Source organism: Cohnella lupini (genome assembly GCF_003386205.1).
Taxonomy (GTDB): Bacteria; Bacillota; Bacilli; order Paenibacillales; family Paenibacillaceae; genus Cohnella; species Cohnella lupini.
Map to the genome: position 1 here is coordinate 57,672 of NZ_QRDY01000020.1, position 42,272 is coordinate 99,943.

General features: G+C 53.0%; 34 protein-coding genes, 1 other RNA gene, 2 pseudogenes and 1 other annotated feature (1 of these 38 only partly in view). Of the genes and pseudogenes, 22 read left to right on the top strand and 15 right to left on the bottom strand.

What is annotated here, in order from left to right:
• The 3 genes from DFP95_RS23180 to DFP95_RS23190 form a co-directional block, all read right to left on the bottom strand.
• Positions 1–277 carry the start of a hypothetical protein gene (locus DFP95_RS23180; RefSeq protein WP_115995069.1) on the bottom strand. 536 nt of this gene lie to the left of the window's left edge, so 277 of the gene's 813 nt are visible here — the first part of the coding sequence; the start codon lies at positions 275–277; its stop codon lies off the left edge, out of view.
• A gap of 12 nt (positions 278–289) precedes the next feature.
• Complete coding sequence (locus DFP95_RS23185; protein ID WP_115995070.1) at positions 290–2,287, bottom strand: M1 family metallopeptidase; 1,998 nt, start codon at positions 2,285–2,287, stop codon at positions 290–292.
• 131 nt (positions 2,288–2,418) lie between these two features.
• On the bottom strand, positions 2,419–4,509 hold the full coding sequence (locus DFP95_RS23190; protein WP_115995071.1) for a HelD family protein: 2,091 nt from the start codon (positions 4,507–4,509) through the stop codon (positions 2,419–2,421).
• A gap of 240 nt (positions 4,510–4,749) precedes the next feature.
• On the opposite strand from DFP95_RS23190, the gene DFP95_RS23195 reads away from it, so the two are divergent.
• Complete coding sequence (locus tag DFP95_RS23195; protein ID WP_115995072.1) at positions 4,750–5,253, top strand: YwhD family protein; 504 nt, start codon at positions 4,750–4,752, stop codon at positions 5,251–5,253.
• Between the two features lie 87 nt (positions 5,254–5,340).
• Here DFP95_RS23195 and DFP95_RS23200 read toward each other — a convergent pair whose 3' ends face one another.
• From DFP95_RS23200 to DFP95_RS23240, 10 genes and pseudogenes are all read right to left on the bottom strand, one after another.
• Complete coding sequence (locus DFP95_RS23200; RefSeq protein ID WP_181907573.1) at positions 5,341–5,571, bottom strand: carboxymuconolactone decarboxylase family protein; 231 nt, start codon at positions 5,569–5,571, stop codon at positions 5,341–5,343.
• Between the two features lie 232 nt (positions 5,572–5,803).
• Positions 5,804–6,952, bottom strand: coding sequence for an ABC transporter permease (locus DFP95_RS23205; protein WP_115995074.1), 1,149 nt, complete (start codon positions 6,950–6,952; stop codon positions 5,804–5,806).
• Between the two features lie 2 nt (positions 6,953–6,954).
• A complete protein-coding gene (locus DFP95_RS23210; RefSeq protein ID WP_115995075.1) occupies positions 6,955–8,085 on the bottom strand; it encodes an ABC transporter permease in 1,131 nt (376 codons plus the stop codon).
• Positions 8,086–8,100: 15 nt separating this feature from the next.
• Positions 8,101–9,036, bottom strand: a complete 936-nt coding sequence (locus tag DFP95_RS23215; protein WP_115995076.1) for an ABC transporter ATP-binding protein — start codon at positions 9,034–9,036, stop codon at positions 8,101–8,103.
• Between the two features lie 323 nt (positions 9,037–9,359).
• Positions 9,360–10,460, bottom strand: a complete 1,101-nt coding sequence (locus tag DFP95_RS23220) for a sensor histidine kinase (protein ID WP_115995077.1) — start codon at positions 10,458–10,460, stop codon at positions 9,360–9,362.
• A 13-nt stretch (positions 10,461–10,473) separates the two neighbouring features.
• A pseudogene (locus tag DFP95_RS29880) lies at positions 10,474–10,686 on the bottom strand (response regulator transcription factor); the annotation flags it as partial.
• A gap of 80 nt (positions 10,687–10,766) precedes the next feature.
• A pseudogene (locus tag DFP95_RS29885) lies at positions 10,767–11,178 on the bottom strand (response regulator); the annotation flags it as partial.
• A gap of 127 nt (positions 11,179–11,305) precedes the next feature.
• Positions 11,306–13,678: an FTR1 family iron permease gene (locus DFP95_RS23230; protein WP_115995079.1), complete on the bottom strand. Its 2,373-nt coding sequence runs from the start codon at positions 13,676–13,678 to the stop codon at positions 11,306–11,308.
• On the bottom strand, positions 13,671–14,804 hold the full coding sequence (locus DFP95_RS23235; RefSeq protein ID WP_147304211.1) for an EfeM/EfeO family lipoprotein: 1,134 nt from the start codon (positions 14,802–14,804) through the stop codon (positions 13,671–13,673). Before DFP95_RS23235 ends, DFP95_RS23230 begins: the two co-directional genes overlap by 8 nt.
• Positions 14,805–15,251: 447 nt before the next feature.
• The gene (locus DFP95_RS23240) at positions 15,252–17,309 is read right to left on the bottom strand and encodes a transglycosylase domain-containing protein (protein ID WP_115995081.1); all 2,058 of its coding nucleotides are present in this window, start codon (positions 17,307–17,309) and stop codon (positions 15,252–15,254) included.
• Between the two features lie 262 nt (positions 17,310–17,571).
• Here DFP95_RS23240 and speE point away from each other — a divergent pair, with 262 nt between their 5' ends.
• From speE to DFP95_RS23255, 3 genes are all read left to right on the top strand, one after another.
• Entirely contained in the window at positions 17,572–18,399 is an 828-nt protein-coding gene (speE, locus tag DFP95_RS23245; protein ID WP_115995110.1) for a polyamine aminopropyltransferase, read from the top strand.
• Between the two features lie 39 nt (positions 18,400–18,438).
• Positions 18,439–19,311, top strand: a complete 873-nt coding sequence (speB, locus tag DFP95_RS23250; RefSeq protein WP_115995082.1) for an agmatinase — start codon at positions 18,439–18,441, stop codon at positions 19,309–19,311.
• Between the two features lie 202 nt (positions 19,312–19,513).
• Positions 19,514–21,766 carry a methyl-accepting chemotaxis protein gene (locus DFP95_RS23255; RefSeq protein ID WP_115995083.1) on the top strand — a complete coding sequence of 751 codons (2,253 nt, stop codon included), beginning with the start codon at positions 19,514–19,516 and terminating at the stop codon, positions 21,764–21,766.
• A gap of 50 nt (positions 21,767–21,816) precedes the next feature.
• On the opposite strand, the gene argS (DFP95_RS23260) is transcribed toward DFP95_RS23255, so the two are convergent.
• On the bottom strand, positions 21,817–23,517 hold the full coding sequence (argS, locus tag DFP95_RS23260) for an arginine--tRNA ligase (protein ID WP_115995084.1): 1,701 nt from the start codon (positions 23,515–23,517) through the stop codon (positions 21,817–21,819).
• A gap of 41 nt (positions 23,518–23,558) precedes the next feature.
• Positions 23,559–23,775, bottom strand: a binding site (T-box leader).
• A gap of 174 nt (positions 23,776–23,949) precedes the next feature.
• Here argS (DFP95_RS23260) and DFP95_RS23265 point away from each other — a divergent pair.
• Both DFP95_RS23265 and argS (DFP95_RS23270) read left to right on the top strand, forming a co-directional pair.
• A complete protein-coding gene (locus DFP95_RS23265; RefSeq protein WP_115995085.1) occupies positions 23,950–24,381 on the top strand; it encodes a YwiB family protein in 432 nt (143 codons plus the stop codon).
• Positions 24,378–26,054 (top strand): arginine--tRNA ligase, encoded by a 1,677-nt coding sequence (gene argS, locus DFP95_RS23270; RefSeq protein ID WP_115995086.1) that lies wholly within the window; start codon positions 24,378–24,380, stop codon positions 26,052–26,054. Before DFP95_RS23265 ends, argS (DFP95_RS23270) begins: the two co-directional genes overlap by 4 nt.
• Before the next feature lie 2 nt (positions 26,055–26,056).
• Here the strand turns inward: argS (DFP95_RS23270) and DFP95_RS23275 are convergent, their stop codons facing one another.
• The gene (locus tag DFP95_RS23275) at positions 26,057–27,208 is read right to left on the bottom strand and encodes a S8 family peptidase (protein ID WP_245987903.1); all 1,152 of its coding nucleotides are present in this window, start codon (positions 27,206–27,208) and stop codon (positions 26,057–26,059) included.
• A 538-nt stretch (positions 27,209–27,746) separates the two neighbouring features.
• On the opposite strand from DFP95_RS23275, the gene rpoE reads away from it, so the two are divergent.
• The 16 genes from rpoE (at position 27,747) to DFP95_RS23355 (ending at position 41,820) form a co-directional block, all read left to right on the top strand.
• Positions 27,747–28,337, top strand: coding sequence for a DNA-directed RNA polymerase subunit delta (gene rpoE, locus DFP95_RS23280; protein ID WP_115995087.1), 591 nt, complete (start codon positions 27,747–27,749; stop codon positions 28,335–28,337).
• A gap of 210 nt (positions 28,338–28,547) precedes the next feature.
• Complete coding sequence (locus DFP95_RS23285; RefSeq protein ID WP_115995088.1) at positions 28,548–30,152, top strand: CTP synthase; 1,605 nt, start codon at positions 28,548–28,550, stop codon at positions 30,150–30,152.
• 218 nt (positions 30,153–30,370) lie between these two features.
• A complete protein-coding gene (locus DFP95_RS23290) occupies positions 30,371–30,766 on the top strand; it encodes a response regulator (RefSeq protein ID WP_115995089.1) in 396 nt (131 codons plus the stop codon).
• A 125-nt stretch (positions 30,767–30,891) separates the two neighbouring features.
• A complete protein-coding gene (gene fba, locus DFP95_RS23295) occupies positions 30,892–31,746 on the top strand; it encodes a class II fructose-1,6-bisphosphate aldolase (protein WP_115995090.1) in 855 nt (284 codons plus the stop codon).
• Positions 31,747–31,863: 117 nt separating this feature from the next.
• The gene (locus DFP95_RS23300; RefSeq protein ID WP_115995091.1) at positions 31,864–33,114 is read left to right on the top strand and encodes a UDP-N-acetylglucosamine 1-carboxyvinyltransferase; all 1,251 of its coding nucleotides are present in this window, start codon (positions 31,864–31,866) and stop codon (positions 33,112–33,114) included.
• Positions 33,115–33,174: 60 nt separating this feature from the next.
• Positions 33,175–34,494 carry a transcription termination factor Rho gene (gene rho / locus DFP95_RS23305; protein ID WP_115995092.1) on the top strand — a complete coding sequence of 440 codons (1,320 nt, stop codon included), beginning with the start codon at positions 33,175–33,177 and terminating at the stop codon, positions 34,492–34,494.
• Between the two features lie 74 nt (positions 34,495–34,568).
• Positions 34,569–35,822, top strand: a complete 1,254-nt coding sequence (locus tag DFP95_RS23310; RefSeq protein ID WP_115995093.1) for a radical SAM family protein — start codon at positions 34,569–34,571, stop codon at positions 35,820–35,822.
• A 131-nt stretch (positions 35,823–35,953) separates the two neighbouring features.
• A complete protein-coding gene (rpmE, locus tag DFP95_RS23315) occupies positions 35,954–36,151 on the top strand; it encodes a 50S ribosomal protein L31 (RefSeq protein WP_115995094.1) in 198 nt (65 codons plus the stop codon).
• Between the two features lie 63 nt (positions 36,152–36,214).
• Complete coding sequence (locus DFP95_RS23320) at positions 36,215–36,619, top strand: hypothetical protein (RefSeq protein ID WP_115995095.1); 405 nt, start codon at positions 36,215–36,217, stop codon at positions 36,617–36,619.
• A gap of 68 nt (positions 36,620–36,687) precedes the next feature.
• Positions 36,688–36,953: signal recognition particle sRNA large type (gene ffs, locus DFP95_RS23325), an RNA gene on the top strand.
• A 186-nt stretch (positions 36,954–37,139) separates the two neighbouring features.
• Entirely contained in the window at positions 37,140–38,267 is a 1,128-nt protein-coding gene (locus DFP95_RS23330) for a two-component system sensor histidine kinase NtrB (protein WP_115995096.1), read from the top strand.
• A gap of 80 nt (positions 38,268–38,347) precedes the next feature.
• Positions 38,348–40,147, top strand: a complete 1,800-nt coding sequence (dnaX, locus tag DFP95_RS23335) for a DNA polymerase III subunit gamma/tau (protein WP_115995097.1) — start codon at positions 38,348–38,350, stop codon at positions 40,145–40,147.
• Positions 40,148–40,162: 15 nt separating this feature from the next.
• A complete protein-coding gene (locus tag DFP95_RS23340) occupies positions 40,163–40,474 on the top strand; it encodes a YbaB/EbfC family nucleoid-associated protein (RefSeq protein ID WP_115995098.1) in 312 nt (103 codons plus the stop codon).
• 66 nt (positions 40,475–40,540) lie between these two features.
• Complete coding sequence (gene recR, locus DFP95_RS23345; protein WP_115995099.1) at positions 40,541–41,137, top strand: recombination mediator RecR; 597 nt, start codon at positions 40,541–40,543, stop codon at positions 41,135–41,137.
• A gap of 162 nt (positions 41,138–41,299) precedes the next feature.
• Complete coding sequence (locus tag DFP95_RS23350; RefSeq protein WP_245987906.1) at positions 41,300–41,557, top strand: DUF2508 family protein; 258 nt, start codon at positions 41,300–41,302, stop codon at positions 41,555–41,557.
• Positions 41,554–41,820, top strand: coding sequence for a pro-sigmaK processing inhibitor BofA family protein (locus tag DFP95_RS23355; protein WP_115995100.1), 267 nt, complete (start codon positions 41,554–41,556; stop codon positions 41,818–41,820). Before DFP95_RS23350 ends, DFP95_RS23355 begins: the two co-directional genes overlap by 4 nt.
• Positions 41,821–42,272: the final 452 nt, after the last annotated feature.

The following is a 42,272-nucleotide window of genomic DNA, read 5'->3' on the forward strand; positions in this document are numbered from 1 at the left end:
TGAGAACCATTCTGATCAAGAGCAATCCGCCAAGCAGCCAGAGGAACTCGTTAACGAGGTCTGTCTTGAGTATGCGGAATTGCGCTTCGATCAGGAAAAGATGGGTAGCGTCGGAGTTCGGATGACTGTCGGGATAACGCGCGAGAATGGGCGTTACGACCGAATCGACGAACCGGTATAGGAAGAATCCCCAAAGCAGGCGATACAGGAACAGGAGAACCAATACATACTTATGCCGAACCGTCATGTCCCATCCCTTTTTTATTAGTTGACGCATTCTCCGATCACCTCACCACGCCATTGTTCCGAACAGGCCTTCAATGAGCTGGGTTATTCCCGTCGCGAAGCGAGTGCGCTCTTCCTTGGGAACTTCCGATTGCAAGTAATTGTTATAACGGCGATTGTCGAGCACTACATTCAAGCTTGGATCTATTGCCGCGTATACGAGAGGAGTCGAAGACTTGAGCTGCAGCTGTACATGCGTCTGCGTGCCGTCCCACTTCTTGCGAACCGACTGCCCGTCCTCGAACATGAACCAGATGGAGACGGATTGGGGACTTCCCCCGTTGCGCCGCAGAAGCACGACGCTTTCATATTCCCCGTCCTCCGCTTTGCGAGTGTTGATGGAGTCGATAGCGAAATCCGTCATTTGTCCTTGCTGCACGTAGGCTTGGAAGAAGTCCGTCCATTTCGTTTTCGTCACGGTTTCCACGACCTTCTGGAAGTCGGAGGAGGAAGGATGCTTGAATTTATAGTTCTGAAAATAAGTTCGCAAGATCTTGCTCATCGTTTTATCGCCGACTTGACGCTCGAGTGAGGATAATACGAGCTTCCCTCGCAAATAGACATTTTCCGCGTAGCCGTCCGATGAGCTGTACCGCCATGAAGATTGATTCAGCGGCTCCGGGTGGGTTAAATAGCTGGCTTCGATCGGAATGTTGGGAAGCACGCCGTAGATACTCGACATCAGCTTATCTTCGGTGTAGGAGGTAAACCCTTCGTCGAGCCAAGCTTCCTCGAATTCGTTCGAAGCCACCAAACCGTACCAATATTGATGGGCGATCTCATGTACGAGCGTGCGCTCCAGCTCATATCCGGGATTGTCGTCCCGGGCCGAAGCGGCGGTGACGAGCGTCGGGTACTCCATCCCGCCCGCGCCGTTTCCGTCGGCAGGCGGTACGACGACCGAGAGGGTCGAATAAGGATATTCGCCGTACCATTCTCCAAGCTTGGCAAGGGCGGACTTCGCGGCATGCATGTAGCGGTCTTTCAAGTCCTTATGCAGGGGATCCAGATAAAGCTTGATTCGCACGCCGGGTATTCCGGGAGAAGAGAAGGAGTCCTCTACGTATTCGAAATTCGGAGATGCGGACCATGCGAAATCGTGAACGTCGTCGGCATAGAACTGGAAGCTCTTGCGTCCGCCGGAAACGACGGGAGTTCCGGTCTGGAAGCCGGTTGCGGCCACCTTGAACGAAGCGGGGACATTAATCCGGACGTTATAGATTCCGAAATCCGCGAAAAATTCGGAATTGCCGTGATACTGGTGCAGGTTCCATCCTTCGGTTGCCCGTCCTCGCATGCCCGCCGTCTCGTATACGGCAATCTTAGGGAACCATTGTCCGGCCATTACGAAATCTCCGGCTTTGCCCATTCTCGCGAATACGTCGGGCAGCTTGACCGTGAATTTCATGCGAAGTGTGACGGACGAGCCGGGCTTGACCGGATTCGGAAGACGGAAAGTGGCTAATGTCTTATCGTTCTTGTTGCCGTCGTCCGGTTGTACGTAATGAAGCCTCGGCATGAGGGTTTCTCCTTCTTCCGTCGTCATGGAGGTAAGCTCCATGTTTCCGAAGCTGCCTTGCTTCATTTTGTCTCCGCGCAGCTGGCCGTTGGATTCTTTAATGAACGTACTGCCGGGAGAGAAGGCATTCGGGTATAAGTGCAGATAGAGCTCCGAGACGGATTTGCGTCCGGGATTCTTCCAGGTGACGGTTTGCTCCCCGGTCAAGCTTCCGTTCTGGTCATCCAGGGCAACGGAAATATGGTATTCCGTTACGCGATTGCTAAGCACGACGGCTTGCGGCTTCAAGGGAATATCCGGACGCGGCTCGGTTTTCGGTTGAACCGCGGCGGGAGCGGCGGACACCGGGAGCTCGGACATTTCGGAAGAAGGCCATGCATATTGGTCCACCCAAGCCTCGGCAAACCCGAATCGAACCGAAAATACTAGTACAGCAGCGGCAGCGACGAAAAGTAACATTCGCAGCGAACGGCGCTTAGGCATACGGATAACCCTCCCGTTGACAAGCATCTACGAGATATATATGTGGGTTGTCCGCGAATTATATCTGTGAAAAGATAAACAACCTTACCCAGGCTATAATGCCGGAGTAAGGTTGTTTTTTTGGCTATCCTTCAAGAAGACAACAAACCCGTCTCCTCCCCGTAATAATAAAGCGTCAACTGGTGAAGGGCGCGAGTACAGCCGACGTATAACAGCTTGGCATCCTGTGGAGTCAGAGCATACTGCCGATCGTTCGCGTTCGCGACGAGCACCGCATCGAACTCAAGACCCTTCGCCAAGTAAACGGGGACGACCGTGATTCCGCCGCGGTAAGAAGCTTGGCCTTCGGAGATCAGGTTCGCTTCGATGCCCGCTCGAACCATCTCCTCGTGAAGGCTGGTGCACTCTTGATCCTTACGTCCGATTATCGCGATCGTCCTCATACCGCGTTCCTGATTATCGTCGATAAACGATCGGATAAACGGCACTTTCTCATCCTCGCGCTCAAGACGAACGACGTCGACGGGGTCTCCGCTCCGGAAAACCGGTTCGGCGGGAGGGAGGCCCGTGTCCGTATGGGGCAGAATCCGATTGGCGAATTCAATGATTTCGAGCGTGGAACGGTAGCTTTGCTTCAAGACGTGGTAAGAATTATGCTCCTCGTCGAACACGGCCGACAGCTCATCCCATCGCTGGACGCCCCGATAAGCATGAATGCCCTGCGCCAAGTCGCCGAGAATAGTAAACGACGGCTCGTTCATAAAGGTATTCAATAGCGCGATCTGGAAAGGGGAGACGTCCTGAGCCTCATCCACGACGACGTGATCGAACGCCAGGTTTTCCGCTCCGTTGAATACGTAGTGAATCCATACGAGGGCGGCCAAGTCTTCGGGCTGAACGAATCCCTTTTTCAGATAGGGTTGCGTCCCGGAGAGAACCTTCTTGGGAATGCTACCTTCCGCCCCGCTCGCGAAAATACTTTGGTAGAAGGAGAGGGCATCCGCCTTGGGGAGCTTGTTTACGTAAGTCCGAAGCCGCTGCTTGCCCGTCTTGCTCTTATCCTTGCGGATTTTCGGATCGCCGATGTTCGTTAACTGCATTTCCAGCCACCGGTTGATTCTTGCCGATAACCTTTCCCGTCGTGCGGCAAGCGGATAATGGCGATATTCCACCTCGAACCATTCGCGGATCATGGAACCGGGCAAGACGCGCCCCTCCCAGGCTTCGAAAGGCTGATCCGTCAGGAAGTTTTCTTCGAAATCCTTCAGCTTGCCGTCCAGCCAAGACTTGAAGGCAAGGGAGCCCTTGAAGCGGCCGGGCGTCTCATCGTCGATCGGAGGACGTGTTCCTTCGAGGGAAAACCAAACATTGCCCTCGACCGTTCCTTGCGCCATACGAACGTTGTCGTTCAACCGGTCAAGCGCCCATTCGGCGAAAGTCGTCTGCTTGACGTTGCCGACTCCGAGCTCCGGAAGCACGCCCGAGATATAATCGAGGAACATCGTGTTCGGCGCGAAAATAACCATTCGCTCCGCGCGAATCTGCTGCTGGTATTGATAGAGCAGGAACGCTAGCCGGTGCAAGGCGACGGTCGTTTTTCCCGAACCGGCAGCCCCTTGAATGATCAGCGCCTTATAACGCGGAGCGCGGATGATCAAATCCTGTTCGGCTTGGATCGTGGACACGATATCGCGCAGCCGGTTATCCTTCTTGTCGCCGAGTTTATATAGCAGGAATTCGTCGTTGAGCCCGATGTTGTCTCCGCCGCGCTCGTAGCTGTCCACGACTCTTCCTAACGTTTTGTCGCGGATGGATAGATTGCGTTTGCGATAGATTTCTCCTTGGATGGTGCCATCCGGTGCTTCGTAAGTAACGGGAGCATCGCCGCCGGTGAACGAATAGAATAAGCTTGCCACGGGGGCTCGCCAATCGATGACGTAAGGTGCGGCCGTCTCCTTGAGATCTAAGCCCCGCTTGCCGATGTATAAGGGAAGAGGAGCGGCTTTGCCGTCTTCCTGGAAGTCGAGCCGACCGAAGTAAGGGTCGTTGTCCAGCAAGTCCAGCCGTTGTCGGGTTTCTTCGCGCTTGGCTTCGAGGAGCTGCTCCACGTAATCTTGCCCGCGGTACACCGGACCGATATCGGAGCGTTGACGTTCGATTTCTTGAAAGGTTTGTTGCAGCCTTTCTTGTTCTTCAGGGTACAACGTGTTAATGGGATCCACTGTCTGGTGCCTCCTTGCTTGCTAATAAATAATAACTTCACTTATTGTGGCTTATTTTCGATAAAAACAATAGACTTATGTTTTCCGGTTTGTTATGATGTTGAGTACAGGATTGCCTAAAATAGATGGAACATACGTTCCCATCCACGAGCAAGCAGAGAAAGCGGATTAGATCTCGATTTCAAGAGGTCTAGGCTCCGGTTTTTTTCATATCTAACGGGAAAACGCAGGAGGACGATCATGGAGAACCAGGATAAGCCGGTCGAGAAGAAGAAGCTTTCGCTTAACGTAGTAAGTAACAAGGAGCATAGGGGATTCGGTGCAGGAACGATCGACTTAAGTCAAGTTTCTTGCGTTATTATCGACGAAGGCGTAGCTTATATCGATGTCGGCGCGATGCATGCGAAGAGCAAGATCGAGAAGGGTATTAAATTTTCCCCGGACAAGGCGAACGTACCTAACGGTCGTCCGGCTTGGATCGTTTGGGTAGCCGTCGACCGCAACGAGAACGGGTCTTATTATGCGGGAGCTACTTCCTGCGAAATGCTCGTCGATACGGAGGCCAGAAGGGGATGGAAGATACTTCCCGATCACGTTAACCGTCTGGATGCTTCCCTCAAGCGCAAGATCATGTTGGACAATATAGGTCCGACGGAAAAAGAAGCCCTTCGTAAGCTGCTGGTAGAACATAATCAGGAGTGGTGGGATAACTCTTCCCAAGCGCTAAAGGATATACTTTCTTAAGTCGACGTTAAATTAAAAGGGGTTGTTTCGCGAGTCCGTTCGGACTTGACGAAGCAACCCCTGTTTCATTATCGTAACTCCGAGAAGCTAAGCGCTTGAAGAAATGAGAATCTCGTCGAGAGAATCCGATACTTCCTTCAGCTTAGGCAACGCATGGATGAGCGATCTCGATGGAACGTTGGAAATATAGGCCGTCATGATCTCTTCTTTGGACGCCCCGGCCTTTACCGCGTGCGGAAGGTAGGGTTTGATAGCCGGTATGCAATCGATAGCCGCGAACTTGGAAATGTAGAGCAGCTGCTTCGTTTTAGGATCCATGGGTAAACCTGCCTTTATAATTGGGATTGTATTACGCAAAGAACTTATATGCATTTTATAAACGCGAAACGGCGATCTTAAACAAATTAGAAGGAACCGCGTTAAGAGAGGCAAGACTTGTTACTATATGCGGCTAAGCCTTACCGGGAACCGAAGCTCGGGATGGAACAAAAGAATAAAATACCCCGGAAGCATGATCTCTCGATCGGCTCCGGGGTATTTTCACGGTAATTTATACGAACAATCGAGTATCGTTATTGCGGCTGAAACGATAGATGGCGATGATAGCGAATGCGGCCGCGAAGGCGAACAGGATGGCCAGATTCAAACCGATGCTCCCGAACCCGTCGCCGCGCTGTAGCTTGTTGATCGAATCGAGCAACCAATGCTGCGGGAAGAAATTCGATATTTTCCGGACGGCGTCGGGCATGATATCCATCGGGAAGAAGCAGCCCGAGAGCAGACAAGTCGGCGTGATAATGAGGTTCGATAACCCGCCGGCCGCTTGGCTGCTTCTCGCGATGGCCACGATCATGAGAGATAGGCCGATGGAGGCCAAGGAGAACAAAAGCAGAATCGCGATCATCTGGCCATACGGGATTCCGGAATCGACGTGGAAGACGGATCTCATCAAGAACAACGTCACGATGATCTGCAAGAAAAGGACGATGAAGCTTACGAGCACGTTGGAGACGACGTATGCCCTCGCGGATACAGGCGACGATAGGATGCGGAGGAACGTGCGGTTCTCCTTCTCCTTCAGGATCAACTCCGACATATTGATAGCCGAGAAAAGCATGAAAGTAATCAGAAAGCCGATCGACTGATAGGTCATATCCTTCATTTTCGAAGTATCTTTAACCGTTTCTGCGGTAATCTTGTAGCTTTGCTTGGCGTATTCGGCGTAGAGGCTGTCGAAGGCGGCCGGATCGCCTTCGGTTTCCTTGCCGATTGCCGTTACGTTGCCGAGGTACCCCTCAAGCATCGCCTTGACGTAAGCCGTTACTTGAGCGCCTTTGACGGAGACGAGATCGAGGGCCGCCGGTTGGCCGTTTCTTAAGCTGTCCGCGAATCCTTCAGCAAACACGAGGCCGCTATCCAGCTTGCCGGCTGCGATATCGGCACGAAGAGCGCTATCGTCGGTTAACGTGACTTCTACTTGATTTAACCCTTCGACGAATCGGATCGCGTCTTGCGTAATCGCCTGATTACCGTCGCCGTTCACGATTCCGACGCGGAGCGCCATTCCGCTTGAGTTGCTATAGAGCACCATGGAAAGCAATACTCCGACAAGCGGTAATCCGAAATAGACTATCCACCTTTTTTCCTTAAGAAACGTATTGATGATGGACTTGCGGGCAAGCCATAGAATCGTCTGCATGTTTATAACGCCTCCCGTTTGCGCATGATTAAGGCTGCCGTGATAAGGAATGCGGCCGCAATCCCTAAGTTAACGCCGATCGTCGGCCATGCGGCCATTAAGTCGTCGGCGTAAATGATTTTCGTTAACGCCGTATTCGCCCAATGAAGCGGCGAGATATACGGTAATATCTGAGTGATCCATGCGCCTCCGCGTTGGTCGACGGGAAAGTATGCCCCTCCGACGAACGACGCGATCTGCGTGAAGATCATGATGAACGATCGCGCCGAATCTCCTTTGAGCAAGTAGCTAAGGCCAAGGCCCAAGCTTATGGAGAAGATAACCTGCGTTGCGAGGACGAGGAATACCATTCCGTAATGGTCACCCCAATTGGCGCCGTATACGAATAGACTGAAAAGAACGACGGCTATGATGCAGAGGAAATTAATGATCGTGCTTCCCAGAACTTTACCCGCGAAGAGCGATCCCTTGCTAACGGGGGAGGCCATCAAGCGGATAGCGGTTTTGCGAGTTCTCTCGCTGCGAAATAGGAAGCTTCCCGGTAAAGCGGAGTAGAGAGCGATCATCGTCGTCATCGATATGGCGTAATAGTCCATCGAGCCTGCTTGTTTATTCGGATCCAGGGAGGTTTCCCGGACGATATGGGATCCGCCGTTCGCGTTCGCCAGGATAGCCTCGGCTTTCGAAGGATCTTGCTTGAACGCGGCCGCGGCTAGATTGTACTGATTCGCAAAAGCGGTGAGCATGCCTTGAATAATATTGCTCTCGATCGCGTGTTTGCTGCTGCCGTACACCTGTATGCCATCATCGCCAAGCTCGACGTATGCGGTGTAACGGTCTTCGCGGATTTCCTCCTGGCCGTTGGTGCCGTCCGCGGCGGGGACGATCTGTATCCCTTCGTGTTCTATGGCCTGGGAGAATCCTTGCCAGTGTTGTATGAGCTGAGGATTGCTTGCCTTGTTGGAATACAATAATTGCATATCGCCGATTTGGGCGGTGCTAGAGAACGCGTTCGTTAGCGCCGTGCCGAGAATGAGCATGAGCAATATCGGAAAAGCAAGCATGAAGATAAACGTTTGCGTCGACCGGAGACTCGATTTAATCTCTTTGATCATGATGTTCCATACGTTCATGGCGAATGTTCCTCCTTAATCGCGGAGATTCCGGCCGGTTAAGGTCAGGAATACCGTCTCCAGATTCGGCGCTTGCTCTTCGACGGAACGGATCTCGGCTTGGTCCTTAATCAACTGCTGAATGATTCGGTTAAGATTGTTGACTTCGCCTTTCGAAGTGATCTTGATCGTATTTTCGTCCAGCCGTACGGAGGTCACGCCTTGGATTTGTTTTAACGGCTCGATGTCCTGGGAGCCCGCCGATTTAATGCCGATCCAGATATCCTTCGTATCGGTAATGATAGCCTTGAGCTGCTCTTTCGTACCCTCGGCGATGATCTTGCCGTGGTCGACGATGGCGATTCGGGTGCAAAGCTCTTCGACTTCCTCCATGTAATGGCTCGTGTAAATAATCGTACATCCCATCTCGTTCAGCTTTCTCACCGAGTTCAAAATATAATTCCGCGATTGGGGATCGATTCCGACGGTCGGTTCGTCCATGATGATGAGCTTCGGTCGGTGGGCGATGGCGCAAGCGATATTCAGCCGGCGTTTCATTCCGCCCGAGAAGTTTTTCGGAAAGCTCTTATGCTTATCGGCGAGGCCGACGAATTCCAGCGCTTCCGCCGTGCGTTCCTTCAGCAACGCTCCTCTGATTCCATAGAGTCCGGCGAAGAAGCTGACATTCTCGTAAGCCGTCATATTCTCGTAGATGGATAAGTCCTGCGGCACGATGCCGATGTTCATTTTGGCGAAATGGCTATCCGATACGATATTGCGGCCGAGAATGAGAATTTCTCCTTTGCTCACCCGCAGCAGGGAAGAGATCATGTTGATCGTCGTGCTCTTGCCCGCGCCGTTCGCTCCCAGGAACCCGAAGATTTCTCCTTCGCGAACGTTAAGCGACATGTTATCTACGGCAACGAAATCTCCGAATTTCTTGGTCAGGTTGCGAATCTCGAGTACGTTCATGTTTATCGCTCCATCTCATAATGTTATTTTTCAAAAAGTCCGGTTTTCAGCACCGAGAAGGTTGAAAGAAGCTAGGGAATGAGGATCGGAGCGTAGGCAAACCTACGTGAGAACCGGAAGTCCCGGCTGAATTCAAGATTCGATGTCGAATTGACTTCCTGCTAAACTTCGTGATCAAAATCGGATTTTTTGAATTACCTCTCAAGAGGTTATGTATGTATTGTAAAGAAATAGGATGCCCTTATGTCAGTGCATAAGTTCATCCTATCGGCATGAGAATCTTCCTGTTTCCTTCATAGGCTTAGCGTGAACATTTACCCTGCCTAGCAAGGCAATAGCGTCGTCACGCTGAAACCCTTCGTTCCGTCCGCGATAACCGTGCCGCCCACCGTTGCCGCCCTCTCCTCCATCCCGACGATACCGAGCCCCTTGACCACTTTGTCCGCTCCTATGCCGTTATCCGAAACCACCGACTTAATGAATTTGTTCAACACCTTGATCTCGATATGGATTCCGCTCGCTTTACCGTATTTCAACGAGTTCGTGATCGACTCGATCGCGTTCTCTTGAATGATTTTCCAGTGAATAGGGGTAATGCTTTCAAGGTCTCCGTCATGCGCGAGAGTCGCGTCCACGGAATGCTTGGCGGATAGCTCGTCCACGATTAAACGGAGACGATGGATGCCAAGCTCCTCGGAACGGGGTTTCGCGTCCTTCAAGGTGAAGCGGATTCTCTCGAGTCCTTCCTTGGAGATGGAGATGGCGTTGCCGATGAGTTCCGAAGACTTGTCGGGATCGATGGCGAGCAGACGCTTGGAGGCTTCCATCTGTATAAGCGCGCCTGCCATCGCATGGCCGATATCATCGTGAATTTGCTGGGAAATGCGATTGCGCTCCTCCAGCTTGATCGTATATTCGGACTGTCTCATATATTCCTTATTTTCGCTTAGCGAACGATTTAACCTCTGTAAATCCTCCCGCATACTTTCGGCCTCGGCTTCCCATTTCGCGGATTTTTCGATCGCAATCCGGACGTTTGCCAGCAGCAATAGGCTAAGAAACGCCGCTAATAAGTAAGCAGGCAGAAAGGAGGTGGGGATGAAGGGTATCGTGGCGAGCATCAGCAATGGAGTATATATTTTCTTCCAGCCGCTAAGCCAAGCGACCTCATATAAATTGACGGGGAGAAGCAGTACGAATAACGGGTCTAATAGAAGCGCGCATCCGATAACGAAAGCAGCCGAGAGGATGGACAAGAGCTGTTTGGGTCCTGTTTTTTTGAAAATAGGAATGGAGATATTCAGGATAAGGTAGAAGAGGGAAACGAGTATGTACCAAGCATCGGCCGAGGGCGCAAGAAAGAACGTGATCGCGATCACGTAGGCAAGAACGGCCGTCTTGTTGCTGATAATCCAGAAATCCATGGGAAGAGCGCTCCTATCCGTCCGATGTTCTCGTTTCGCCGGTCAAGTAGTAAATCGCGATTTGCGTCCGGTGCTCCAACCCCGTTTTGTTCAGGACGGATGTAATGTAATTTGCGATCGTTCCTTCGGAAATGAACAGTTTCTTCGAAATATCCTTATTGGACAATCCGTTGGCGATTTGCGCCATGACGTCGAGCTCGCGCTCCGTGAATAAGCCGCGGTCGATGGAAGGATGGGAATTAGCGAAGTTCGGCGCCGCGGGAGCCTGAGGGCTTGTCGAAGGATTCGCATTCGCGCTATCGGCAAGAAGGCTGGACCTGATTTTGTCCAAGATGACGTCTTGCAGAACCTGATGGTTATTATGCACGCTTTTGATGGCATCGCGAATGCGTTCGGGATCGTTGTTCTTAAGCAAGTATCCGCGCGCGCCGGCTTTAATGGCATCGAGTACGAATTCGTCATCGTCGAATGTCGTCAAGATCAGCGGTTTTGCCGTGGTTTCCGCCGTCAGGATACGGGTCGCTTCCACGCCGTTCATGTTCGGCATTCTCATGTCCAGCAGCACGACGTCCACTTCGTTGCGACGACAGAACTCCACGGCTTCCGCGCCGTCCTCCACCGTTCCGACGACTTCGAAATCGTTAAAGGTAGTCAATATGATTTTCATGCCTTCCCGAATGAAGGAATTATCGTCGGCGATCAGCACTCTAATTTTCAACGTTGCGCAGCCTCCCCTATTAACGGATGTTTCCAACGTCATCTTACCTTATTTCGGAATAGCGGAAAAGGATAGGTTGAAAAAGACCTCAACGGGCGCCCGCTGAGGTCTTTTGCTTTGAATCAAATTAAGCCGTTTGAGGATCGGCGGCAGCCGGAGCGTTTTTCTCCTTGCGTTTGCTCTTGGTTAGAGCTTTAGCTAGGAAATAGCTTCCGAGTACGAAAACGAAAGATGCGATTTGCAGAACCAAGCCTTCCCAGGTCGCATATAATCCGAACCAAAGGCTAGCCCAGTAGGGGAACTCGAAAGCTCGGATCGCGTGAAGCGGCAACCAGCCGACCACTTGGAATACGTGAACGGTCATCCCTACCATGGTTACCAATACGCTGCTGATCATAACGCCGGTGATGATTAGCATTTTCTTGTAAGGCAGCTTAACTTGGACGAGGAAGAGTAGCAAACCTACAGCGATAACGCCGACCATCCCCAATCCGATTCCGCCCATGACGACCCCGGAGCCCGCGTCGAGTACCATGGCTTGCAGGAAGAGCACCGTTTCGAAGCCTTCCCGGTAAATGCTCGTGAATCCGAGGATAACCATGCCGATCATCTGGCCGACGTCGCCTCTGGCGATCTCGCCTTTTTTCTTTTGAAAGCTCTGCAGCCATCCGCTCCAGTACGTTTTGTGGAAAAACCAGTTGGTGATCAGGAGAAGAACGGCAACCGCGATGAGCGACACGATCGCTTCGAGATGCTCGCCGAATCTGGCTAGCGAGCTTAATAGTCCTCTGGCCAGCAACCAAGTGATGGCAGTGGCGCCAAGAGCGGCAAGCGCTCCCCACCAGAGAGGCTTACGCAAGTGCGCATAGGCTCCGCGTTGTAAGCCGGCCATGAGAGCCGCCAGAATAAGCACGGCCTCCAAGCCTTCGCGAAAAACGATCGTAGCCGTGTTGACGGATACGGCCGTCGCGGAGGAGTTGCTTCCGCCGATCGCGTCTTGGGCTTTGCCGAGCTGAATCTCGAGCTCCTTGCGTTCGGCTTTGATATCGGCCTTGGACGCGTGCTGCGAGATAAGCTTCGCCAAGCCGGGATTCTCGTGGTAGCCGTTCCAGAACAACCCTTCGATAATTGGCTTGAAGTTCGGGGCGAATGCCACGATTCTCGGTTCTGGACCCGTCTCCATGACTGCATAGGCCTCTAATCGAGCCGATTCCGCCATGTCGTATTGTCCGGAAGCGATCGCGCTCTCGACTTGATCGAGCAAGGAGATAACGGTATCGAAATCGCCGGCGATGCTTCTCTTCGTCCACTCGGCCGGAATCATGCCGGAGAAGAGCTCGTGGAAGCGTTCCGTTTTCTCGTCCACGATTTTCGGAGAAGCGACTTTGGTTTGGGCCGTCGCATCGGATAAAACGACCTTCAGCTCTTTCAGCAACGTCTCCAACTCGGTAGTCTTGGAAGCGTCGAAGGCTTCTAGATCGCCTTGCAGCTCGTCGAAGGCGTTAACGGCCCCGGTATGGAAGGAAGTCGCTTCGATGACTTCGAAGTCCTTGATGACTTTTCCGCCGCCAACGGCGCGGCCGTATTCGACCGAAATCAATCCGATGAAGCGCGAGATCTGCCCCGCTCGGCGTTTCTTCTCGTCCAGCGTCAACGGCGCGGCGCGGAAGCCGCGAAGATCGTGCTGGAGAGCGTCGATCTCCGCCGCCGCGGATTTGCCTTCGATCGCGGCGGCTCGTAAGGCGGCGAACCGATCGCTGATTCTTGCCAGCTCCGCGTCACCTTTCTGGGAGCGGTAAGCTTCGGAGATGATCGCGAAATAGCTCTCCGCGGCGGATGCATGCTCCGCCCTACGGATAGCGAAATCCTTGGACTCCGCATCGGCTAAGTCCTGAAGAGACTTGGACATTCTCGCCTGATACGTATCGAGCAGGTCCGTGGACAATCTGGCCCTGGCATCATCGCTGGTCGTCTTGCCGGCAATGAATTCCTCGACGGCGAGCGTGCCGTCCGTGTTCGGGCGGGAGAATCTCGTCGTTTGCCTGAACTCGCGGAGGCGGAGCCATTCCTTCGCTTTCGCTCCGTTGCCGTCCGCAAGCGCTTTGTCGGTCACGGCATAGCTTCCGGCCAGCAGGCCGATGGACAGTTGCGACTTTGATGCGGCCATCTCTCGTTCGTTGCCGGATTGCAATGCTTGCACCGCTTGCTGCAGTGCCGACTCGATTCGCTCGTTAACCATCGGGTTAGCTTGCTCTATTTCGTTTTTTAAGTAGGATCGGTATTGTTCCGCGGCCGTGCTTAAGCTTGATTGAGCAGAGGTCAAGCTTTCGGTGTCTCCCGCGGATTGCAAAGTTTGGGATTGCGCGACGGCATTCTGCATCGTTCTTGCGGCCGTGGCGGGATCCTCCGCGGAAAAGGCAGAAGCAGGCGAGCTCCACAATGGAAGCAAGCCTGCAATCAAGGTCAGCATATAGAGCTTTCGTAGTCCGTTCTTAAGCATCGATCTCAATCCCCATCGTCGCGGCAACCTGCGTAATTTGTCCCGCTATGGCCGTCGCTTTATTTTGAGCATCCGCGCCGAAAGAGTCCGCCTGCTCCGGTTTGAATTTCGTGCCGGATTTCTCTTGCTCATACAGTCCGGATACGAAGCTGACCAAGTCGGTAAGCTCCGCTTCGGTTTGCTCTGCTTGCGCGGAATCCGTTGCGGCGATCGTAGGCTTCATCTCCGCGTAAACGATCTGCAAGCCGGACAGGATATCCGCGATATCCTGAAGGCGGGATACGGCAACGAATTGCTGGCTCGTCGATTGATCTCCGCTAACGAAGCGGGTTTCTTTCCAAGCTTGGAAGTATTCCTCCATCGTCGGTACCATAACGACCAGCGCCGTGAGCGCGTCTTCCGGAGTAGCTTTCCAAGCTTGAGCATCCGACAGCAGGGAAGATGACATTTCCACGAAGCTATCGGTGAAGCCTTTGAATACGTTGGCATCCGGCAGAACTTCGCCGAAATCGACGGCGCCGTTTCCGTCCAAGTCGGGCTTCACGGTCTGAGCCGCCCAATCCGGGTTCGTGCCCCACAGCGTAAGCTCCTCGAGGTAGAAGAAGTTGCCCGGCTTCTCCAGCGTCTTGCCGTCCGGAAGCTTAACGTCGAAGCTGACGACGTCCTCGGCGCCATCGCCGGCTGGGTTACCGGCATCGATGTCTACGTCGTAATGGGACAGATCGCTTACTCCGGCAACGATTCCTTCCATCGTCTCATACGAAGAATTCGCGGTAAGGAAAATATTCTTGGCGTGCAAGACGAGCTCGCTTACTTTCGTTTGTTCTTTGCTCCACAGCGCCGCGTAGTCGAAGTCGGACTCTTTGGCTAGTTCATAGTATTCATTAGCCGTCTTCTGCAGATCGGAAGTGCTGGTATGCAGCGCGGTCGCTTTATCTACCAAGTAGGTATTTACCTTGCTTAGGTCGGGCGATTGACCGCTCGCTTGAGCGGAAGCCGCGGGGCTCTCCGACGCATTGTTTCCGTTGGAGTTGGACGAGCATCCTCCCACCACGAGAGCGGCGGTAAGGGCGATTGGCGTTAGCCACTTTTTCGAGCGTGAGACTGAAGTAATTGCTGACATCATGATTCCTCCTGATAAGTTATGTTTCTATGTATTCGTGCATGTTTCGGAAAGGGGAGGGGTGATAACCGACCGTTGATAATTGTTCTCATCAACGCGTCTTGACAAGTGTAAATGATAATCATTATCACAACTGTTGTCAATGAAAATCTATGGCTCGTCGCGGTTGGCTGGCATGTGTTTGCTGGCCATCGCGCATCGTCACACTTCGCTTGGGGAGATGGAGGTGAGAAGGGGGAGATGGATGCGCTCGGCGGCTTGCGCGGAGTTGGATGGAGTTAGCGGCACGTGGTGTCGTTTAGTGGCCGGTCACAGTCACAATGAGCAGCGCAACTCAAGAAAAAGGTTGTCTCTCCACGGAAGATTTCCTGTGGGCAGACAACCTTTGGGCTTATTTTTAGGGAGGGCAGGCTTTGGTTGGTACGAAGCCATTGCCGACGTCGTTCCTCGTTACACCCCTACCCACCGCCGGAATTTGTTCCAAATGGATTTGTTCCCGTTGCCGTCGTCCCTCTGCCTTAGCGGATCGGAACCGTAAGGAGCGCAGGCTTCGGTCGGTTCGGTTCCGGACAGGAATGTTTCCAATACAGGCTGTCCGGGACAAAGCGGCGAGGCCAGCAGGTTCGTTGCGGGATCGATATAAACGCTAACGACGCCCTCGGGCGGAGCAAAGGCTCTCGGAGGGGAACTCTCCAAAGCCGCCTCGGTGAATTGGGCGAAGATCGGAGCGGCTCGATGGGCTTCGCTCGACGTGATCGCGCGCCCCCGGTCGTAGCCTACCCACACGGCCGTAGTTAGCTCCGGAGTATAGCCGACGAACCAGGCATCGGAATCGGTCGTTCCTGTCTTGCCGGCTACCGGCCTCTTCAGCATGTTGGCTACGCGATGTCCCGTACCGCCGCGCTGGAACACGCTCTCCATTAATTCCGTCGTTAAGTAGGACAGCGCGGGAGAGACCACTTGCTGTTGGCTGGGATGGTTTTCGTAGAGCACCCTGCCGTCATGGTCCCGGATGCTCGTGATGGCGATCGGCTCCGATTTCCGTCCTTCGTTGGCGAAGACGGAGAAGGCGGAGGCCATCTCGAACGGACTCACGGGAAACGTTCCTAACGCAAGAGAAGGAACGGCTTTAAGAGGCGAAGTAATCCCGAGCTTGCGCGCCATGGAAATGACCGCGTCGGGTCCGACTTGCATGATCGTATTAACGGCATAGATGTTGTCGGATGCGGCAATCGCTTGCCGCAGGCCTATTTCTCCGTTGAAATAGTGATCGTTGTAGTTGCTCGGACGATAGATCTGACGATCGTGATCGAAATAAAACATCGTCGGCTCGCTACGGAATTTGGTTACGGGCGTTACGGCATGCTGCTCCAGAGCGGACGCGTACATGATCGGCTTAAACGAAGAACCGGGTTGCCGGGTGCTCGCGAATACGCGATTGAATTGATTGTTGTGATAATTCCTTCCGCCTACCATTGCTTTGATGTATCCGTTTCGGGGGTCGATGGCGATAAGCGCCGTCTGCAGCTCGTCGTTTCCGCCCTTTAAGCCTTTCTTTACCGCGGCCTCGGCTTTGAGCTGCATGTCGGCATCCAATGTCGTTTGGATCGTCAGACCGCCTTCGTTCATGAGACGTTCGTCGATGCCAAGCCGCTCTATCGCGATTTTCTTCACGTAATCCGCGAAATAGGGGGCGGAGCGTTCCTCTTCCTCCGGCAAAGGACGGACGGCGACGACGCCTTTAGCGGCGTTAGCAGCTTGAACTCTCGTTAATTGCCCGGTTTCGCGCATCGATTCCAACACTTTCCGCTGCCTAGCCCGGGAATCCGCGGGATGCAAGTGAGGGGAATAATATCGGGGACCTTTCGGGATTCCCGCCAATAGGGCGCTTTCGGATAAAGTAAGCTCTTTCGCCGGCTTGTTGAAATACAGCTTCGAAGCCGCTTCCGCTCCGTATGCTCCGTGCCCGTAATAGATTTGATTCAAATAGAGCTCGAGAATTTCGTCCTTGGAGTAGGCTTGCTCCAAGCGTGCCGCGTACCATGCTTCCTTTAGTTTGCGCGTCCACGTCCTTTCGTGGGTCAGGTAGAGATTACGGGCTAATTGCTGGGTTAATGTACTTGCCCCCTGCTGCTTGGATAAGTGCCTTATGTCGACCCATGCCGCTCTCGCCATACCCCGCCAATCGACGCCTGCGTGCTCGTAGAAGCGACGATCTTCGACGGCAAGCGTAGCTTTCACGAGCCAAGGGGAAATATCGGCAAGCTTGACGATTTGGCGGTTTACTCCGCCTTGCAAGGAAGCGATGGGTTGACCGTCGGCGTCGACGATTTTCGTCGTTTGCATCGTCGCTCCGGCGGGAAGGGGGGCATAGCGAAGCAGCAGCGTTCCCGTCCCGGCCGTGGCCAGCAAGGCTAGTAAAGTCAGCCATCCTATCCTTCTCCGAAATCGGCCCCATCGGTTGAGCGTGCGTATATCGGGCTGTTCTTGACTTGCCGTATCTTCCATGAGGTCAGCCCCTTCGCATGACGATTAGGAAATGGTTACCTCACTAGTATGGAATAGGAATCGCGGCGCTATTCCTTCTATATAAAGAAGAGCTATGTAATCGGGGAATTAAATTACTGCCGAAATGGTTGCTTTTTGGCGTCGATTTTATATAATACATCTAGTTTGGTACAATAAGCGGAGCCATTTAGCTAAGAGACCAAGTTCAAAAAGCCGGCTTTTTGAACAACCACCAATAGAAAGCAGGGATCGCATGTCTTCCATGGAACTATGGTACACGGAGAAGCAAACCGAGAACTTCGGTATTACGATGAAAATCAAACAAACGATGGTCCACGAACAAACGGACTTTCAAGAGCTTGCGATGATCGAGACGGAAGAGTACGGCAACATGCTCGTTCTGGACGGAATGGTCATGACGACCGAGAGGGATGAATTCGTCTACCATGAGATGGTGGCGCATCCGTCGCTGTTCACCCACCCGAACCCGGAGAACGTTCTAGTCGTAGGCGGCGGGGACGGCGGAGTTATCCGCGAAGTACTGAAGCATCCTCAAGTTAAAAAAGCGGTGCTAGTCGACATCGACGGAAAAGTCATCGAATACTCGAAGCAATACTTGCCATCCATTGCCGGTAAATTGGAAGATCCCCGCGTTGAGGTTATCGTCAACGACGGTTACATGCACATCCACGACCATAAGAATACATACGACGTGATCATGGTCGATTCGACGGAGCCGGTTGGCCCCGCGGTTAACTTGTTCACGAAGGGATTCTATCAAGGCATCTACGACGCGTTAAAAGAAGACGGGATTTTCGTTGCGCAAACGGACAACCCATGGTTCAAGGCGGACTTGATCCAGAGCGTTAACCGCGACGTGAAGGAAGTGTTCCCGATCGTGCGCGTGTACATCGCGAACATTCCGACTTACCCAAGCGGTTTGTGGACTTTCACGATGGGCAGCAAGAAGTACGACCCGCTCGCCGTCGACGAAAGCGCGATTCCGGAGATCGAGACCAAGTACTACACTCCGCGCCTGCACAAAGCGGCGTTCGCGCTTCCTAAGTTCGTAGAAGATCTGACAAAATAAGTTCGACTACTGGCGAATCCATAACAAGGGAGATACACCATGCGTTTAAATCAAGCTTACTCCGGTAACGTGTTCATCTGCAGCACCGACGATTATGCGTCTTCCAAAGCCGTCATCTACGGAATGCCGATGGATTACACCGTATCCTTCCGTCCGGGTTCGAGATTCGGTCCGGGCCGTATCCGCGAGGCTTCCGTCGGATTGGAAGAATATAGCCCTTATCTGGACCGCAGCATCGTCGATCTCGAGTATTTCGACGCTGGCGATCTCATGTTGCCTTTCGGCAACGCGGCGAAGAGCCTGGATATCATCGGAGACTTCGTTCGCGGCGTGTTGGCCGACGGCAAGATCCCGGTAGGACTCGGCGGCGAGCATCTCGTCAGCTGGCCGGTTATTCAAGAGGTTTACAAGAAATATCCCGATCTTGCGATCATCCATTTCGACGCTCACACGGATTTGCGCGAAGAGTACGAGGGGGAACCGCTCTCCCATTCCACGCCGCTTCGCAAAGCGGCCGAGCTGATGGGCCCTTCGAATATTTACCAGTTCGGTATCCGCTCCGGCTCCAAGGAAGATTGGACGTACGCCCAGCAATCGGGTATACACTTTCATCCCTTCGAAGTAGCCGAGCCGTTGAAACGGGAACTGCCGTCGCTTGAGGGACGTCCCGTATACGTAACGATCGATATCGACGTACTTGATCCTTCCGCCGCTCCGGGTACCGGAACGACGGAAGCGGGTGGCATAACGTCGAAGGAACTGCTCGAAGCGGTTCATGCGATCGCCCGTTCCGGCGTTAACGTCGTCGGCTTCGATCTCGTCGAAGTTGCGCCGATCTACGATCCGACGGAAATGACGCCGATCGTCGCCTCCAAGATCATTCGCGAGATGCTGCTGGGCTTCGTGAAATAAATAGTGTGAACTATTATAACGCAACGGAATAACAAAGGCCTTGGGAAACCGCGAAATCGCGATATCCCAAGGTCTTTGTCGCTTTTTGACTTTAAAATTTGAATTATTAGATAATTATACCTACCAAGACCAATTGCCTATGTTACAATAGCTTCCATACATAGATATTAATATTTATACATGGGGATATGGGGTGGGGCATATGTTTAGTTGGCTGGGTTGGAAGCAAGGATTGCCGTTGTGGTGGTCTACGAGATTGAACAGGCCGTTGATGAAGGACGTCGAGGACATCTTCGAAGGAATTGCCGAAACCCGCGTTCAAGTTCTTAAGGACTGGACGGGGGAATATTGGAGGCATCTGGAGCGTTTGCTCGAGCAAATGACGTCGGTGGAAGCGTCGGCTGCTCAATCGGGCAAGACTAACGCTAACGGGAATATCGGCGGCAACGGGTACCAGGAAGCATGGAACCGGTTGTTCGGCGCGACCTATTCGAGAGCTTCCGATCTAACGGAGATTTTCGTTCTCGACTCGAAAGGCTCGGTCAGCTATTCTACGCACTCCCCGCATCAAGGACAAGAGTACGGAGCAGGCTCCATTTTGGCGGCCGGATTGGATTATGCGAGAGGCGAAGGCGGCGAAGGGAGAAAATGCTTGTTCGGTCCCTACGGCGATCCTATGACGCTTCAGACCGGGTCGCGTTCGTCCCCCTTCCATGACAAGATGACGCTCCTGTTTATTCAGCCGATCATCAAAGACGGAGTCTGGTCGGGGGCGCTTTGCGCGCGAGTCCCTAATGACGTGATCGGAGATTTAATACAGAGGGAATCCGGGCACGTCTATCCGGACTCCGGAGATAATTATATTTTCATGGCGAAGCCGTTGCTGAACAAGCAAATCGCCCTAGGGACGGCACTATCCCGCAGCCGCTTCGAAGACCGCACCTTCACGCACGGGGAAAATCTGAAGGATGGCGTCACGACGGATTGGGGAATCGTGTCGGTCAAAGAGCATACGGAGCTTGAGCTTATGTTCACCGACCCGGCAACGGGCGAGCTTCATCCCGGCGTAGCCAATACGATACGCAACGGGAGCAATCTGTTCGTCGGTTTTCCGGGGTACTCGGATTATCGGCACATCTCGGTTATCGGAAAAGGCGTGACCTTCCAATTGCCGCATTGCCCGGACGTCTGGGGAATGATGTGCGAAGGCGATTTGGAGGAGGTATACAGGATCAGGGGAATAGCTTTCCGGCAATTACGCCCCCATGCCTTGTACGTCGGAAGCCTTGGCATCGTATCCGCGGTCGCTCTCTATTTCGTCGCGAGAGAAGGCTCGTTGATGTCCGTCGCGTTAAGCGCGTTGGCGCTGAACCTCATTTTCGGACTGTTCACGGTCGTCTCCGTGCATCGCCGCACGCATCGAAGAATCGTGGATCCGATTCGGAAAATCAATCGGTTCATCCGGATCAACGCGGAGGGAGAGGGCGATCTCACCCAGCGCCTGGAGACGAAGGAGTTCGACAACGACGAGACGCGCGAGCTGTCCAAGTGGATCAATAATATGATCGACTCTTTGGAAGGCATCATGCTTAAAGTTAAGCTGGCCACGGAAGACGTCTCGTCGAGCCAACACCTGCTTAACGAGTCGACCGTTACGACCGCCTCCTCCACGGAGCGGGTGAGCGGGAAGGTCCACGACATGCTGCGGAGTATTCGGAGGCAGCTCAAGGATATCGATATCGCGAAGGAAGTGGCGGACGAGATGCGCCAGACTCTTCACATGCTCGAGGAAAAAGCGTCGCAACAAATCACGATCGCGCAAGGCGAGGTCGGGCGGATCGGGGACAAGATGTCCGAGATATCCGTTCGGGTGGCGGAAACGAACGAAACGATCCGAGTGTTCATGGACACGGCCAACGAAATTCGCGGCGTTCTGAACGTCATCGAGGAAATTTCTTCCCAGACTAACCTGCTGGCGCTTAACGCCGCGATCGAGGCCGCTAGGGTGGGCGAGCACGGACGAGGCTTCGCGGTAGTCGCGAACGAGATTCGCAAGCTAGCCGATATGACGCGCCAATCGACCGAGGAGGTTCACGGCTTCGTTGAGAAAATAGCGATGCACGCTCAAGAAGCGTATTCATCGATCACCGAGGGCACGAAGGTCGTGTCCGAAGGCAACGAACTGGTCGCCACGGCAACCGAGACTCTAGGCGACGCCAAAGCCGACGATTCTCTCAAGACCCAGGTCATCGACGAGGTGGTGGTCTTGATGGAGAAGGTCGCCGCCGTCAGCATCGAGAACCGTGCCATTTCCACCGAAGTGGAAGGCAGAGTTCAGGAGCTGTTGTCGGACATCGTCAACGTGCGGCATACTTCCAACAACGTCGAAGCGATCACGGCGTTCATGCAACAGCTTGTCGGACAGTTCCGTTTGACCGAGACGCGCAAGAGATAATGAAGAAGCGATGGAACAGGGGAGAAACGCGCCTCCTGTCCATCGCTTTTTCACATTTCCTGAGGAGCTTTGATTCCGAGCATGCCCAGTCCGCTCTTCAGTACGTTCGCGACTGCGGCCGCAAGGCTAAGTTTGGATAGCACTTCGGCCGGGTTCGCCCCTTCGAAGACGATTTTGCCGGAGTTATAGAACCGATTAAAGTCCTGCGCCGCGTCCAGCAAGAATCTCGCGACGATGTAGGGCTCGTTGTCGGTCGCGGCTTCCCGAAGCACGGCTTCGTACCGTGATAACGTCTTTAGGCATTCCCACGCCGATTCGGATTGCAGATGCGATCCGTCCGCGGAATGTCGGTTTTGCAGCGCTTCGTATTTGCCTTTCTTGAGCAGCGTATGAATACGGGCGCAAGTGTATTGCAGATAAGGTCCCGTTTCCCCGTCGAAGCTCACCACTTCCTCTAAGTTGAAATCCACCGACAGTTGACGGCGATGCTTCAAGTCCCCGAAGATGACGGCTCCGACTCCAACCGTTTCCGCGATCTTCTCTTTGTCCTGCAATTCGGGGTTTTTCTCGTCGATGATCTGTAGCGCGCGTTGTACCGCCTCGTCGAGAACGTCCTCCAGAAATACGACCTTGCCCTTGCGGGTGGACATTTTCTTGCCGTTGACGTTCATAAGTCCGAACGGAACGTGCTTGCACTGCTCCGACCAATCATGACCCATCTTGCCTAGCACGGCGAACACTTGCTGGAAGTGGAGGCTTTGTTCGGCCCCGACGACGTATAGGATGGAATCCGCGCCGAGCGAATGTTTTCTATATATTGCGGTAGCGATATCCCGAACGGGATAGATGGTCGAACCGTCTTTCTTGAGAATAAGGCAAGGAGGGAGACCGTTCTCCTCCAAGCGGACGATCCGGGCGCCGTCGCTTTCTTCCAGCAACGACAGTTCCCGCAGTTCACGCACGACAGCGTCGATCTTGTCGTTGTAGAAGCTTTCTCCAGTAAAATGATCGAAGCTCACGCCTAAACGCTCATACACTCTGCGGAATTCCTTCATGCTTTCGTCGACGAAATATTGCCAGAGCCCGTAGGTTTCCGAATCTCCTCTTTCAAGCTTCGCGAATGCTTCCCGGGCTTCGTCCTCCAGCGAGGGATCGAGGTCCATTTCCTCGTGGAATTTGACGTACAGCCTCAGACTTTCCTTGATAGGTTCCCGCTCGAGCGTTTCGCGGCTTCCCCATTTGCCGTAAGCGACGATGAGCTTGCCGAACTGCGTTCCCCAGTCTCCGAGATGATTTACGTTTATAACTTCGTGACCCGTAGCGCGGTACAAGTTAACGAGCGCGTTGCCGATCATGGTGGACCGAAGGTGCCCGATGCCTAAGGGTTTGGCGATATTGGGAGAGGACATGTCGATGACAACTCGTTTCCCGACGCCGATTTCGGAATGTCCGTAGCCTTCTTCCAGCGCCGCGACGACGATATCGGTTTTCCAACGGGAGGCTTGGAAGAAGATGTTCAGATAACCTCCCGTTGCGAGCGCCCGAATATCGGGTTGATCCGCGTTGATTCTGTCGGCAACCTGCTCGGCGATCTTCTGCGGCGCCAGCCTGAGCGCTTTCGCGAAAGCGAAGCAAGGCAAAGATAGGTCGCCCATTTCCTTCTGCGGCGGAACCTCGAGCTTAGCGAGCAGATCACCCGCTTCGACATTGAAATAAGGGGATAACAAAGAAGCCGCGTATTTCGTTAACATGAATGGAATCTCCTCCTTGGAATATAAAAATCCCCCGTCTCGTAAGAGACGGAGGAGGTTTCCGCGGTACCACTCTTTTGGCATTCCCGTGACGGGAATCCACTCATAAGGTTAACGGCATGCTGCCGGGTTTCCCTACTATCGTTCAGGAAACCGACTCCCGAGTGCGCTTCCCTCGCCTTCCGTCGCCGGCTTTCACTGACCCGGCTCGCTGATTACGGTTGTCGGAAGAGGTACTCTCTCGTTCATCGTCGTTTTTTATTATTATACTAATGTATGCTGCCGTCTGAAGACGGCGAAGCCTTTTTAAAGTATTTTACCCATTATAGCCATCTCGCCCTACCGTATTCAAGCCCTAAAATCATCATTTGAATTGACCGACCGATCTGTATATAGTAATAACATGAGTAAAGGGACTTAGGAGAGGGAAATATGCCGGACAAACGCAACGTAACCGTCGGTTTCCGGAGCCGGGAGCAGGATGGAGGCTCGGAGCGGTCCAGCAGCTTGGGCGGACAATTGCATAAGCTGTCGACCGGTTGGGTGCTGACCTACCGGGAGCCGCCCGACGAAGAGAACGCGGCCGAAACCTTGAACACGTTGTTCGTTAGGGAGAAGGAATTGATGCTCAGGAGGCGCGGAACGATTTTTCTGGAGCAAACCTTTCGTCTCGACGAGCTCCTGCCGGGCAAGTTGGAAACGGCTTACGGCCCGCACGACGTTAAAGCTTTAACGAACCGCTTGGACATCGATCTGTCCGAGACCGGCGGAATCATTGAATGGAAATATGACTTGCTCATGCAAGATCAGACGGTCGGAAGCTTTCATATCCGGCTCGATATTCGGGAGGAACAAGCAGGATGAGCGTATTAGAACAATTACAAGCAGCCGTTAAAGGCGCATTGGCGGAAGCGGCGACGGAAGCGGGACTCGTAACTTCCGCGGACGAGCTGCCGACAATCGCGTTGGAAGTGCCTAAGGATAAGACGCACGGTGACTTATCGACGAATCTCGCGATGCAACTGACGAAGATCGCCAAGAAGAACCCGCGGCAAATCGCGGAAGCCATTATCGAGAAATTGGGTGCGGGACGCGCTTCTATTCAATCGGCCGAGATAGCGGGACCGGGCTTCATTAATTTTCGACTCGACAAGAGTTACCTATACCCGATCGTCGGCGAGGTTATCTCGCAAGGAAATAAGTATGGTGAGGTCAATTCTGGCGCAGGCAAGAGGGTTCAAGTCGAATTCGTCAGCGCGAACCCGACGGGAAGCCTGCACTTGGGACATGCCCGCGGAGCGGCTGTAGGGGATGCCTTGTGCAACATATTGTCCGCCGCGGGCCATGAAGTAACCCGCGAGTATTATATTAACGACGCGGGCAACCAAGTGAATAATCTGGCCAAGTCGATCGAGGCGCGTTATCGTCAAGCGCTCGGACAAGCGGCCGAGATGCCGGAAGACGGCTATCATGGCGAGGACATTGTCGGTTTCGCTAAGGAGTTGGCGGAGCAAGAGGGGGATCGCCTTCTGTCGCTTGGCGACGCGGATCGATTCGACTTTTTCCGTACGTACGGACTCGACAAGGAGCTGGCCAAGATCAAGCGCGATTTGGCGCGATTCGGCGTTCACTTCGACGAATGGTACAGCGAATCTTCCCTTTACGAGAACGATAAAGTTACCGAAGTGCTGGCGGCGCTTAGAGCCCAAGGACACGTATACGACTTGGACGATGCCGTTTGGCTAGCTTCGACGACCTTCGGAGACGATAAGGATCGGGTTCTGGTCAAGAACGACGGGAGCTATACGTATTTGACGCCGGACGCGGCCTATCATATGGATAAGTATAAACGCGGCTACGATCAGATGATCAACATTTGGGGCGCGGACCATCATGGCTACATTCCCCGGATGAAAGCGGCTATGGCCGCTCTAGGCAACGATCCGGAGAAACTGACGGTGCTTATCGCGCAGATGGTCAGCCTGTTCCAGAACGGCGAGAAGGTGAAGATGTCCAAGCGTACGGGCAAGGCGGTTACGATGGAGGATCTGATGGACGAAGTCGGCGTAGACGCCATCCGTTATTTCTTCACGATGCGCAGCATGGATTCCCACCTGGATTTCGACATGGATCTGGCGGTTTCGAAGTCGAACGAGAACCCAGTCTTCTACGTGCAATACGCTCATGCGCGCATATGCAGCATTTTCCGCCAGGCGGAGGAGCAGGGGATAGCCGTGCTGCCTTGGCAAGAGGCGGCAATCGAGAAGCTGACGACGGAGCAGGAATTCGATTTGCTGAGGAAAATCGGAGAGCTTCCCGAGACGATCGAGGAAGCGGCCCGGATTTATGCGCCGCACACGATGATCCGTTACGTCTACGAGTTGGCTTCTCAGTTCCACAGCTATTACAAAGCGGAGCGGGTTATCACGGAAGACGCCGAGCAAAGCCAAGCCCGCCTGCAGCTACTCGCCGCGGTCCGCATTACGATCGCCAACACGCTTGCGCTTGTCGGAGTATCCGCCCCGGACAAGATGTAAGGTTAGAGATGCTCGGCCGCCTTAATCATTCTCAGTACGTTCAACTCTCCGGCTATCCGGGGAGTTTTTCCTTTGCGGAGGGGCTTCGCGGAACTCTTGACGATCGTTTTGATCTGTCCCGGCGATAAGCCGGGTTTAAGGGCGAGCAAGAGGGCGATGGCGCCCGTCACGTGCGAGGTGGCCATCGAAGTACCGCTCATTTCCCGGTGCTTGCCCCTCAACCAGGCGGATACGATGCGATCGCCGGGCGCGTAGATATCGATTAAACCGCTGCGATTGGTGAACGCCGCGACGCGACTTTGTCGGTTGGTTGCGCCGACCGCGATGGTCTGGCTGTAGCGCGCGGGATAATCGATTTCTCCGATTTTCCCGTCATTGCCCGATGAGGCGACGATAAGCACTCCGGAACGATAGGCGTTACTGACAGCGCTTTGCAGAGACTTACTACGGGTCTTCATTCCGAAGCTCATATTGATGACGTTCATTTGGTTGCGTACGCACCATTCGATTCCTAGCACGATATCCGACACGAATGCCGTTCCGTTATAGTCGAAGGCTTTAACGGGATAGATCATGGAGCGCGGAGCGACGCCGATCATGCCCTGCAGCTCGTTCGCTGCTGCGATCGTACCTGAAATGTGGGTGCCGTGACCGTTGTCGTCTTGGGGTAACGACAATCGATGGAGCAAATTAATGCCTCGTTCCAGGGAGTGGCGCAAATCGGGATGGCCGAAATCCACTCCCGTGTCGATGACGCCTACCTTGACGCGGTATCCCGTCGTCTTGCTCCATGCCCGGGGAGCTTGGATGTGCTTGACCCCCCATGGAATGCCCTTGTCGGTGACGAGCGCTCCTTTAGGCAGGGCGCCGACTTGGACGGGGGCGTCTTCTTCCCATACCGCTCTGCCTCTTAACCATGCAGGCGGTTCGCGATCGATGATGGGACAAGATACCGCTTGAATGAGATTCAAGGGCCGGACGCTGGCGAGCGAAGATTCGGCGTTGCTGGTATGCATAGCCTGAGTCATGTGCAAGAATCTGTCGTAATCGTCGGAATTCGGGAAACGGAGTATTCCCCTTCGTCCAGATCCGAACGGATCTGCGGCAGAACAGGGAGAATGGCGGAGCCACTCCACGATTTCGTTTGCGTCCAATGCGGCTTCCCTCCCGGACGAATGTGCAACCAGGCGAGCGGAGTTCGAGCGTGCCTTGCTGCCGTGTCCTCTACTGTATGAGCAGGTAAGAATAAAAGCTTGGGAATGTGGCCTTTTTTGACAGGAAATAGGCGCCGTTCCGTGTCATTTCCCGGCTTCCGACATAGGATGAATGGAGAGTTTCCCGGCGAGACTCTTGGTCATGCCGGTTCCTCCGCCCGCGGAGCGGCCGGGAAGGGATACAGTCGAAAAGCGAAGGGGTAGTCCGGAAGGGACGCGCCTTCGCTTTTTCGGTTGCATGGACGGGACAAGATGACGCATGAATAATTTCGTGAAAAGTCGGCTCGGGTGACTTGCATTTTTATACGAAATACGGTTTACTAAAGGTTGATAAATCAACGTGAAGGTTTAGTCGTTCAGAATGAAGGGTTTTAAAGCCTATTCATATCCGAACGGCCTCCGCAAAGCTTCTTAGGCGTCATAGGACGCAGAAGGCGTTTTTGCTTACCGGTTCACATACAGAGAGGATGGAAGTCACGTGAGCGCCGACTACGTGCTGAAACTCGACTCCGAGAAAATTCGCGAGATGCCGATGGTTGATCTGGCTTATGAATTGCTTAAGTCAGCCAACACCCCTTTTTACTACCGCGATCTGATGATTGAAATCGCTAAGATGCGCGGCCTTTCAGACAGCCAAGTGACGGACGTTATAGCTCAACTGTACACGGAGATCAATATCGACGGACGGTTTGCGTGCGTCGGAGGCAACGTATGGGGCCTGAAGCGTTGGTATCCGGTCGAACGTTCCGACGATCCGATGAACGGCGGAGCCAAGCGTCCCCGCATCATTAACGATGACGACGACGAAGATGACGACGACCTTTACGGCGAGGAAGAAGAAGCCGCGTCCCCGGACGACGAAACTTACGATCTCTTCGACGAAGAACGCGAAGAAGTGTTCGAAGAAGGCGAAGAGGCGGCTGAAGCCGACGAAGAGGTTCTCATCGAAGAGGACGAAGATGCCGAAATCGAAGAGGATATCGACGTGAAAGACGGCGAAGACGACGACGATTTCGACGACGACGAAGACGAAGATTCAGCGGATGACGAGGAAGATGACGAGAAGTGATTCGTTCTTGACACCGTTCATTCGACACGTTAAACTTATGCTTGGGCTTTAGAAGCGAGTTTTTCCATAGCATAGGAATTTAAAAAGTGCCCCCATTTATTGGGTGACACTTTTTTCTTTTTTCGCCCTATTTTCTTAAGGGCAAAGGTCAAAAAAGGGTAACGATAACGAGGATGCCGCAAGGGCATGTGGTGGGAGGTTTCGCGCAGGGTGACCAAATATATTTTCGTAACAGGCGGTGTCGTTTCATCGCTCGGCAAAGGCATCACGGCCGCTTCGCTGGGCCGATTGCTCAAGAATCGCGGTCTTAAGGTAACCATTCAGAAGTTCGATCCATACATCAACGTCGACCCCGGGACGATGAGCCCCTATCAGCATGGGGAAGTATTCGTGACCGACGACGGGGCGGAAACCGATTTAGATTTAGGTCACTACGAGCGTTTCATCGATATCAATCTATCGAAGAACAGCAACGTGACTACGGGCAAGATCTACTCTACGGTAATTAGCAAGGAGCGTCGCGGCGAATATCTTGGAGGCACGGTTCAGGTTATTCCCCATATTACGAATGAGATTAAGGACCGCGTATTCCGCGCGGGCAAGGAAGCCGGCTCGGACGTTGTCATTACCGAAATCGGCGGCACGGTGGGCGATATCGAGAGCCTGCCGTTCCTCGAAGCCATTCGCCAAATCAAGAGCGACATCGGACGCGACAACGTTATGTACATCCATGTTACTCTTATCCCTTATATTAAAGCCGCCGGAGAAGTGAAAACGAAACCGACGCAGCATAGCGTTAAGGAATTGCGAAGCATCGGAATCCAGCCGAATATGATCGTTTGCCGCACCGAGTATCCGCTGGCCGACGATTTGAAGCGCAAGATCGCGTTGTTCTGCGATATTGATGCCAATGCGGTGATCGAATGCCGCGACGCCTCGACCTTGTATGAAGTGCCGCTTAATCTGCGCGAACAAGGCTTGGACGATTATGTCGTGAAGCATTTGAATTTGTCCGTAGGCGCGCCGGACATGACGGAGTGGGAAGCTCTGGTCAAGCGCGTGAAGTCTCTCAAGAAAACGACCGAAATCGCGATCGTAGGCAAATACGTAGCCTTGCACGACGCATACTTAAGCATAGTCGAATCGCTTGCTCACGCGGGGTTCGACGCGGATGCGGAAGTGAAGATTCGTTGGGTTAACGCCGAGGAGATCACTCCGGCCAACGTGGAGGAAGTGCTTGGCGGCGTGAAGGGTATTCTCGTTCCCGGCGGTTTCGGAGACCGGGGTATCGAGGGGAAAATTACAGCGATCCGTTACGCCCGCGAGAGCGGAACGCCGTTCTTCGGTATTTGTTTGGGCATGCAAGTGGCCGTCGTGGAATTCGCACGCGGCATGGCAGGGTTGGACGGGGCGAACAGCTCGGAAATCCACCCGGCCACTCCGTTCCCGGTTATCGACCTTCTGCCCGAGCAGAAGGATATCGAGGATCTGGGCGGCACGATGCGTCTAGGCTTATACCCCTGCAAGCTGGTGCCGGGAAGCCTTGCGGCGCAGTGTTACGGCGATGAGCTCGTGTATGAGCGCCACCGTCACCGGTACGAATTTAACAACGAGTACCGCGAGCGCATCGAATCGGCCGGTCTTCGCATTTCGGGTACGTCCCCTGACGGCCGTCTCGTGGAAATGATCGAGCTTCCCGAGCATCCTTGGTTCCTGGCGGTGCAATTCCATCCGGAATTTACCTCGCGTCCAAACCGTCCGCAGCCTCTTTTCCGCGAATTCGTGAAGGCTGCCCTCAGCCATTCCGAGAGATAACTCGAATACGCGATTATCATGTCTCCATATCGTCCAAACCGCGCCGGCTTCGTGCCCGCGCGGTTTTTTGCTAGCCTTCGAAACAATCGGTATGTACCCGTTCTCTTAGGATAATAATATATATTTAAGCTTACCTTCATATTTTTTACATGGAAAGAGAAGGAATTCGCGCTTCTGGTCACGAATAAGGCTACAATGTGATTCGGGGGGATGAGCGCTTGGATAAGAAGAGACTATTAATCGTTGATGATCAAGTCGGCATCCGCATTTTGCTCTTGGAGGTATTTGCGACCGAGGGTTACGATACTTTCCAAGCGGCTAATGGCCGTACGGCTCTGGACATCGTAAGAAACCATCGTCCTGATCTCGTATTATTGGATATGAAGATTCCGGGCATGGACGGATTGGAAATACTCAAGCAGATCAAAGAGTACGATCGGGGTATTAAAGTCATCATGATGACGGCTTACGGCGAACTCGATATGATCAAAGAGGCGACCGATCTCGGGGCTTTGATGCACTTCACGAAACCGTTCGATATCGACGAAATGAGGCTGGCGGTTAACATGCAAATGGGAGAGGGATCTTCTTCCCGATTTGCTACAGGATTCTAGGGTTTACGGCACCTCCGGCGGGAAACACCCGTTCGGTTTACTTCGTAAAGTCATTTTGTGTTATAATAACGCAGTATGAATGATACGTGAGAAATCGAATGAAATCGCAGGAGGAATTGTACACTATGCCATTAGTATCCATGACCGAGTTTTTGCCGCAAGCCAAAGCAGGGAAATACGCAGTTGGCCAATTTAACATGAATAACCTGGAGTTCGCTCAAGCGATCACGGATGCGGCGATCGAAGAAAATTCGCCATTCATCTTCGGTGTCAGCGAAGGCGCCTTGAAGTACATGGGTATGGAATATACGGTAGCGATCGCGAAAGCGGCCGCCGACAAATCCGGTCTTCCTATCGCTTTGCATTTGGATCACGGCAGCAATTTCGACATTGCCATGAAGTGTATCCGCGCAGGCTTCTCTTCGGTTATGTTCGACGGCTCGCACCACTCCTTCGAAGATAACATCCGCTTGACTAAAGAAGTCGTACAAGCCGCTCACGCAATGGGCGTTTCCGTTGAAGGCGAGCTGGGTACGATCGGCGGCGTAGAAGACGATCTTAGCGTGGACGAAGAGCATGCATCGCTCGCGAAGCCCGAGGAAGCGATCCGTTTCTACGAAGAAACCGGAGTCGATTGCCTGGCTATCGCCGTAGGTACAGCTCACGGTATGTACAAAGGCGAAGTGAAAATCCACTTCGACATTATTAAAGAAGTAGTAGCGAAAATTCCGGTGCCTATCGTTCTTCATGGCGGTTCGGGCGTTCCGGACGAAATGATTCGCGAAGCGATTCTATCCGGCGCAGGCAAAATCAACGTAAACACGGAAAATCAAGTGGCTTGCACGAACGCGATTCGCGAAGTTCTTGCCAAAGACGGCAACGTCTTTGATCCGCGCAAATATTTGACGCCCGCCCGCAATGCGATGAAAGCGGTCGTTCAAGAGAAAATCCGCTTATTCGGAAGCAGCAACAAAGCGTAATTTTGCAACCTTAATTATAATGTACTTGATGCGGGAAAACGTCTTAAAGGCGTTTTCCCGTTCCTTCATGTGTCGATGATTTTCATCGGCAACAACTCGAGGAGGATTACGGCATTCATGGATAAATTGATGGTCCGGGGAGGCCGACCGCTAAGGGGTACGGTCGGAATCAGCGGCGCGAAGAATAGCGCTGTCGCTCTTATTCCCGCAGCAATACTGGCAGAATCGGAAGTGAGGCTGGACAACCTTCCTCAACTAAGCGATGTGGCGGTTTATGCGGAATTGTTGGAGGAGCTTGGGGGCAAGGTATCTTGGCAGGACGACACGATGTCTATCGATCCGTCCGCTATGAAATCGGTTCCCATGCCTAATGGAAGAGTTAAGCTGTTAAGAGCATCCTATTATTTAATGGGTGCATTATTAGGAAGATTCGGCGAAGCAACGATCGGTTTGCCGGGCGGCTGCAATTTCGAGCCGCGACCGATAGATCAGCATATTAAAGGTTTCGAAGCATTGGGAGCGGAAGTGACCAATGATCATGGTTCCATTCGGATCAGAGCCAAGGAATTAAGAGGGGCTAAGATTTATTTAGACGTCGTTAGCGTCGGGGCTACGATCAACATCATGTTGGCGGCTTCGAGGGCTAAAGGTTTAACATTGATCGAGAATGCGGCCAAAGAGCCCGAGATCATCGACGTGGCCACTTTGCTTAACGCAATGGGCGCCAAGATCAAGGGAGCGGGCACGGAAACGATTCGCATCGAAGGCGTTCAGGAAATGCACGGATGCAGGCATTCCATTATTCCCGATCGCATACAAGCAGGAACATACATGATAGCCGCCGCGGCGACTCGCGGCGACGTCCTTATCGATAATATTATTCCGAAGCATTTAGAAGCCATGACCGCGAAGCTGCAGGAAATGGGCGTCCACGTGTACGAAATGGACGAAGCGATTCGAGTTGTCGGACAATCCATGTACGAGGCGGTAGACGTTAAAGCGTTGGTCTATCCCGGCTTCGCTACGGATTTGCAATCCCCAATGACCAGCTTGCTTACGCAAGCCCGCGGGGTGAGCGTACTGTCGGACTACGTGTACAACAACAGGTTTAAGCATGTTCCCGAGCTTGCCCGCATGGGCGCGCAAATCCGGGTGGAGGGCCGTTCCGCGATTATCGAAGGCGGTCGCCTTAACGCCGCTAAGGTTAGGGCGGCGGATCTTCGCGCGGGAGCCGCGCTAGTCGTTGCGGCGCTTACGGTCGAAGAAGGAACGACGGAGATCAGCGGGGTAGAATATATCGACCGCGGATACGAGAAGCTGGTCATGCAGCTCAGCAATCTGGGCGCGGAAGTTTGGCGGCAGGGGTAATGCAAGCTTAAGCTTATAGTTGATTTCTGAACAAAAGTGGGGATTCTATTGACTGATTTAATGATGGCCGATTTAGAAGGCATGAAGCTGACGGAGTTATATAAGTTGGCTAAGCAGCACACGATCAATAATTTCGCGCAAATGAAGAAAAGAGAATTGATTATCGCCATCTTGCGGGCGCAAGCGGAACGAAGCGGCCTCATGTTCATGGAGGGCGTCTTGGAAGTATTGCCCGAGGGATTCGGTTTCCTTAGGCCGATCAACTACTTGCCGAGCCCTGAGGATATTTACATCTCGGCATCGCAGATTCGCAAATTCGATTTGCGTACGGGGGATCTCGTATCCGGCAAGTGCCGGGCGCCGAAAGAAAGCGAACGCTATTTCGGGCTTCTGCAAGTTAACGCAGTCAACGGCGTCACTCCCGAAACCGCCGCGGAACGATTGCACTTTCCCGCTCTGACCCCGCTATATCCGCAGAAGAAAATCAAGCTCGAAACGTCGCCTACCCATCTATCCACTCGCATTATGGATCTTATTGCTCCCGTCGGACTAGGTCAACGCGGATTGATCGTCGCGCAGCCCAAAGCAGGTAAAACATTGCTGCTGAAGGAAATCGCCAACAGTATATCGATTAATCATCCCGAGATCGATTTATTCGTGCTTTTGATCGACGAGCGTCCAGAAGAAGTAACGGATATGCAACGTTCGGTCAAAGGTGAAGTTATCGCGTCTACTTTCGACGAGGTGCCGGAGAATCACATTAAAGTTGCCGAGCTGGTATTGGAACGTGCGCTTCGGCTTGTGGAACACAAACGCGACGTCGTTATTCTGCTGGACAGCATTACAAGGCTCGCGAGAGCTTATAATCTGGTTGTTCCTCCATCCGGCCGTACGTTGTCGGGGGGGATCGATCCTGCGGCGTTCCATCGTCCCAAGCGCTTCTTCGGCTCGGCGCGTAACATCGAAGAAGGCGGTAGCTTGACCATTCTCGCTACGGCGCTCGTGGAAACGGGATCGCGTATGGACGACATCATTTATGAAGAGTTTAAGGGAACGGGCAACATGGAATTGCATCTCGATCGTAAGCTTTCGGAACGTCGGATTTTCCCCGCGCTGGACATTCGGCGTTCGGGAACTCGTCGGGAAGAGCTGTTGCTCGACAAGGAAGCGCTCGACAAGCTGTGGGCGATTCGCAAGAGCATGAACGATTCCATGGAGTTCGTGGAAGGCTTCCTTAAGAAGCTGTCGAACACGAAGACGAACCAAGAGTTTCTGGATTCTCTGGATACGAGCGGGGGGCCGAGTACGCCTAGCCCGTCCTCGCCGGGATCCGGCGGAGGACGCCGCACGACGAGAAGCAGCTCCCCCTCTAGAGTGTAAGCTCGGAGCTTCGCTCAATCGAGGAAGCGGTATTCCGAATAGCCTCTTAAGTCAAGCAGAGGAGGGCTTAGCCCATGCATCTGGTATACGCAGACGAACAAGGAAATGTATTTGATCATCCCGATTTATTCGGAATAGCAAGAAGCGGCAACGATCTCGTCGAGCTTCTCGAAGACGAGCTTATTCCGTTGCCTGCGGGAGCGACGTTGGTCGGCCTGCCTTATACCCGACCTGTCGGCATGGATCCGGCTAGCGGGAAGATGCAATTGCTTCCCGGAGCATATCAAGCCGTAGGCGCGTTGCTGCCGCAAGGCTTCACGCGTTATTACGTGCCCGGGTATTCCAAAACGGATAAAACGCAGAAGTTCCCCCTGTTCGGATATACGGCCGTCGTATGGAAGGATGGCGGGTTCTACGTGGCAGCGGGTCAAAGCGACGATCCGGAGCCGTGGAATCCCGAGAATTGCGATCGAGCGGACTTGGAAATCCAAGTTGATCGTATTCTTAAGACTTATCCGGAGAACAGGCTTTACAAGCATCTATCCCACTGCGCGTTGGAATACGAATGCCTGACGGCTTCCAACACGTTTCTTCAACGCTTGGAAGGTGCCGTTCCGGTATCCTTTTCCTGCAACGCCGGTTGTTATGGATGCATTTCGGAGCAACCCGACGACAGCGGATTCGTCGCGCCCCAGACTCGGCTGAAGTTCAAGCCGGAGGTCGACGAGGTCGTCGATATCATGCTCGAGCATTTGAAGACGCCGGATTCGATCATCAGCTTCGGACAAGGATGCGAAGGCGAGCCTTCCACGCAAGCCCGGACGATCGTCGAAGCGATGAAGCGAGTCCGTGCGCAGACCTCGTTGGGGTACATTAATATCAATACCAACGCGGGGTTGTCCGATCATATGCGCGCGATTACCGACGCTGGTTTGGATCTTATGCGCGTAAGCACGATCAGCGCGCTCGACGAGCATTACAACGCCTATTACAAACCTAGGGGTTATACGCTGCAGAACGTTGAGAAATCGTTGAAGTATGCCGCGAGCAAAGGCGTATATACCTCGATCAACTACTTGATATTCCCCGGCGTTACGGACCGCGAGGAAGAGATTGAAGCGATGATTGGTTTCGTTCGCCGGACGGGATTAAAGTTGATTCAAATGCGCAATTTAAATATCGATCCCGAGGCCTATCTGAGCTTGATTCCCCCGGCTCAAGGAGAGATTTACGGGATGAAGGCGCTACTCGATATCTATCGCGAGGAACTCCCGGACGTGGTTATCGGCTCCTACACGCATGTTCCTCCCGTTCGCCAGGAAATATAAGGTTAGGCTGCGTCTCCGTTGTTTTCCAATCGGAGTTGACTTGTCAGGCGGTTATAAGCGTGCTATAATCCCATCATGTGTTTAATACTCTGGATCCACATGTTGTTCCAGGGCAGAAAGAGGTGAACCCTTTGAAACCATCCATTCATCCGCAATACAATGTGATTACGGCATCTTGCGCATGCGGAAACACTTTCGAAACAGGTTCGATCAAATCGAATCTTAAAGTAGAAGTATGTTCGGCTTGCCATCCGTTCTACACAGGTAAACAGAAGTTTATCGATGCTGGCGGTCGTGTTGACAAGTTTAAGAAAAAATACGGAATTTAATCGAATAGCCGTATAGAGATAAGCCTCCCTTGAAATCCTACCGGATAAAGGGAGGTTTTTTTCATGCTCAAGCATTGGAAAACCATTAAGCATGTCGCGGCTATATTGTGTATTTTGATGATCGTATCCGGCTGCGGGAATAACGATGCGACAAAGTCTAACGGAGTAAAAGCGGAAAGTATCGGAAATAACGGTATGCGTGGGATGGCCAACAACCATTCCCATCTTCCCGGTCATCATGCGGTGACCGATTACGATAGGGACAACGCTTCGATGAAGCAAGCGATCAAGAACTTGCCGGGGGTATCCGATTCGAACGTGACTTTCAATGGTGCGGATGCCTATGTCACGATCAAGCTCGCCCCAGGGTTGCAAGCTCGGGAAATTCCGACTTTGGAGCAGCAAGCCGCGACGGTGCTTCGGTTTAACTTCCCACGGTACACCATACACGTAACGTCGATGAAATAACGAAATAAACCGAAGGAAACTGTTTCCTTCGGTTGCACTTCCTCTTTCAATTCGCTATACTAAGTTAGCCGTGCTAGACGGGGAGGTAGCGGTGCCCTGTAACTCGCAATCCGCTCCAGCGAGGTTGAATTCCTGTTTTAGGTTTTGTGATGCAGGTTCCGATAAGTTTCGTGCCGTGTTGACGGCAGGGTCCTCCGCGAGGGACGGCCATGAACCCGGTCAGGTCCGGAAGGAAGCAGCCATAAGTGGTTTAGTTCTTGTGCTGGGGGGTAGCTCGGCCTGAGCGACTCACTCTTATTCGGCTGGATCACAATTATCGAAATCAGGTGCACGGTCCTAACAAGCGAATAGGCAGAACTATAAATAGCGTAAGAGAAGCACCGCGACGAACTCGTCGAGGTGCTTTTTTTGCTTTTACTTTCGAAAAATTACTTCTCACGTCTTAGGTCCGAAGGAGGGAATCGACTGTAATATACCGAATATTTACATTTGGCTGGCTCGTTGACCGGAGGTGAATACAATGATGGACGAACCGGCATTGGCGGCAGAAGAGGATTCAATCCGTTCGAATCTTACGAAGCAGGAGATGTTCGTTCGGCAGTTCGCTAATCGTTTCCTGACTTACGAGGGTATAGGGGTACTGTTGCTGGATTCGGAATTTCGAATAGTAGAAGTCAGCGAAATGGTTTGTTCCCTTTTCGGATGCAAAAGAACCGACATTATAGATCAGTCTGCCGAGAAATGGTTCGACTCGCTCTCTTTGCACCCCAAACCGTTCGGACGGAGCTTACTTGAAGGAGATACGTTTCGAAACCGGGTCATGAATTGGAAGCTGGACAAGCATAATCATAAGCTAATGCTGGACGGCGAAGTTCTGCAAGACAAGGGCGCAATCAAGGGGGCGTTCGTCCTCTTCAGAGATGTATCCCATCTCTTGACTTTGGAAGAGCAAATTAGGCGTTCGGATAGATTAAAGACGATCGGTCAGATCGCGGCGGGCACTGCCCATGAAATCAGAAATCCGTTAACGGCGATCAAAGGCTTCATGCAGCTGTTAAACAAATCCTTGGCGGACAGAAGCATGGAGAAAGAGCAGGAGTTCGTGGGCATCGTGTTGTCGGAGCTCGAAAGAGTGAACGATTTAGTGAGCGAGTTTCTGCTGCTGAGCAAACCCAAGGAGATCAGGCTGGTATCGATGAGGGTCGGACTCGTGCTGCAAGAAATTTTGCCAATGATCCGCAATGAGGCTCTATTGCACAACGTGACCGTTCTTTATTATCCCAAACCGGAGCTTGCTCCGATATTGGCCGATAAAGAGCAACTGAAGCAAGTGTTTCTTAACTTAGGGAAAAATGCGATCGAAGCGATGGACGGGGGAGGGACTTTAATAATTAGGGATTACCACGATCCTTACGAAACGGACAAAATCGCAGTCGAGATCAGCGATACCGGATCCGGGATCGACGCGGAGGCGTTGGAAAAAGTATTCGACCCTTTCTTTACGACGAAGCCGCAAGGGACCGGATTGGGACTGTCGGTTTGCCAACGGATCGTTCACGATTTAGGCGGAAGCATCGAGGTGTCTTCCGATGAGGGGGGGACGCGATTTATCGTGAAGTTGCCGTGCGCGTCGGGAACTGACGATTAAGAAATCGCTGCTGGCGGTGGAGCCCGGTCATCCTATGATGTATAATGGATGAAACGGTAAGCTGACGGGAGCGACTAGCAATGGCACATCTTGCTTTGTACCGCGCCTGGCGTCCCCAGACGTTCAAGGACATGGTCGGGCAACAACATATCGTACAAACCTTGCAAAACGCGATTCGCGAGAATCGGCTTTCCCACGCGTATTTGTTCAGCGGGCCGAGAGGTACCGGAAAGACGAGCGCAGCCAAGATACTGGCTAAAGCGGTAAACTGCGAGCATGGCCCTTCGCCGGAACCCTGCAACGAATGTTCGCAATGCGAGCGTATCACGAGCGGTTCGGTAATGGACGTTGTAGAGATCGATGCGGCCTCCAATCGCGGAGTGGAAGAAATTCGCGACATACGCGACAAAGTCAAATACTCGCCGACGGAAGTTCGGCGTAAAGTGTATATTATCGATGAAGTGCACATGCTGACGACGGAAGCTTTCAACGCTCTGCTTAAGACGTTGGAGGAGCCCCCCGGCCACGTAATGTTCATATTGGCGACTACCGAGCCCCACAAGCTACCTCCAACGATTATCTCGCGATGCCAGCGTTTCGACTTTCGCAGAGTCTCTTTGGAAGAGCAGGCGGGTCTGCTTCGGGAAATCTGCACGGAAGAGGGGATATCGGCGGAGGAAGAGGCTCTTCGCTTTATCGCCCGCTTATCCGATGGGGGAATGCGGGACGCGATCAGCTTGCTGGATCAGATCTCTTCATTCACGGGAGGACAGGTCAGCCTTGAGCAAGCCGTCGAAGCGACAGGCGGGCTACCTTCCGAGCAGTTCGCCAGGCTTGCCATTGCGATCCGCGATAAGGATGCTTCGAAGGTGCTGACGGAAATTGACGGCATGATGAAGGCGGGGAAAAGCGCGGACAAGTGCTTGGAGCAGCTCATGCATTACTTTCGGGATCTGCTGCTCGCGCAATTGGCGCCGGACGCAGGGGATTCCTCAGGGCGCATTGCTAATCCAGCCGAGTTGAAAGAGATGTCAAACGGATTTTCTCGCGAACGGTTATTTGCTATTATTGATTTGTTGAACCGTTATCAAAGCGAAATGAAATACGCGGCCCATCCTCAAACGATGTTCGAGATTGCCTTATTGAAGCTTTGCTCGGATAACCCCGGCGTGTCATCTTCGACGGAAACGGCATCTACTGTCAGTACGAGTTCTGCCGACTCCGGGGTAGGACGCAACGAGCTTGGGCAATTGAAACAACAAATCGCCGCCTTGGAGAGTAAACTCGGGGCATTAATGAAGAATGGAATTTCGCCCGCTAGCAATGCGGTAGCAGCCGGCGTGGCGAGCGGCGGCAGTTCAGGCGCGCGCGGGAGCTCTTCGGGAGGCGGCGGAGCGACGAGCGCGCCTCGCATAGCCCCCGTTTCCCGCCTGAAGCTGAACGCTTACGTCGATGCTCATGTTTCGGCGGCGCCATCGATCGGCAAGTGGCCGCAGATTCTCCAACGGGTGAAGGAAGAGCGAGTAACCGTCCATGCTTGGTTGGTTGACGGCGAGCCGGTTTCCTTCGCGGAGAACACGTTCGTGGTGGCTTTCCGAAATACGATTCACCGGGAGACGACGGAGAGGCCGGCTAACAAAGGGGTAATCGAAGGAGTGTTAAGCTCTATTTTCGGTAACTCGACCCAACTCCTCACCGTTATGCAGAAGGAATGGCAGGAAGCGATGGCGGAGAAATCAGGACGGGCGAACGCGGGGCAGTCAGTGGGCGAAGAGCTCGTTCTCGTTCCCGACGACGAAGCCGGCGAGAAAAGCGAGCCTTGGATCGATGAAGCCGTTCGGTTATTCGGGGAACAATTAGTTACGATAAAAGACGACTAGGGAGGCAATTTAACAATGAACAACATGAATCAAATGATGAAGCAAGTGAAGAAGATGCAGGAGCAAATGATGAAAGCCCAAGAGGAATTGGGTACGAAAACAATCGAAGGAACGGCTGGCGGCGGCGTCGTGACGGTATCGATCAACGGCCACAAGAAGCTTCTCGATATTAAGATCAAGCCGGAAGCCGTAGATCCGGAAGACGTTGAAATGCTGCAAGATTTAGTTCTTACGGCCGTAAACGACGCTTTGACCAAAGCCGACGAATTGGCTAACCAAGACATGGGCAAGTATACCGGAGGAATGAAAATTCCAGGTTTGTTCTAATTGCCGAACCGGCTTCCTTCGATTATCGGGGAAGCCGGATATGATTGATCAGAGGAGACCGAAGCCTTGTTTTATCCAGAACCGATTGCAAAGCTGATCGAATCCTTCTCCCGACTTCCGGGCATTGGACCCAAGACGGCCGCTAGATTGGCTTTCTACGTCTTGCGAATGAAGGAAGAAGATGTGATCGATTTCGCCAAGGCGCTTGTTAACGTTAAGCGTAACCTGACCTATTGTACGATCTGCTGCAATATAACCGATACTGACCCTTGCCGCATTTGTTCGGATAAGTCTAGGGACGTATCCGTCATCTGCGTCGTTCAAGAGCCCAAGGATTTGGTGGCAATGGAGAGAACCCGAGAGTTCAACGGGCACTACCACGTGCTTAACGGCGCGATCTCCCCGATGGACGGATTGGGGCCGGACGATATTCGCATAGCCGAATTGGTGCGTCGATTGGGGGATGAGCGGGTGCAAGAGTTAATCTTGGCCACGAACCCCAACATCGAGGGAGAAGCTACCGCGATGTACCTCTCGCGATTGGTGAAGCCTTTCGGGATTAAAGTTACCCGCATCGCTCACGGATTGCCGGTCGGCGGGGATTTGGAATACGCGGATGAAGTGACGATCTCCAAAGCCTTGGAAGGTCGCAGGGAATTATAATAGATTTCGAGATCCATTCGGTTAACAGGGACGCCTTCGGGCGTCTTTTTTATTTTTTTCGCAATAGGCTTCCTAACCGTTCTAAGAGATTCGTTCAGGGTATAGAAATAGTAATAGGTTGTCCTACGGGATGACGAGTTTGAAGACGCGGGAGGGATTGCCGTGCAGCGAAAAAGCAAAAGCGGATTGGCCTCGGTGCATACGATCGAACGTCAACGGCTTATAGCGGATATCCGCAAGGCGGAGCAGGAGTGGAATCTTGCCGAATGGAGATTTCATCATGCATTGGGAGAAGATCACGTGGATTATGCGATTTACTGTCTTGAAGCTGCGGAGAAGAAGTTGGGGATGCTTCTAAGGCAAGCGAAGTGGCAATGGAGCAATCCCGGCCCGATTCAGGGGGGAGAGGTTACGGGATGAAGACATTTTGGCTTGTTCTTCTGATTGTATCCTGCGTATCGCTCGGATACGTACTCCTGAGGCAAAGCGTACCCAAAGGCTGGTTGATGCGATTCAGCTTGCATTTGATCGTGGCGGCGATGGCGATATACGCGCTGAATTTCTCGGGATGGATTACGGGGTGGTATGTCCCGTTAAATCCTTTTACGATCGGTGCGGTCGCTTTACTCGGCCTTCCGGGTATCGGTTTAGTGCTTGGACTGCAATGGACTATGCTCGTTTGAAATCGCCTGCGCGAGCGGGCGATTTTCTTTCGTGGATAAGCTTTCGGGGGAATGCCGCAATTCCGGGAATAGGGGTATGCTTGTTCTTGAAATTAATCTGAGCAATTGTGTTGACGTTCCGCTCGAACATGTGATACATTATATCTCGCGCCTCTTGAGCTAGCCTGTACGGCTGACGAGGAACGCCGATAACTGTAAGAAATTACTTGTTGCAATTCGGATGGGCGCCGTGTTATATTATAAAAGTCGCCGTTAGCGCGGCCGACGAAAAACGAAACACAAATTGTTCTTTGAAAACTGAACATTGAGCGTAAGAAACAACAAACGTCTGAGGCGGACTTTCGGGTCTGCGGAAGACAAACCAGCACTACAGATTGAGCCTCAAAAGGCTCTGTTATAAGCAATGTCGACTTGTCGACGGCGCTCTATTATGGAGAGTTTGATCCTGGCTC

What these genes read in the sequence shown, in the direction of transcription:
- argS (WP_115995086.1), top strand. Translation starts at nt 24,378, where the DNA reads ATGAGCGTATTAGAACAATTACAAGCAGCCGTTAAAGGCGCATTGGCG.
- DFP95_RS23265 (WP_115995085.1), top strand. Translation starts at nt 23,950, where the DNA reads ATGCCGGACAAACGCAACGTAACCGTCGGTTTCCGGAGCCGGGAGCAG.
- DFP95_RS23310 (WP_115995093.1), top strand. Translation starts at nt 34,569, where the DNA reads ATGCATCTGGTATACGCAGACGAACAAGGAAATGTATTTGATCATCCC.
- DFP95_RS23340 (WP_115995098.1), top strand. Translation starts at nt 40,163, where the DNA reads ATGAACAACATGAATCAAATGATGAAGCAAGTGAAGAAGATGCAGGAG.
- DFP95_RS23215 (WP_115995076.1), bottom strand. Translation starts at nt 9,036, where the DNA reads ATGAACGTACTCGAGATTCGCAACCTGACCAAGAAATTCGGAGATTTC.
- DFP95_RS23255 (WP_115995083.1), top strand. Translation starts at nt 19,514, where the DNA reads ATGTTTAGTTGGCTGGGTTGGAAGCAAGGATTGCCGTTGTGGTGGTCT.
- DFP95_RS23300 (WP_115995091.1), top strand. Translation starts at nt 31,864, where the DNA reads ATGGATAAATTGATGGTCCGGGGAGGCCGACCGCTAAGGGGTACGGTC.
- dnaX (WP_115995097.1), top strand. Translation starts at nt 38,348, where the DNA reads ATGGCACATCTTGCTTTGTACCGCGCCTGGCGTCCCCAGACGTTCAAG.
- rho (WP_115995092.1), top strand. Translation starts at nt 33,175, where the DNA reads ATGATGGCCGATTTAGAAGGCATGAAGCTGACGGAGTTATATAAGTTG.
- DFP95_RS23355 (WP_115995100.1), top strand. Translation starts at nt 41,554, where the DNA reads ATGAAGACATTTTGGCTTGTTCTTCTGATTGTATCCTGCGTATCGCTC.
- speB (WP_115995082.1), top strand. Translation starts at nt 18,439, where the DNA reads ATGCGTTTAAATCAAGCTTACTCCGGTAACGTGTTCATCTGCAGCACC.
- DFP95_RS23185 (WP_115995070.1), bottom strand. Translation starts at nt 2,287, where the DNA reads ATGCCTAAGCGCCGTTCGCTGCGAATGTTACTTTTCGTCGCTGCCGCT.
- DFP95_RS23210 (WP_115995075.1), bottom strand. Translation starts at nt 8,085, where the DNA reads ATGAACGTATGGAACATCATGATCAAAGAGATTAAATCGAGTCTCCGG.
- DFP95_RS23240 (WP_115995081.1), bottom strand. Translation starts at nt 17,309, where the DNA reads ATGGAAGATACGGCAAGTCAAGAACAGCCCGATATACGCACGCTCAAC.
- speE (WP_115995110.1), top strand. Translation starts at nt 17,572, where the DNA reads ATGGAACTATGGTACACGGAGAAGCAAACCGAGAACTTCGGTATTACG.
- DFP95_RS23200 (WP_181907573.1), bottom strand. Translation starts at nt 5,571, where the DNA reads ATGGATCCTAAAACGAAGCAGCTGCTCTACATTTCCAAGTTCGCGGCT.
- DFP95_RS23330 (WP_115995096.1), top strand. Translation starts at nt 37,140, where the DNA reads ATGATGGACGAACCGGCATTGGCGGCAGAAGAGGATTCAATCCGTTCG.
- fba (WP_115995090.1), top strand. Translation starts at nt 30,892, where the DNA reads ATGCCATTAGTATCCATGACCGAGTTTTTGCCGCAAGCCAAAGCAGGG.
- DFP95_RS23320 (WP_115995095.1), top strand. Translation starts at nt 36,215, where the DNA reads ATGCTCAAGCATTGGAAAACCATTAAGCATGTCGCGGCTATATTGTGT.
- DFP95_RS23230 (WP_115995079.1), bottom strand. Translation starts at nt 13,678, where the DNA reads ATGCTTAAGAACGGACTACGAAAGCTCTATATGCTGACCTTGATTGCA.
- DFP95_RS23205 (WP_115995074.1), bottom strand. Translation starts at nt 6,952, where the DNA reads ATGCAGACGATTCTATGGCTTGCCCGCAAGTCCATCATCAATACGTTT.
- argS (WP_115995084.1), bottom strand. Translation starts at nt 23,517, where the DNA reads ATGTTAACGAAATACGCGGCTTCTTTGTTATCCCCTTATTTCAATGTC.
- DFP95_RS23220 (WP_115995077.1), bottom strand. Translation starts at nt 10,460, where the DNA reads ATGGATTTCTGGATTATCAGCAACAAGACGGCCGTTCTTGCCTACGTG.
- DFP95_RS23235 (WP_147304211.1), bottom strand. Translation starts at nt 14,804, where the DNA reads ATGATGTCAGCAATTACTTCAGTCTCACGCTCGAAAAAGTGGCTAACG.
- DFP95_RS23195 (WP_115995072.1), top strand. Translation starts at nt 4,750, where the DNA reads ATGGAGAACCAGGATAAGCCGGTCGAGAAGAAGAAGCTTTCGCTTAAC.